The sequence below is a fragment of the Coleofasciculus sp. G2-EDA-02 genome (assembly GCF_040226375.1).
GTDB lineage: Bacteria > Cyanobacteriota > Cyanobacteriia > Cyanobacteriales > Coleofasciculaceae > Coleofasciculus.
Map to the genome: position 1 here is coordinate 1 of NZ_JAVKEW010000108.1, position 53,448 is coordinate 53,448.

A 53,448-nucleotide genomic window follows, 5' to 3' on the forward strand; every position below is an offset into this window, starting at 1 on the left:
TTACCACTCATCTCGTAAAGCCCTTTGCATGGCTACTGCATTTCCTCGCCAATTCAGTCGCCCTGCCAAATCAGAAAAATCATAGTTCCGGTTTTGCACTTTAGATGCAACAGATGAACTGAGTACCAACACAATATTCACAGGTCCTGGAGAGAGTTGTGTGGGAATATCAAGGATCAAATGACCGGAGGCATTGACAGTAGTTGTCAGTTGAAAAACTTCCATTTTGACTTCAACCATTGGATATCAGGGTTATTGTAGCGTGATCCTCATCCTACCGCGCGATCGCGAATCTCTTCCTGATTCCTGATAAACCTTGCTGCTTGTACATTCTGGGGATACAGAAAGAGTGCCTAATTTTGTCGGATGGGGAAATTCTGATAATTTGACGATTTCATCAAAAATTATGTCCAGAAAGCCCACTCTACTCCTACCCCTCTACAAGCCAACATATCAAGACCAACGGCTACACATACCCTCCAGTAAAGTTTGATGTCGATGATTCCTGGATGCACGACGCGAGGAGTTACGGAGGATTTTCAATTCTCTAGAACCCTCTGTAGCCAGATCTCTTGATGAGAGATTACAGGTTCGTCGAGCAGGAGATACACTTTCAGTTCTCTTCTACAGCATACTAGCGACCGAAACTCGTCAGGAGTTGCTGAGTATCCTTCAGGCAAGAGCAGCTATTGAGACACCTCCTACCTCAGGTGATTCTGAATCAATGGCAAGTCTCCCAGGTCGTGGAGAAAGTACAGATTTTGGAGTTTATTGGGTTCTGCCAGATTCCGTCGATCGAGCAGGAATGTCTTATCTAGAAGGGGCTGAAGCTATTTCTGAGACAGACTTTGATGTTCTGCAACAGGCATGGGAATCCCTCAGGGCAGGCTCAGGGCAAATCCAGGTTCTTGAAGAAGATTCAGTCGGTAACCGCCATGATGGATTTAGAGAAAGGATACTGGCTCAACTTGGACGACTTTTGTCAAGACCTGCTGGTCGTCGCCTTGTGCTTGATCTCATGTATGGTGCCATTCGGGTTAGGATTATACCCGCAGCCGATAGTGCTATCGGTGCTCGCACTCTTCCGGACTCTGAGGATGCCTTTGAGCAGCCTACGGGAGCACCTGGGCGGGGTAGTTCAAGCACAATTGAAGTTGCAGCAGATTTACAAGATGACGACGTTCAGGTACTTGATCAGGAAGGCAATCTGATGGATTCACCTGTTTTTATTTCCCTTGGCCACGAATTGATCCATGCATCTCACAACGCCGCAGGCCGAAATCGTCGTAGAACCCCTTTCCCCCCAATAGAACCCTCTCTACACCCTTATGAAGCAGCTCCCAGAGGACCGCGTATGATTGCTTCTCCTGGGGAACGTGAACGACAAGAATACGATGATAACCTAGAAGAACGTCAAACGGTTGAAATTGAAAATCTCTTAAGAGAGGAACATGGGTTACCGCGAAGATTGGGTCATCTTGGTTTTTATTTGGGGTCAGCAGAAGGGCGAGAAGAGGCTGCACGATATACTGAGATGCAGCGACCAGAAGTTGAAAGGCGAGCTAGAGAAGTTGAAAGACGAGCTAGACTAGAGGCTGATTTAGAGCGCTTACGAGAACTAGAATGATCACGAGAAGCAAGTGTGATCGCCTGATCTTGTAGGGTGGGCAAATTATGTTAATTTAACGATTGACTATAAATTATAGCATTTTTATTTGAGATGTAAACGAGCAACCCTTGCCTAGTAAGGCTTTCAGTGCTTTGGCTGTACACGAATCAAATAAAAACACTATATATCCATTTGCCCACCCTACTTGCTTTACGTTTCTGTAGAGACCGCCTAGGAGAATCTTAATGGGGGAACGTCTGAACTAGCTGAAATTACCTGACCAATAATGCAACTCTGTTGATATCCTAATTCTTGCAGAACCTGCTCACACTTTACCGCTTGATCACTAGGAATTGTCGCCAATAACCCGCCAGAGGTTTGCGGATCAAAAAGTACCGGATAATTGGCGCGATCGCAAATCTCTTCTTGATTCTTGATAAACCTTGCAGCTTGGACATTCTGGGGATACAGCGAACTGACAATTCCTTGTTCCACGAGTTCCGTCACCCCCTCCAGCAGGGGAATTTTATCCCACTCTAATTCCACCGCCACCCCCGATGCTTGCACCATTTCCACCAAATGTCCCACCAATCCAAACCCAGTCACATCGGTACAAGCTGTAACACCATGATCTCGAAATACTTGAACCGCTTCCTGATTCGATAACAGCATCGACTCAACCGCCTGATCAATCCAGTACCCTTTTGCCTGTAAACGCATATTAGCAGCAAATAATATCCCGGTTCCTAAACCTTTAGTGAAAATTAACTGATCGCCCGGATTCATCCCACTTTTCTTAAGGATTTGCTGAGGAGATACTAACCCATTACAGGATAAACCAAACGTTAATTCTGCCCCTTCTGTTGTATGTCCTCCCACCAACGGCGCTTGTACTTGAGAGAGTACCTTCATCGCCCCCGATAATAATTGATAGAGGGTTTCCTCCTGTTTTTCTGCTGTTCCATAAGGAACCGTTACCATTGCTAAAACACTCTGAGGCGTCGCACCCATGGCAAATAAATCGCTGAGACAGTGATGGGTGCTAATTTGTCCAAAGATAAAGGGGTCATTGATTAAAGTGCGAAAATAATCAATTGTTTGCACTAATAGTTTATCGGCGGGTACTTGCACCACCGCTGCATCATCGGGTGTTCCTAATCCGAGAATAATATCCTCTGGCGTGGGGAAAGGATACTCATCCTGCAACCGTTTTAACACTCGTTCTAGGGTAGTGCTACCCACCTTAGAACCACATCCGGCGCAATACATGGGTGGGGTGTTTTTCGACTTCTTTAGAAGGGTAGATTTCGTCAAGTTTTGGGTTTTCTCCGGGAGATTATTCCCTGGTGTCATTGCTGGCAAATCCCTAAATTGCCGCATAAACTTGCGATCAATATGATCCTTCCAAAGCCATAGCAGTCGGGAGTGCCAGCCAAAGGAACCCCAGGATGCGATCGCGCCGCCATCACCGGTTCCAATTAAACTCAAAAACCGCCGTTGGGGTTGATAAAGATGTAACGTTTTTTCTTGTACAAAGCGACGCAAATTTCCGACTAAAGGCTTCCCTTGACGCACCGCAAATACCCCGGCTTTTGGACGAGGATGATTCACCATGGTGGCGATATCACCAGCGGCAAAAATATGAGGATGAGAGAGGGATTGTAATGTATCGCCAACTAAAATAAAACCCTTTGAATTAGTATGAAGTCCTGATTCAGCTATCCAACTGGGCGCAGCGGCTTGGGTTACCCAAAAGCTGTAATCGCAATTGACAAATAAACCTGACTCACAGCAAATTTTATCTGGCAATATCTGAGAAACGGTTTCCCCTAAATGTACCTGAATTTCCCGCTTCTTTAGCAGCTTTTTAACATATCGCTGCACCCAGGAATTATGACCGGATAATAGTTTATTTCCCCGATGAAACAAATGGATTTTTACAGAGGTGCCATGGCGCGTCTCTACATCATTAATACGCCGTTGCATCGTCATTGCCAGTTCCACCCCACCCGCACCACCGCCGACAATTCCTAAACTCAGAGATTGTTGAGGATGTTGGGCAATCGTTTCGATAATTTGATTCCACCGCGTTAGAAATTGGGGAACGGGTTTGGCGGGAATCGCGTAGTTAGCTACGCCAGGAATCGATTCTTTCGCCGGGGTACTTCCAATATCAATGGATAAGACATCAAAGGCAACGGGAGGACGATTTGCACAGATAACTTTATTCGAGTTTAAATCCAAACCTACGGCTTTATCAATATATAATTGAGCGCCAGCAAATTGGGCAAGGCGTCGCAAATCAATATGACATTCATCAAAGGTATAGAACCCAGCCACATGACCCGGTAACATCCCGGAATAGGGTGTATAAGAAACATTGGTAATCAGGGTCAAGCGCACTCCAGGCAAGGGATTCATCCCCAACATCCGCAGTGCGATCGCGTGGCTATGACCGCCGCCAATCAGGACTAAGTCTTTGTCCTTTGTCCTTTGTCCTTTGTCCTTTGTCATTGGTCAGGGGTTGACACTTATATACCTAATTTAACATAGTTAAGTTTCTTTAGACTAAAAAATGTTAACAAAGAGGTGAGTATTATCTCTCTCAGGCTAGATTGATTTTCCCGAATCCCAGGGGCATAATGAAGATAAACCAAAGGAGAAACTGTAATGCCCAAGGCGATTATTTTTGATGTAGACGGTACCTTAGTTGATTCTGTTGATCTGCACGCCCAGGCGTGGGTTGAAGCGTTTAAACAGTTTGGTTATGAGGTGCCTTACGATAAAATCCGTCATCAAATCGGTAAGGGAAGTGAGCATATCATTCCCCTATTTATTCCCCAAGAGGAGTTTGAACGCATCGGCGAGGATATTGCTGATTATCGCAAAGAATTTTATCAAGAAAACCTCCTATCCCAAGTGCGTCCATTTGAGGGAGTGCGCCAACTATTTGAACGCCTCAAATTAGATGGCAAAAAACTTGTCGTGGCGTCTTCAGCTAGAACAAAAACCCTCACTCACTACAAAAAACTATTAGAGATTGAAGACTTAGTAGACGGCGCCACCTCTAGAGACGATGCTGAAAAGTCAAAACCCGATCCCGATATCTTTCAAGCCGCATTAGATAAGCTCGATGGAGTGACTGCCCAAGACGCGATTGTGGTGGGTGATAGTCCTTATGATGCTGAAGCCGCCTGTAAAATTAACCTAGATGTTATTGGCGTACTTTGCGGTGGTTTCTCAGCAGCCGAGTTAAAAGAAGCCGGCTGTATGAAAGTATATCAAAATCCTGCGGATTTACTCGCTAACTATCATCAGTCTCCTTTGGCTTAATCTCAGTAAATTCTTAATCATCGATCTCACAACAACTACTGAACCAATTTACGAATTTTCCCATAGGCAATATAAGAACCTCCCTGGGGATTTTCCTTAACCTCATCAACCACATATAATAGTCCTTCCTCTCGAATCGTGCGAGGAAAACGGATGTTGTAGTCGGGATTATAGCCATCAGAAACCACTCTGGCTCGTAGTTTTTTCCCATCCTTGACACATTGAACCAAAACCCCATCCCCCACCGTATCTGTGGTTTCTAAATCAGCCGCTGTTCCTTGGGCTTTAGCGGTTTGTAATTCTTTCCCTGGGCGGGCTGTTTTTTGGGTAAATTTTGTTTCTTCTCCGGGTTTAACCAGGCGGCGAATGTTTCCTGAAGCGCGATAAAACGTACTATTAGCGGATAGGGTAATTTCATCTACGATATAGGTGACACCCTGTTCGCGGATACGGCGAGGAAACTGCACATTTAAATCAGGATTGTACCCCTCAGAAATGACCCGAACTCGGAGTTTACCACCCGCCCGTTCACATTTAACTAAAACACCACCGTCTGGATCAGTCGTCACCTCTAACCCACTGGCTGCGCCTGTTGTAATTCCGCGTAATTTTAAGTCTTCGCGATCGCGGGTTTTGGTTTGATAGGATTGATCGCGCATTTCTTTGCGGATTGCCCGATCAAATCGCCGATTTTCTAGACATTGGGCATAGTAGTCCAGTTGGGCAATTTCTTCAGCAATTTCAAAGAATTCGTCTAATGTCTTGACTTTTAGTTCCTCGATAGTTTCCCGCAGTTTAGCCACCGCTTCTTGAAAGTCTCCCTTATCCGCCAGGGAAACGGCTTCATCTTTTAATTTAGCAATTCTTAACTGAGACGTTTGTTCCAAAACCTTAGCATCAGGTTTGATATCTTTGGCTTGTTCTTCTGAACCGACATTTAAGGTAATAGAAAACTGATTGCTAATGTCTTGGATACTTCCTGCAACAATCGTTTGATAGTCATACGTCACAGTAGCAATCGCCCTCATTCCAGATTTTGATTGCGGGGAAATCATTAAGGGAATCGCTAAGGGCTTTTGTTCAACGCCATACACATCACCCAAGAAAACCTCTACCGTATTACCCACCTGGGAAAAGCGATAGTTATTTAAAATCTCCCCAACTTCAACAAACTCTTCCGGCTGTAGCTTCACCCTCAGATTTTGCGCCACAACCGAAACCAAACTTTCCATCTCAATTTCAAACACTTGAGAGGCGTCGTCGGGAGACTGAATGAAATAGAAATTACCCCTGGCTGCATTTGCTATGTTAATCAGTAAATCTTCATTAAAATTATTACCAAACCCCAAAGTTGTAGTCACAATATTCGCTTCGGCTTTTTCTTGTGCTGTCTTCGTCAGCACCTGTGGATCTTGAATCCCATAATTTGCCAATCCATCGGTTAAGAGTAAGACTCGATTAATTCGTTCCGGACTTTGGTGGGATTGAACTTGACGACATCCCAACAACCACCCGCCACTTAAGTTGGTGCAACCCCCTGCCCGAATTTTACCAATTTTTGTTTTAATGGCGGCTTTATCGCCAACTAATTCCGGGGGAATAATCACCTCGGCGGTATCATCGTAAATCACCACCGAAACAAAGTCATCGGTGGTGAGATGATCGATAAGATTTTGTGCGGCTTTAATCGCATATCGCAGGGGTTCTCCCGCCATTGAACCCGAACGATCTAAGACTAAGCTGAGATTGAGCGGACGACGAGATGATTTCTCCTGATTTGACTCAGATCCTTGAAAGCTAATCAGTAAGTCTACAGTCGAATGACTCTCTGCTGCAATTAAAGATTGACTGAGGGTGTAACTGGCTTTCATATAGACCGATTGAAGGATTTAGACGTCATTGTTTTATTTTAGCTTAATTAATGTCAACAACTGAAAAATCGTTGTCATGGGAGCATCTTGCTGGTTACCCATTCCCAATTTAAAGGCGTGACAGCTTAAAGATATGATATCAGGGTGTAGAGACGTTCCGCCGGAACATCTCTACCGTTGTTCAATCCGTTTCATCCTCGTCATTGTCATCAAAGAAACCGGGCGGCGGTGGAATATCCGGAACAATTTGAATCGTCATTCCTTGTTCAAACATACAAGAATCTATCTCCTCATCGTCTAAGATTACCTGCCTATGTGCCCAAGCCAGACGTTGATCAGGAAGTTCAATTTCTACCCAGCCGCCTTTAGTTTGTTTCCCAGTTATCGGTACTTGTTCTCTCGTGAGATAGGTGATGATATTCTCTCGAAATGATGCCGGATCAGAGCGTACATTTCCCGTGACAATAACTGAACAAGTCGGAGATTCTGGCGATGCTTCCGGTTCTGGAGAGGGAGACGGTGAGGGACTAGGATTAGTCTCTTTTGGGGATTCCGTCGCTGTGGGAGAAGTCGTTGGTGAGGATACAATGGTATCCGTTGAATCGGTTAACGGTTGTACTGAAGCACGATTAAATAAACTAATCAATAGAACTACTGTCGCTAAACCGCCGCCAATTCCTAGCCAAAGTAGGAGTTTTTTAGGGGATTTGGAAACCGTCGGTTCAGGATTTAAGAAATTGTTGAGATTTGATGATAATTGGACGTCAGAAGTGGGAGGGGTTTCCGGTTCCTCTGGCGTTTGCATATACCATTCGGGGATAGAATCGGGTTTTATGGAGTGTCGATCGGGTTGATCGCCATTGGCTGGAGTCGATTCTGTCGTGGTTTGAGGATTAACAGACTCAGGAGGGGATGGGGGCGCGATCGCACTCTGGTGGTGTTGGGGTGAAACCTCTTGCGGTGTGGAGGTTGGCAGAGGTGGTGATGTGGGAGCAACTGATTGAGTGGGTGGGAAGTTATCCTCGGCTTGGGGTGACACCTCCACAGGTACAGAGGCTGAGACAGGTGGTGTGGTGGGAGCAACCGATTGAGTGAGTGGGAAGTTATCCTCGGATGGGGGTAACTCCTCCCTGGGTGTGGATTCCTCTTTTTGATCCAGAATGAGTGGGGAGGAAATCCGACTCAGATACGCTCTAATTTCGGCTCCCCCTGTTCCCTCAGCTTCCCGATTATTGTCGGGATTCCCTGGGGCAGTTTCCCGGGGTTGCTTTTGTGATACGATTAACTCTTCAATGCCTTTAATATCTTGATCTTTTAATCCTAAAGACTGTTGCAGATCTTTTAGGAGTTTACGAGACTTGGAATTGAGTGAATTGTCGGCTCGGAATACTTCCCGAAATGCTTGCTTGTATCGCTGTAATTTTTCCTGGTACTCCCGATAGGGGGTTAAGACTTGTGCTTCTATCGCGGCACAATCTGATCGGGTAAGCTGTAGACTCTGTGCTAATGTATCAAGAGCTGAACGACCGCCGACAGAAATTTCACCCGCTCTGATCCAACGTTGTGCTTCTTTGCGATACTTCAGGGTGAGGCGATTTAGAGGAACTTGACTCAGTGCGATCGCTTGGTAGGGTTCGCTAGCATATAACCTAGGTTTTAAAGCGGGAGCAACGATTTTAAGCTGCTGATAAACATAGTCATGAAGTTCCCTAACACAAATCCAATCATCATGATTGCGATCAGCGATTCCCGTTGCTAGTCCCTCGACTAAATAACGAGTGTAATCTGAGGGTTGAGAGAGTTCTGATTGGTTGAAATAGGGAATGGAACTAAAACAGCTCAGCAGCGCCCACTTTTCACCCGCCAGTTGCTCTTTGAACCCGACTTCATTATAGTCATTTGTGTTTATCTCCCAATCCAGAATATTGCTACAGTAACCATCGATGATCACGATATTCTGCGGACAAGGACTATGGTTAAGTATATCCTGGATTAAACTAGCCGGAACAACGGTTGCCTTAACTAGTTCTTTTTGGGAATGATCATCAGTCATGCGAGTGGCAGTGATGCCAGTGCCTAAATATAGGGTATCATTATAATCTTGAATACATTGACCCGAAAAAAACAACAACACGATATCTTCCTCTGAACGCTGGGAAAATAACGTTTCCATGGTTTCCCGCATCACGGGAGGATTCGGATTGATGAGCGTTTTTATCTCGTCAAAAGAATACTGCAAAACTCGTTGCATCGCTTCAACAGCGTTAACGGCTCCGGGTACGGGATGAAAACCATAACCATACTCACTTACCCCAATCAGCAATGCTATTTTCACAACTGGCGATTCCCTAGACTGCTACAACGTTTTGTGCTGCCTAAATTACTACCATCAAGATTTTATTCGGCAACTTGTGACCCTAAGTTTAGATGCACTGGTTCCACGAGAGCGGTTGTACATTTTATCTGCTATATTTAGGGGTTTTTGCCCTTATTGCGGAATCAATTAACCACGTCCCCACGCGGCAAAAAGCCAGGATGTCAAGGCAGATATTTAAATGTGTGTTAGCTTAGACCCTTGATGGTTGTCGTTGAGTACACCCTGTTTAAACCTTTACTTCTGTTCTATCCGGCTAGACAGGCAGGTATCTACCGAGATTCTATTTTTTTTGGTCTATTTACAAACCTATACATTGATCGTAAACTATATTTTTATTTGTGGCTACCATCGCTTTTTTTCTTCTCTCTAGAGTTTGTGGCAATTTGATAGCCAGCATCAAATCCCCCCGAAAATACTGATGCATTAGTTACATCTTTCCAGACCTGATAGAATCAGGGTTTGCAGATAGAAAGTATCCCAGATTCCCAAAATCCCAAGGACAGGCTGGGGAGATCACTAATTAATTTGGTGCAACGGGCAAAATCATGAAACGCAGAAAATTTGTCGGGAATGCTGTCATTGGTGCAACGGGAACCGCCGCCTTAGGGGGTTGTCGCCAAACTACCACCAGTTCAGTGGCACAAAGTGGTAGCCAACCTAGAATTCGATGGCGCATGGCAACGAGTTGGCCCAAATCTTTGGATACTATTTTTGGCGGCGCCCAAACCATGAGTCAGCGTGTGAGTGAAATGACGAATGGACGTTTCACGATTACGCCCTTTGCAGCGGGTGAAATTGTACCGGGATTGCAGGTGCTAGATGCGGTACAAACCGGAACCGTGCAATGTGGTCATACCGCTAGCTATTATTACATCGGCAAAAATCCCGCCTTGGCCTTTGGCACGACTGTTCCCTTTGGTTTAGACGCCCAACAACAGAATGCCTGGTTATATCACGGTGGTGGTTTAGAGGCGATGCACAAGCTTTATAGTGACTTCGGCGTGATTAGCTTTCCGGCTGGGAATACGGGGACTCAGATGGGCGGCTGGTTTAAGCGAGAAGTCAACTCGGTGGCGGAACTCCAGGGATTGACAATGCGTATCCCTGGGTTAGGAGGTGACGTGATGTCTCGCTTAGGGGTCAACGCACAAGTCTTACCCGGTGGTGAGATTTACCTCGCACTAGAACGGGGTGCGATTGACGCGGCTGAATGGGTAGGTCCCTATGATGATGAGAAGCTAGGCTTACATCAAGCGGCTCAACTCTACTACTATCCCGGCTGGTGGGAGCCCGGAGCGACCTTAGAAGTGCAGGTGAATAAGGCAGAGTGGGATAAATTGCCCAAAGAGTATCAGGAAGTCTTCAAAACGGCAGCGATGGACGCCAACCTGAATATGCTGGCACAGTATGACGCCTTAAATCAACAAGCCTTGGGAAAACTGCTAGACACTGGCACAAAGCTAATGCCCTATTCTCAAGAGATTATGCAGGCGGCTCAGAAGGCATCCTTTGAGATATATGAGGAAAATGCAGCCCAAGATAGTACCTTTAAAGAGGTTTACGAGCAGTGGAAGGGCTTTCGCGAACAGATTTACCGATGGCATCAGGTCAATCAACTCAGTTTTTCTAATTTTGTGATGGCGAATTAGGGATGAGGACGTTTTGAGTGTGTAGGGGCGGGTTTAGGGATTTTATGCGTGGCTATTGGTGGTAACGTTTGTGCAAAACCCGCCCTGACTTAGTTTATATACAGTAAGCTACACCGAATAAAGTTCATGGCTGCTGTTTCTGGATTACTTGGAACAGGCGCGATCGCAAGCTGCTATCTTAACCGGAAAGCCCTATGTAGGCATACTAGAAGCTGGAGGACAATGCAATAAGATGTTGATTCCCGATAAAATATACTTAGTTCCTGTATAGGGTCTTAAAACTGTTTAATATCTCTCTAATCCTTCCCTGGTAATTTTAGTAAAGTTGATTCAACCCCGATGAAACGTCGAACTAACCCCGTAGCTTCTATCCTGAACGCCACCACCCTCGCCATTCTCGGCGGGATTTTTATCCTGGGAATTGGTGTCGGTATTGCTTTTAGTTCCACAGCCAGTCCCAATCTGGAAAATGTGGCATCCCGTGAAGCGATTGACCGCAGTGCGCCCAATCCAGAATTGTGTATCCAGTATGGTGCCAGCGCTATGGTCACAGATATGCGGGTTTTTGTCACCCTCAACCCCTTTAACGTTTACGTAACCCAGCCGAGTATGCGCCCCGGATGTGTCTTGCGCCGGAACAACTGGGCAATTTTAGAGAAACAGAACCTGGTTTCCTCGGAGCAAGTAAGAGAGTGTAAGAACCGGATGAATACTTTTGGCTTCACTGGTCCGTTGGAAGGTAAGCCGAAAATTGACTGTATCTACCAGAATGAGGCAGAGGATAACTTCTTCCTCAACCAACCGGGAGCAGGTAGTTCACCATCTGAAACCAATAAGTTTTAAGCCTATCTTGCTTACCTTATAGGGTGTAGAGACGTTGCATGCAACGTCTCTACATTGGTTTTGTAGGGGCGGGTTTTCCCCCTATCGTTGCTGAAGCAGCAATCATCCGGACATAATATGACCAATGATGACCAATGATGACCTATTCGTAGTAGGCATTTTAGGGCACTAAAGTGCCTACTACAAACAATCACTAATCCCGATGCATTAATGGTCGTAGTGCATTTAACCCAGCCACGATCGCACTCCCATTATGCACCCCTGTGGCAACCAGGGGATGAAGTCCCACCGTTGAAGCCAGTCCCAAGGCGGCTAGGTTAGGAGTGACAGCTAGGGCGGTATTCTGCTGGACAATTCCCCGGGTTTGCTTGGCAATCGCGATCGCATCCAGTACACTGGCTAAACCATTCTCCATTAGCACCACATCCGCCGTTTCCCTCGCTACGGCTGAACCATCGCCAAAGGAAATCGATACATCTGCATACGCCAGCGCCACGGAATCATTTAACCCATCCCCGGTAAACGCTACGGTTTTCCCCTCTGCTTTTAACCGACGCACCACCTCAGCTTTGGTTTGGGGGAAGGCTTCGGCGTGAACCTGAGACAAGGGAATCTCTAATTCCTGCGCCACAGCGATGGCTTTGGTTTGGCTATCCCCTGTTAAAAGATGAATCTCCATGCCATACTCATGTTGCAACTGATGAATCACCCGGCGGCTTTCTGTTCGTAAGGGATCTTTATACTGAATCACCCCTTGGAATTCATCCTCACAAGCCACATAAATCAGCGAAGAATCGGCAGAAATTGGACAATCTTGCTGACACCCCCAGAGTTGACGACAACAGGGATGTTGATCATAAAAACAATCCACACTAATCCCAGCTTGCCGCAAAAAGCGATCGCTGCCGACTAATACTCTCTCACCGTCAATTTCCGCCTGCACACCTAATCCCACCTCATAATGCCACTCACCACGAGGTAAAATATCTATACCCTTCTCCTCTACATGACGCATTACCGCTTCAGCCACTGGATGAGTCAACCGTTGTTCTGCTGCTGCTGCAAGTTCTAAGATACGTTGTGCCGACAAGCGATTGGTTACGGTTTCCACCGCAACAACTTGAATATTCCCCTGAGTTAAGGTTCCTGTCTTATCGAAAACAATTGTATCCACTTGGGCAAGTTGTTCCAATGCCCGTCCCGAACGGATTAAAATACCATGGCGAGTGGCATGGGTGAGGGCGGCGAGAAAGGTGGTGGGAATGGAGACGCGCATCCCGGTGACAAAATCCAGAGTTAGGATAGAGGCTGCCCTGGCGGGGTTACGAGTAATTGCCCAAACCCCAGTGGCGAGGAGAAACGCGGGCATAATTGACCGTTCTGCCAGTTGTGCGGCATAATTTTCCATACGGGTATCATGGACGGGGGCTTGCTGCACCAACTGAATACTCGCACCGGCACAGGTATCTGCCCCAACCCGTTCAACTTTGATATATAATTCCCCCGATCGCACTAATGTGGATGCATAGACGGTTTGTCCTGCTTCTCGTACCACAGGCATGGATTCCCCAGTGAGTTTCTGTTGATCAATGGTGGCATTTCCCCGCAACACCACGCCATCGACGGGAATTTGTTCCCCCGGATATACTATTACGGTGTCTCCAGGTTGTACCTGAGTCAAGGGAACCTGCTGTTTTTCCCCGTTACAGTCCATCCAAGCAAATTGTCCGATAGAATCGAGTAAATCTGTGGCTTGGGCATGAGTTGAACGAGCCGTGCGATCGCGGATAATATCTCCTAGTTCATGGAGTGTCATCATCAGGGCGGGCGTCAGCCAGTTTCCCTGCATTGAGGACAGAGTAATCGCTACTAAATCCAAGCAATCGATAGTGAGTCGGTGTTCCCCCAGCAAACTAGCGATGGCACGTTTCGCCACTGGTAACCCCGCAATGGCGACAGAACCCGCCACCAGAGATTGAGGAATGGGGAGGCGCAACGGACCCGCTAGCAGGGCGAGGAGGGTAGCTAGGGCGGGACGTTTGAGTTGGGACCAGTCATTTTCGTCTAGTGATTGGGGATTAGGATTTGGGGATTGGGACTCCCCAAGTAGGGCGGGTTTAGTGTACAGACGCGCCGTGGCGCGTCTGTACAAGGGGGTAACGTTATCGGTCAAACCCGCCCCTACAAATTGGCTCCTGTACTCCCTATCTTGTTTTCCTGATGTTTGAATTAACGAAAGCAACACCCGACGCATCTGAACATCGGATAGCTGCTGATTGTTATAGGCAATTACAATAGAGGCGGCGGGGCGACGCACACGCACCTGAATCACCCCATCTTGGGACGCCATCAACGCTTCTAAACGATGGGCATAATCGGCATCATCTGCCAACCGGGGCACGCGAAATCGCACCCTTCCGGGAATCGAATGCACTACGCGACAAGGGATTCTCCCAGAGGGTACAGCTTTGTTCCCTGACAGGTTTGCCCGATTGAAATCCTGGGAGTTATCATAACTGGCGTAGCGTGCGATCGCGTTCCACCTGCTATCCAGATTTACCATGCTCATGCCTCAGAAATCTTGATTGGTAGTTAGGCATTTCTACTGTAAAACCTTAAGGACGGTTAATTCCCTCTCTGCAATTTTTATTCACAAATCATTAATATATTAGCTAATAATTTAAAAATTAGAATTGATATTTGTTACTATTTCATCAGATGTATGGTCATATAGTTGACATCACAGCCTTAAGGACACGATAGTATCGTGTCCCTACCCCATCAACCATCTCTTGAATTACGGTAGGGGCATGGCACTGCCACACCCTCTCATCATCAATATAGATCCTAATCCAATCTCACAGAAAGCCCTTTAATTGCCCGTTCTCAACTAGGTAATTCACAAATTGACAATGGATAATGAACAATGGATAATGACCTCTCCTTAAAAGAAGAGGATTGAATTTAAGGAAAATATTTTTTAATTTCTTCGTAAACGAAGAGGTCTTAAACCCAATTAATCAATTATCAATTATCAATTATTAATTATCCATTGATAATGCGCGATCGCATCCCCTACCCCCTCTAAATCAATTAGAGTTCCCTCCCCTTGCAGGGGAGGGTTAGGGAGGGGTTTGTCTAGGGTAGAGACACGGCAATGCTACACCCTCTCCTCGTTAATCTAACTATCCCCAAAATCACCCTAAACCAGGTATCCTTTGCCCCCTTACCGATGCAAATAAATCACCTTTGCCATTTCCCGATCCAACGCCGCACGAGTTCTGCCCACCTTAATAATATAAGAAGGAAACCGCTGCTCCAACAGAATCGGCATTCCAGGACTAATCCCCATCGCCATCAACTTCTGCAACGTCATCTCATCCTTCGTCTTTAACGCAGCAACGGTGCCGCTATTTCCCCGTTTAACCGATGCTAGTGCAATCATTTAAATCGTTACTCCTAATCCATTTAACAAACCATTAACCAAATATCCCACAAAAAAGGCAAAGGGAAAAATAAACGCCACAATCGCCCAAGTTACTTTCGCCCCTCGCTCTTTCAACATCACTTGCAGTTGGGCAATACAAGGTAAAAACAGGGTTAACACAATCGCTGTCACCACCAACTGATTCCCTGTAAAAATTCCCTGCTGTTGCATATCAAATAACCCAGCCGCGCCGTAATCCCGCCGGAAGAAACCATATAAAAAGATCGGCGCAGCTTCTCTGGGCAATCCTAACCCTAAAGCAATCGGCTCAATCCCCTGAATAATCAATCCAAACAACCCCGTCAAACGCCCAAACCAAATAATCACCGATGCCCAAATAAATAGGGGCAGAATTTCCATAAAATACCACTTCATTCTGAGATAGGTTTTAACCAGAATGTTTTGTAGTTTGGGAAAGCGCAAGGGGGGAATTTCCATGTAAAAACTGGCGGGTTTTCCGGGAAGCAATCGGGCGGTTAAATACCCCGCAACCATAAAAATTGCCCCAATAACCCCACCCCAAATCAACAACGCGGCGGGTTTTTGGGCTAATAATCCCACAATCACCCCCCACTGTGCCGCACAGGGAATGGCTAAGGATAACAAAAATGTGGCAATTAATCGTTCCCTTGTCGTTTCCAGGGTGCGGGTGACCAATGTTGCCATGGTGTCACATCCCAATCCCAACACAATCGGAATTACCGCCCGCCCCGATAACCCGATCGCCTTAAACAGGTTATCCAGCATTAGGGATAATCTCGGCAGATAGCCACTGTCTTCCAGGAAGGAAAACATGAAAAAGAATGTGGCAACAACAGGTAAGACAATCGCCACCGCATAGCGAATCCCCAGGGTAATAATTCCGTAGTCGTTGGCAATTAAATCTTGTAAGGGTTGCCAGGGCAAAATTACCGCTACCGTTTGGTTGACAACGGGATTAATATATGTTTCAAAGAAGGTTTCAATGGTATCCACCATCGTCCCCGCCCCGAATTCCCCGACAAATTTGTAAACCCCGTAATAGAGAATCGCCAGCAAAATCGGAAATCCTGTCCAAGGATTCACCGTGAGTTGGTGCAGTCGTTCCGTTAAGGGGGTTTTCCCTTGGTTCGATTCGCTGAGGACATGTTGTTCGATCGCCCACGCCCGTTGCTGACGCGCCTTGGCAATAACTGCGATTAGCGGTTCATCCAACTGACTCTCAGCATCCGCGATCGCGGCTTTAATTTCCGCTTCTGTATCCTGAATCTGAAGTTGTTGCCAAAGTGCGGGATCTTTTTGCAACAGGAGTAAGGCAATACTGCGCCGAGACAAAGGATAATCCTGGGATAGCGACAGCCGGGATAGCAGCGATTCCAGTTTCGCGATCGCAACCTCAATAGGTTCCGGATAAGCAACCTGACTTAACATAATCACCCACCTTATATTTCAAATCTCGTAAACCAACATTTAGTGCAGCTGCCATAGTCACAACCGGAATCCCTAATTCCATCTCCAAATGATCCCGGTGAATCTGAATCCCCAGCTGTTCGGCTTCATCGATCATGTTGACAGCTAATAGCACCGGCAAACCCGCTTCAATGAGCTGAAACGTCAGGGGAAGCATTCGCCCTAAGTTTTTGGCATCGACGACATGAATCACCAAGTCTACGGGTTCGCTGAGTAATAAATCCCGCGATACTTTTTCCTCTTCGGTAATCGGGAGTAGGGAATACATTCCCGGCGTATCCACCACCGCAAACGGGCGATCCCCAACCGTCATCTGACCCCTAGAGACTTCCACCGTTGTACCGGGATAATTGGACACAGTGACATAAGTACCCGTAAGGGCATTAAACAGAACACTTTTACCCACATTGGGCGTTCCCACCAAAGCCACTTGGGGAATGGGTTCAGTTTTCAGAGGTGATGGTTGCGGCGGTTTGCCCCACCATTTCCAGCCACTCCCTCTACTGGGCTTGTGGTGGCAAGTGTTTTGACATTTGTGACACTCCATATCTTCTTGACTCCGATGATGGGAAGCGAATTCTGCAACTTGTTAAAAGTAATTCTCATTAAGTGTAGTCAATAATAACCTCGGTTTCTGTATCAGGTCTACCTTTTAAGAAAGCTTAATATTTGAGGGGAATGGGGAACCTATTTAAGCTGAGATCCATAATATTTTTTAATAAAAGTTGAGAATAAGCCAATTCAATTTTAAGCAGAGTGGGCAAGAGCTAGAAACCTGGAAATGCTCAGGTTATCCAGAGAATGCTGTTGCCCACCTCAATCTTCTTTGTGTCCGTCACCCTGTCACCCTGTCATGGCGTCTTTTGTTGACTGATGGGTATTTACAGCCAAATTGCACTAGGATGACGAGTGATTCGTCGCATACCGTTGCTCTGCCAGATCCCGGATCAGAGACAAGCGATTATAGAGATAGTCATTCAAAATATGCATTTCCTCAGAATTAAGACCTCGCTCTTGTTTGAGTTGCTTGAGTATCCACTGAACTAGACTGGCATCATCGAGTTTCAGTAGCAGGTTAGTTTGAGTCGTTTCAATTAAAGACCACAACTGACGCAGCATTGTGGGGTTCATACAATCTCCTTCCTTAGGTAAAGTGGCAGCAGCCGAGAAATAAAGCTGGTTTTCCAGCGCTGTGTCGCGATCCGGCAAAGGGTACGACTCCTTTAAGAATTACTTAAGGATTGCTTGGTTTTTCTTACCATAGCTCATCTCGCCCAACCAACTCACGATTGTAGTGAGGATGATACAAGAGTTACCAAAGCCTTAACAAATTGAAAAATTACTTTGTCAAACTGACCAGCGATGTCGATTGACTGGGCGATCGGTTGTCGGTGAAGACTCGGACTGGTAATGATTTCGTCATGGGATGCTACCGAAGCGATATCCGCCTGAGTTTAGTTTGCCGTGCGAGAGGGGAACTTATGGGAAGCCCGAATACTTCTACACCGATGACGGGAAAGACTTTCGCTCGAATCATCTTCGACAGATTGGTACACAGTTGGGATTTACCTGTGAGTTGCGCGATGCCTTCGGCGGGCTACGCCTACGCCCTTCTGAGGGAGGGGCAGAAATCGCTCTGACGATTAATTTATCTCGCTCGGCAAGCACATGCTACTCACTCCCTAATCACCGTCTTCGTGAAGCTGTTCTCTTTGGATGGTATTACGATCTGGTGAGACTTGCTGTTTCTGGATTATAGCGAAATTGATCGATTGTTCCTGCCTTGATTTTTTCAATCACTTCTTCAATCGCTTCTAATGGCACGAGAAACCATTCTCTCGGCTGTACAGGAATGCCAAAGCGATCGCCCAATTCTACCTGTAAACGAGCGTTATCGAAAAACTTGTGAAGGAGTGCCTCAAGTTTCTTTGGGTTAATATTTGCCAGTTTGAAGGTAGCAACGATTTCCACATCTGCGAGTAGGTAGGTCGGGTCTTTTTTGGCGTTGGCAATTCGTTTTTTGACATCACCGACCGTGACACCAATTTTGTGAATCACCGATCGATGCTCCACAATAAAGGGGTCGTCGGATTGGCTTCTCAGCACATAGATATGCCCCGTTGTGATATCTTCTTCGGCTTCTGTTTGGGCAAACAGGGGCAGGGAACTAAAATCAGGGTTGGTGATGCGGCGACTGGTTTTGTCTTTATTTAATGCCCGTTGGAGCGATCGCAGCAATAGATTACTCTCTGTCCCATTGTCGTAAATGACTCGTAACCTGCGGTCGGGGCGACCATAATCGCTGATAAACGGTTCACCTAGATCGGCGACGATCAACTTTTGCCCATCCAGAATAAAGAAATCCCCCTGGTTGACAGTGGCATCATCCCGATATTTCAGGGTTTGTCGGACTCCAGTTTCTAAGTCCTGTTGCACTTTTTTAAAGAGGGGTTTGAACTGTTTAAAGTCCTGACAGGGGGTACGTTGGGCAATTTCTTCGGCAGCTTTGATTTCCTGACGCGATTTGCCTCCGGCAACGCTACGCGATCGCACATGGGTAAGCTGAGTAATGTCGTTCTCTGGTGTTGCCTCGACCCCCAGGGAGGCTAACAGGGCTTCATCCTCCAAGTCTACCTCTGGGGACAGGCAAGGATCGGCATCAGCAGCGAGGATACCCCTTGAGTCTAATGGGTTCAGGATTTCGCGGCATTCCTCCGAGTTCCGTAGGCGTTCTAAGCGCACGGCGTAGAGGCGCTCGAAAATATCGCGGTCTTCTCCATGCTGAGGAAGTCGCCCTTGTTCGGTGACAAAGCGCTCGATTTCCTCAAATCCAGCGATGATCCGTTCTTCCCTGGGGGTACGTTTAACTTTGGGTGGAGGGGCGGTATCTACCCCCAATTCAGCGAGTAGGTCTAAATCGGCATCGGTGGTATGCTTAACCATTGTTTTCCTCCTTCACTTTACGTTGCAGGAATGCCACCCCTTCTGCCATGCGTTTTTCCCAGGGGTCAGTTGCCGTGAGGGAGGGTAAGCGTCCCCGTTCCTGCTTGAATCGCTTTGCTCGTTTGGCGAGTTCTCTGGCTTCATCAACCGACAGGCTGACCCGCTTGGCAGCAATCACTGCTGCGACTTGCTTGAGCCGTTCTTCGCTCATGGACTTAGCTAGAATGGCGTAGGCTTCCCCAAAAGGATTAATGCGGTCGATCAAATCCATATCCAGTTCCGTGACCGAGAGGGCGAACTGCCTGATTCCATCGATGAGGGCGGTGTTTTTCGTCCCTTCGCCGTCACTGGAATTTACCTTATACGTCCCACCCTTTTCATTTAGGGTTTGCTTGGCTTGTTGGACGAGGTTGAGAGCCGCGATCGCGTGTTGACGAATTGTCTCTTGATCTTCCTGCTCAAATTCTGGAAACTTCTCTTTGATAATTTTGCCCATCCGCACCTGGGTCAGTTCTTCTGGCACCAGTTCTTCGTCAAACAGACCCCGCTCGATGGTAGGCTTGTTTTGGACAAAAGCTGTCACCAGTTCGGTTAAGTCCTCCCGACAAACCCGTTGGGCTTCCTGGCTTTTGGGTTCAGCGAGTCCTTTAATTTCCAGTTGAATTTGTCCCGTTTCTGCATTGACTCCCACATTACACCCCTGAGGGTCATACCCTCCTTCCCCGTAGTCAAAGCCAGGGGTGGGTTGATTGTTGGGGTTTTTCGGTTTGAACTCGAAGCGGGGAGCAAGCACCTGTTCCATCAAGAGGCTGGCAGCAATGGCTTTGAGGGTGTCGTTCACTGCCTCAGTCACAGCAGTTTCGCTGGCATCCGGTTCAGCGATGAGGTTGGTAAACCGCGCCCGAATCTTACCAGGGGCATCGCGGGTGGCGCGACCGATGATTTGGACAATCTCGGTGAGGCTGGAACGATAACCGATGGTGAGGGCGTGTTCGCACCATATCCAGTCAAAGCCTTCTTTTGCCATACCCAGGGCGATAATGATATCCACGCGATCGCGCTTATTTTTCTGGCTGGGGTCTTTCAGACTAGCCGTGACCTTATCTCGCTTGCTGGAGTCGTCGTCTACGAGGTCGGCAATCTTCAAGAGTTTACCAGCGGCGGTTTGTACCAGTTGAAACCCGGTTGCGGGGTCAGTTCCTTGCCATTCCCCCAATTCCTCAATGATGTGTTCGACTTCGCGGATTTTATCTTTGGTACTTTCGCGGGAGTTGACATTGGGGATGTGGATAATGGTTTTCTCCTGGGGATTGAGTACCGCCATGATTGCGTCGGTGTAGCTCCCGGCATAGAAGTAGTAGCCAATATCAAGCTGTTTCAGGTATTGATAGCCGTTGAGTTGTTCGTAATAGGTGTAGGTGACGGTATCAAATCTCGCCTCGTCCTCAGGATGTAGCACTGCCTCTGCATCCCCGCGAAAATAAGAACCCGTCATCGCCACAATGTGGGTTTTGTCGCGGGTCATCAGTTGACGTATAATATCGCCTAGTTTGTTGTCAGGATTGGCGGAAATGTGGTGAAACTCATCGACTGCAATTAAGCGGTTATCCAGGGCTTCCACGCCGAATTTATCCACGGCAAAGCGAAAGGTGGCATGGGTACAGACCAGCACTTTGGCATCACTATCAAGGAATTTCTGAACTGCATCGACCTTCCCGCCATCGGTTCCAGGTGCGTCGCAGAGGTTCCACTTGGGTTCAACTTGCCAATCTGCCCAGAAGCCAAACTGACTCAGGGGTTCATTGTGAAAACTTGCCCCGATGGACTTTTCAGGGACAACGATCATCGCCTGTTGTAATCCCTGGTTTTCCAGCTTATCCAGGGCGATGAACATCAAGGCGCGACTTTTACCAGAAGCAGGGGGGGATTTAATCAACAGGTATTGTTCTCCCCGCTTTTGGTAAGCTCGTTCCTGCATCGGGCGCATCCCTAGCTCATTGACGCGAGTGGAAGTGCCAGCTTGGGTGTAGGTGACGGAAACGGCGGGAATTGCGATCGCGTTGTTCATCGGTTTTCTACTGGAGTTGGTTTAACAGTTCTGTGGGGGAATAAACAGGGAGGGGACTGTTGAGAAAATCCTGGCGATCGCGGGTTACAATGCCGTCAAGTTGAGATAAAGTCGCGCAGGCGAGTTGAATGCCATCTTCAAAGTCAATGAGGTCAAAGTTAAGGGCTGTTTCGATAGTCTGACGGTCAACAGAACAGAGTCTTAGACCGCTTAAAAGTTGCTTGATTGCTTCGAGGGCAACTGCACGACCTTCTATTTTGCGGATGATGTAGAAAATATTGGTGATGGTAGTAGCTGCAATGTAGCCCTCTAAATTACCTTGTTCAATCTTTTGGAAAAGCCTCACTGCCTGTTCCACAAAGGGTTCTCGTTCCAAAATTAGATCGATGACAACATTGGTATCAATGAGAATTTTCACAAGAAAGGTTACTGATATTTTTGAACTAAATAATCGGTGTACTCTGCTTGCAGTTCTTTATCGCTGGGGGTTTTTCTAGAACGTTTAGCGATACCTCGAAGTTTGGTGAGAGTACCGGGGGGAATAGTTGCGGTTTTTGAAGCCGTGCGTTGTTCGTCCATGCTTGCTGTCAGTTTATCAATCAGGATTGCTTTGTCAGCATCAGGGAGGGCAGTGGCTTCGGCAATGAGTTGGTCTAGGGTCAGCATTGGCTAGTTTAACGCGAAGAAACTGGTTTAATTTTATCATTTGCCCTGATTGAGATTGGGCTTGACTTGCTGTTGGAGGCGCGTAGGTCTAGCCTGCTGAATGCATTGCGCTTTTTGGACTAAATTAAAAACAGGACTACCCAATTCGCCCCTTCCTCCTCCATGATTGCTACCCCAGACAATTATCGCCTCTCTCCTGACGAATACCTCCAACTCGAAGCCACCAGCGACACCAAACACGAATATCGCAATGGTGAAGCCTACGCTATGGCGGGGACAACCGACAGCCATAATACGATTGCTGGAAACCTCTACACCCTGCTGCGTAGCCACCTGCGGGGGTCAGACTGTCGCGTATATTTTGCCGATGTCAAAGCCAGACTTGAAGACTGCAACTGTTACTACTATCCTGATTTGATGGTGACTTGTGACCCCCGCGACGCAGAAACCACTACCTATAAGCGTTATCCCAAACTAATCATTGAAGTCCTCTCTGACTCTACCGAAGCCTTTGACCGAGGGGATAAATTCATCGACTATCAAACCCTCGACAGTCTGCAAGAATATGTCTTGATTAGTACCAGACAGCAACGGGTAGACTGTTACCGTCGCACTGAGGAAGGGCTGTGGTTATTTCAATTCTATGCCCCCAGTCAAAACACCTTTCACCTTACTAGCCTTGAGTTTGAAGCGGACTTTACATCCTTGTATGAGGATATTGCGTTCTGATTTCCCTCACCCTAAATCCCTCTCCCAAAACAGGAGAGGGACTTTGAAACAGATTCTCTTTCTTGTGGGGGACGAGGGCGAATACTACGTTTAGGAAGATTTCGGTGCTGTCATCTTCGTATAAAGTTCAAACAGCTTCTCTAAGCGTTCGGTATCGTTTTTGAAGCGACGACCGATGTAGATGCGCTCTAACACCTCATCATTGCGATCGTGGGCTTCTCGCACTAGGGGAAACTCTTTGTCCATGCGTTCTGGGTCGTACATATCGGCAATGGTGGCAGGGAAATACTGTTCTCGCGCTAGGAGGATGTCTTCGGCGCAACGGGTGAGGTCGGTTTTGTTTTTTTCGGTGAGGGTGGGGACGGGGAAGGTATTCCAACCGAGGGTGTTGGAGTAGGAGAAATCGGTTCTCATGCGGACGCAAACTGTGCCAATCCAGACCCAGTGGAGGCGCGAGGAAATCAAAGATAAACTCCATAAGGGTTGATCATAAATAGCATAATTTCTATCTGTAATAATTGAGTCATTTCCTATAATTCCTGTAGGCAAAAAACACCTTCTTTCTGAACTAACTCTGGGAATGATAACCGCAATCTTATTAGGAATGTTCATTTCTCTAAATTGATGAGGTCTTTGGGTCATCAATACCATTCCTGGATCGATACTAGAATTTCTAAAGTTTTTTACTTTCTGAATTCTTTCCTGTATCTGAATATTCTCATTCGCTTCGTCTATATCTTCATCAAATAGCCATAAACAAAATCTAGTTTTACCTTGTATGTATTCGCTTGAGCCTATTGCTTTTTTTATCCATTTTTGTTTCTGTGATGGTGTTAGATCGAGCAAATTTACATCATCTGGACTTAAAAGCAATCCTCCCTTATCTTTTGGAACATTACCTAGAGTCATTTTTGGTAAATCCGAGATTGACTTATTAGATGGTTTTATGACAATACTTTTTCCAGCTATAAGGTAAGGAGATATGTTGCTTACTTGACGTACATTCGACCCCTCATAAATCTTTTTTGCTTTTTGTTTTCCTATACTGCAAAATCCTATAATTACACAAGTTACACCAGCTTTATTAGCTGCCAAATTTGACCAGGCAAAAGAGTGAACAGCAAAAAAAATATCAATTTGATCAATAATCATATCCCAAAAACGCGGAACATGTTGACCTTGAACTATTGAGTTTGTTGATACAAAAGCAACAGCAGTTTTATCACTCGATAGATATTGAAATGCTTTGAAAAAGAATCCACATATGTAATCAAGAGACTTCCAGCTCTTAGTTAGTTTGGAAAATATGAATTTAATGTCTGATTTCTGAGATTTAGATTGTTTTTTGTCACCGACATACGGCGGATTCCCACAAATATAGGTTTCTCCCCCCTCATTCTCAAAATCAATCTCCGCTTCCTCCTCTGTTTCCCCCCACAAATCCAAATCTTCCCGTTGCACCCTCACCCCTTTATCCGTCGGTGGACACAAACTCAACCAATCCAACCGCAACGCATTCCCACAGGTAATCCAGTTCTCCGCCTTCAACGGCAAAAACTCCGCCAACGCCAACCGTTGACCCCGATACAACACATCACACTGATACTCGGCAATAATCAACGCCAACCGCGCAATCTCACAGGAAAAATGTCGAATCTCAATCCCCCTAAAATTCGTCAAGGGAATCTCCGAAGCACGATTCGCCTCCCCCCGGCGCTGGTTAATCTCCGCCTCAATTGCCCGCATTTCCTTATAGGCAATCACCAAAAAATTACCCGACCCACAAGCCGGGTCAAACACCCGAATTCGTGCCAGCCGTTTCCGCAAATTCAGCAGCTTTCGGGCATTATCCCCCGCTTCTTCTAATTGCTTTCGTAAATCATCCAAAAACAACGGATTCAGCACCTTGAGGATATTCGGCACACTGGTATAGTGCATCCCCAACGCCCCCCGTTCATCCTCATCCGCTACCGCCTGAATCATCGACCCGAAAATATCCGGGTTGATCTTCGTCCAGTCGAGATTGCCTACATGGAGCAGATAAGAGCGAGCAATCCGGCTAAAGCGTGGCACTTCCACACCACCAGAAAACAGCCCCCCATTGGCATAGGGAAAGTCATCCGCCCAGTTGCGGATTCCTGCCTTTTCCCGTTGCTTCAGGGGGGTAGCCATTGCCCGAAATAGCTCCTCTAGAACCTCATGGGTATTCGAGGAATCCCCCGCACTCATCTGCGCGATGGTATCGGTGAATAGGTTATTACGGTAAAAAATATTCGTATCTTCGGCAAAAAAGCAGAAGATCAGCCGAGCCATAAAATGGTTGAGTGCCTCCCGACGCTCTGCGGTATCCCAGTCGGGGTTCTCATTGAGCAGTTCCACATAGAGTTTATTGAGTCGCCCTGTCGCCTTAATATCAAAGGCATTTTCCCGAATTTGCTTAACCGTCGTAATCCCAGCCAACGGTAAAAAGAAACCAAAATGGTTATGAAACTCAGGATAGTCACAGACAACGGTTTCTCCATTAACCAGGTTTTCTGCCTCTAGGCTTTTGCCATCTGTCGCCAGGATAAACTTTGCCTTTTGTTTAGCAGTCGCTGGACTCTCCCGCAAAGCCGTGAGGGTTGCTGTTACTTCCCCTTCTGGGCAAACTTTAATGTGGATATTGTTGCGCTGGAGAACCCCACCAAGGTCAGACTGATTGGTACTGTTGCGCTTACTCTTGAGCCGTTTAATCGTCGTTGACTTATTCCCAAACGCTTCAAGAAAGGCAAAGGGAAACTCCTCTGGGTCAAAGGGAGCTTCAGCTAGTTGGGAAACGGCTTCTTCGATTTCGACTGCATTCATGCTCTAACGCTCAATCACTCAGGAGTTCAATTCTCGCGGATTGGGATGCAAACGACCATCATCGCCACCGATCTACAACTCTTCCATTGAGTATTTTACTCCGACGGTATCGGCTTTTGATCGGGCAACCAACGCCCCCACAACTTTCACTGAAGTTTTGCGTCAATGATTTAAATGACAAATAATGTGGCAATCGACACCAGCTAAATGGAGAATACCGGATTTGAACCGGTGACCTCTGCGGTGCGATCGCAGCGCTCTACCAACTGAGCTAATTCCCCAATCTGTCTTGATTGATTGTACCACTTATGGGGATTGGTCATTTGTCATTTGTCCTCATCGCTAACCCACAACTTGAGCGTAGACTTCCTGCACGCGCTCAAGTTCAAGCTGATGCAGATAATCAACCGTCCAGTCAGCTTGACGCTGAAGCATGTGGAAAGGATAGGTATTAGCAACGCCAACGACTTCCATCCCAGCTCGTTTTGCCGCTTCAATACCAGCCGGTGTATCCTCTATGGCAAGACAATCCGAGGATTTGGCATTAAGTTCTGGAAACTGCTGATTGAGGTGTTCCACAGCTAACAGATAGCCATCCGGTTCAGGTTTACTCACTGTAATGTCATCACCTGCCACAATAACCGGAAAATATGGCAACAGTTTAGCCCGATCCAAGACTAACTCAACTTCCGATCGCAACGCCCCACTCACCACCCCCATGGGTAACTGAGCCACGCGGATTTTGTAAATTAAATCTTCGACTCCCGGATATATGGGTAATTTAGATAGAGTTTCCAGTTGACGGCGGTAGGCGTCGGCTTTTCGGGAGATCAAACGGGTTAAGTAGTCATCATCAACCATCCGACCTCGCTTTTCCAATAATACTTTTAGACAGGCGCGATCGCTACGTCCCAAACAATCCTCCCAGTAATCCTCAGCTGAGGGACGCAGATTCTCGCCCAGCAGAATTTCTTCGATGAGTTGCTGGTGAATCGACTCATCGTTAATAATCACGCCGTTGAAATCAAACAGAACTGCCTTTAAACTCATAAGCTGTTCAGTATTTAGATTGGGATACTTAAATTCCGCAAAGGGAACGGGAAACAGGGAATATCCCATTTAAATGCACATTAGCTGACCCTATGCGTCACTATGCTGGAGATGGAATAGTTCCTAATTTTGCGGAAAAACGCGGAAATTAGTTTGTCAGAGTAATCTTGACTGGGTGAACTACTACACCCTCTATCCCATTGCCAAAAGCATCTGGGACTACGCAAGCGAATGATGTTGTAACTGCCGTTGATGTCGGCGTTGAATTTGATGCCGATTTTTGATTTGTACAACCCACGCTTAACACGACGACCGCTAAATTTTACGGCTAATGCCTCTGGGCTTCCGTGAACAGGAATAAAATCTCCATCCAGGAAACTAGCAACCGACGTATAAGATTCTTCGGTGATGATGACTTTTATACCAACCCGTTCAGCTTTATAGGTCAACATCTCGATAAATCTTGCATGGGGAACACTAGTAAAATTCTGATTATTAGCCTTACCGATACGGATTCCCTGCTTCCAGTTCTCGTTTTTGCCAATCACAAGAGTTGATATATTTTTCTCAACCAACTGGTTGATAATAAACCGACTGGATTTATGGAGATAGTCGTCAATCTTGAATCCTCGCTTGGTTGATAAACGCTGAATTCTATTTGACGTTTTTCTGTTTCCTTTGAGTTGAGATTGCCCTTCGGCTTTTTTCTTGTTGTAGTAATTGTTAACCGCCTTAACCGGTCTGCCGTTAATCAGGAAAGGGTTGAATCCTTTTTGATTTGAAGTTACAGCCGCTAAGTTGTTCAGTCCAATATCTACACCGGCTACCGCTTCACCGCTAACCAATTGCTGAATGGGTTGCTCATAAATCACCTCAACCACGTAGTAATTCAGGCGGGGAACAATTCTTACTTCATTGATATCCTGCTTGTTGCTAGATATCATAAGGTTTGTTCCCGATGGCTTAATCCATCCTTTTTTCAACTCTTTCGAGCTAATAGCCTGGATGGTGTAAACCAGCAGATTACGCCCCTTCTCTTTATCTTTATACTTGGGAAGCTTGGGCTTGCCCAAGAATAAGACAGGGTTTTTCTTGTATGCCTTATTAGCTTCTTTCCATGCTTTCCAGTTCCTGTCCAAGCACCGCAGGACTTGTTGAGAGACTTTGCGAGGTAAGGCACAATAAGACTCCTCTAGTCGCATCCGAGATGCCATCTCGTTGTAGGAGAGGATTTGGTTGGTTTTAAAGAAGTGTTGACGAATTTCGTAATTGGCTCGGTTGTAAAGATTTTTAGACTTGAATGCCAAATCATCAATATCTTTCCATTCTCGACTTCCTTTACGAACTACGTGCTTCTCAACAAGTCTCATTCTCTTCCTATGATTGCAGCTCGTTAATGACTTTTTCCGTCTTACGCTAACTGACGCCTTGTGATGAGAGCGTAATCCGATAATTTCATGCGGTAATCTTATCGACTTATGTATATATTACCGCAGATTACCGCAATTTTCCGTATTCTTAATAAATGAAAACAATACCTTGGGAACTGAAGTCGTCTATTGTACGGCGTTGAGTCCGTTGGTACACTTGTCCTTTTACCGGGAGAGGTTTCATTCCCTGGGTAACCTGATTCAGCCACCACACGTCTTGAGTTTGCACCGCTTCAAAGCCGGCTGAACCCATCCAGGCGTCTACGCTATCGGTGGCGTAAGCTTTAATATAGGGTTCTTCAAACACCTCCGTTAACCAGTTTACTTGACGCAAGGTCTGCTGATTGCCATCGAGAATCAGAACTTGTCCGCCTCCCTTGAGGAGTCGGAAGCTTTCCCGCAAAATCGACTTTGCCACGGCTGGGGGGGTTTCGTGGAATAATAGGGAGGCGGTTACCAGGTCAAAAGACGCCTCTGGCAAACCTGTCTCTTCCGCTTTGCCATGACGCCATTGAATCTCTACCCCGGCGGCTTTGGCTTTGCGTTCTGCCATGACTAACATATAAGGCGATAAATCTAAACCGATTACCTTAGCTTGGGGAAACGCCTGTTTTAACAGTAGGGTGGTTGAACCCGTACCGCAGCCTAAATCCAGAATCCGTCGAGGTGTTCCCTGGATGCGATCGATTAACCCCTGGCGTACCCAGGTTTCATTGGGAAGTAAAGCGTATTGAGTTATCGGATCGTAAGTCGTTGCTGCACCACCATTCAGGTAACCCCCTTCAATACCGTGGAAGTTCTGACTCTTGTAGTAATCAGGGTAAACTAAATCAGGGGTTGAGACGCGATCGCTCTGTTGTTCCCAGTCAATGCTCTCATAAAGCTGGCGCAGTTGCTCCTCGTCGATCAATACGCCAACGATGGGTTGTAAGAATCGCTCCCAAAGCGTGTCTTGGCGGCTTACCATAAGTTTAATCTCTAATGCTACTTGTTTAACTTATTGTAATAATTTTGGCGCTTCTGAGCAGAACCTCCCGATTTGGGTATGTCTTAGACCACCAATTCAGTCCTTGGTCTTGACAAAAACAACGTTTTGTGAATATTAATATCCCCACTAGAGGAAGAGCGAGTAAGTACCTGGACATAAACTTTGTTCACCGAGTTAAGAATTGTAAAACCCCTCAATCTCTTACTGTTCCCTGTGAAGAGTTCCCCCATCTCAACCGTCAAGTTTAATTTTGTCCGACTACTTATGAATAATGATACTAACTAATAATTGCAGATTGGCAGTTTTTCTCCGGAAAAAGAATGGTTTTCTGTCACCATGTTGGTGATTTAAATCACTTGATTAAGTTGATCGATTTCATCAAATTCCTATTACATGGCTCACCCTCAGAGCGGATTAGAATCAAAACTCTAGATGATTTAACTCTCTATAAAGAGTGGAATATATCGGTAAAGTTATAAGTGGGAATCAAGAAAAGGTTTATCTCTCAACCTTCAGGTTCTCCATCTATTTAATTCCTCGAAATCAGGACACCAGCCGATAATGATTACCTTTTCCCTCGAACCCAATTCTGTGTCTGCATCTAAGCCCTGGAAGCTGCAAATCTGGCTCTCGCCTAAATCCCAGGCGATTTACTACCTGAATGACCCCCAACAAGCACAGTCAATACTCGAATTTATTCTTGCCAAAAACAATTCTCAAATCAAAGAACAAGGGGAGTTATCCTTTGCTGGCTTAATTCCCCGTTCATTAGCATCTCATCAGCCTTTACAAGCTAACGCTTGTGTTTGTTAAAGTCTTTTGAGAAATCCCAATGACCCGTCAACAGTCAACCATCAATCGTCAAGCCTAACCCAAATCATCATCTCCAACAGATAGGCATTCGCATCAGTTGCAATAATTCGCAGTGAAAGGTGAGAAACTTGAGAGAATTTGGCTAAATGCCAGAGTAGAGAAAGAGTATAGGCTTCTTCGCCAGAGGTACAGCCAGCACTCCAGCAGACAAATTACTTGTCACCTCGTTCTTGGGCAAGCTGGATGAGTTGGGGCAATAGTTCTTGATGCAAATGCTTGAAAATTTGCCTGTCGCGATAAAATCGGGAAATCGTAATTCGACAGTAGCGCTCCAATATTATCGATTCTTCGGGATAAGTATTCAGATAAGATTTATAGGCATCAATATCGGATAATTGAAGTTCAATGAGACGCCGTTGGATACGTTTACAGGTTTGCTTTCGCAACTTACGAAACCCTGCCCAACGTAGGTTTAATTGAGGTAAAGCCCACTGCAAGAAGCGAACGCATTCAGTATCTTTCATCGCTATAACTATCCAGAATGTCACATTTGATCCCATTTGTAGGTTGGGTTGAACAGAGTGAAACCCAACAGAGTAACCATAGGGGAGCAATGTTCCAGAGGTGCCATGGCACGTCTTGGAACAGGGGAAACGATAGAAACCAGCATCTTCGCTCCCCTTACTGCCATTTTCTGCTTCCAAATTACTTCTACTTTATCGGTGAAGTATCATCTGTGAGCAAAAAGTAGATAGCACCGACAGCCGCGACAAGCCCCAAGATGGGGTATTGTGTCGAAAGTGTTAGAACCAGTACCAACATTTCCAGAAGGGTTTTGAATCTGTCAAGGTTGTTCATTCTTATCCTCTGAGACTTTAATATTAGCGTCTAAGACAAACTCAAAGCTTAAACACAGTAGCTAATTATGTAAACGCAAAGGCTAAGATACTGTATAATATCCTCAGTAGAGTTGTGGTTCCTTAGAGGAATACCATGACGAGACTAGCTCACGAAAAGCCAGATTAGTAGCTATAGCCCTATCTCATTGAGGAAGAACTATGTCTGTAAAATGGCGTTTGAATGTGCTGATGGCTGAGCGATACCTAAAAAATAAAGACTTGACGGAAGCAACGGGAATGCATCCCGTCACTATCTCTAAATTGAAGAATTCTCAGGAGATGCCAGAACGATTAGAACGGGCAACCCTGGAAAAGCTCTGTGCTGCTCTTAACTGTCAACCCGGAGACTTAATGTTATGGGAACCTGACTTGGAAACAGTAGAAACGTCTGACTCGACTCATCAGCAGAGTCAGAACAAACATCAAGGAGTGTCACCCAACCACTCTGCTATAGACTTGCTAGATGAATTGCCTGGTCAAAGACTATTTAAAACACCGGGAGAAGCTGATCAGTATCTCCAGGATGAACGTGGTTCGTAGGAAAACTGATACTGCCAGCATCTAGCTTTGTCTATGTAGATACTCAAATTTAACTCACGTTGCAGAAGATAGACATGAGAATTCATCGCCTTGAACTGAAAAATTTCCGAAACTTTGAACATACTATATTTGATTTTCCAGAACGATTTACAGTGCTGGTAGGAGATAATGGTACAGGTAAAACTGCTATTTTAGATGGATTAGCAGTTGGCGTGGGCGCCCTGTTTCTCAACTTTAATAATGTAGACTCCCGTCACATTCGTGATGATGAGGTGCGTCGTGTGGAATATGAAAAGAGACAGATTCCAACAGTTGAACCCCAATATCCCGTGTCAGTGTCTTGTGATGGTATTATTGATGGACAGGAGATTACTTGGACGAGAAAACTTAACAAAGCAGGAGGACGCACCACTCGTAAGCAAGCTACTAAAATCACAAACATTTCCGAACAACTTCAAGTCAAAGTCAGCCAAGGATCGGATCTGCTGCTACCGTTAGTCACTTACTATGGAACAGGGCGTCTGTGGTTGCAGAAAAACAAAAGATCTATTCAAACAGTCAAACCTAATTCACGGATGATCGGGTATCTGGATTGTTTAGATCCAGCATCAAACCAAAAACTAATGCTGCGGTGGTTCAAAACCATGGAAATCGTAGCTCTCCAGAGAAAGCAGTCTATTGAAGTTCTTGATGCCGTAAAAGAGGCGATTGCTAAATGTATAGAAAACTGGCAAAGTGTCACATACGATATTCTTGAGGACGAACTGTTGGCTAAATCTATGGATGGACGCACACTACCATTTCGGATGCTGAGCGATGGTGTACGTAATATGTTAGCCATGGTTGCCGATATTGCCTATCGCGCCGCAGTATTAAATCCTCAACTAGGACGTGACGCTGCTCAACAAACTCCTGGTGTTGTATTAATAGACGAAATCGATCTGCATTTGCATCCCAAGTGGCAGCGGGGGGTTGTTGATGATTTAAAGAAAACGTTTCCTAATATTCAATTTGTGGCGACAACCCATTCACCTTTTATTATCCAATCTCTACGTGAAGGAGAACTGATTAATCTAGATAAACCAGCAGAAATTGAAGAATATGAAAATAAAAGCATTGAAGACATCACCGAGTATGTAATGGGGGTAGATATTCCCCAAAGAAGTGAGCGTTACCAGAAGATGATGGAAGCGGCTGAAGAATATTATCGAGTTTTACAAGAAGCTCAAGAAGCAAACCCCGAAAAAATTGAGCAACTCAAAACCAAGCTCGACAAACTAATAGAGCCATTTAGCGATGATGTGGCTTATCATGCGTTTCTGAGAATGGAGCGTAAAGCTGCGGGATTGGGAGGAGAAAAGAAATGAGACCTGTTGAACGGGGAGATCTACCTATCGACCCAAATACAGGTATTCCCATAGTTTTCACACAGTATAGTCAAGCCAAATCTCACCTGATTGATAGAGTAGGAGAATACTGTTCTTACTGCGAAAGATCGATTAATCATCTACTGCATGTTGAGCATATCCAACCGAAAGCTGCACGACCTGATCTTGAACGGCGATGGGATAACTTTTTACTGTCCTGTGTTAATTGCAATGCCGCTAAAGGTCATGAAGAACTAATTTTGAGGGGAGCATCCCGTTTTGGAAACACCATTCCCAAAAGCAACGATATTTCAAGTGTTTCAGCCCCCTAAAAAGAGCTAACGCGCCAAATTGGGATGCTCCCATTTTGAGTGATTATTACTGGTCTGACAGGGATAATACAGCCCGTGCATTTGAATATCTTGAAAATGGCAATGTCTGTGTGAATCCTAGCCTAAATGAGTCTGAGCAGAAACAAGCCCAAAGAACACTTGAATTAATAGGTTTAGGTAGATTTCCCGGTCATCCTAAATTTTCCCCAAGAGATAATCGCTGGTCTCAGCGTCTGGATACTTGGGGCATAGCAAAAAGAAAACTTAAGCAACTTCAAGAGAATGATACGCCAGATAAGCGTGATGATATTGTGGAGTTGGCTCAAGCTAAAGGATTTTGGTCGCTATGGATGACTGTTTTTCGGGAAGACACTGACATGCTAAAACGCTTTATCAATGCTTTTCTGGGAACTTGTCAAACCTGTTTTAATGACCAGTTTCAGCCAATCCCTCGCCCAGGTGGGGCGCTGTGAATCCATCCGTGTCAACTATCTCCTTGCCAAGCCACGTTTGTAGGGGCGGGTTTAGTCACATCGGGGTCAACAAATTAACTGATAGCAGTAAAACCCGCCCCTACAGTCTCTGACTTAAAGCTATATTGTACTAGCTAGACCCCAATTACCCGATACAATTATCCCTGTGCCATTTGTACAAGGGTTCCATGTCTACTCTATCCTCTGCCCCCTTTTCCCCCGAAGAAATCGCCGCTGAAGGTATCAAGCCGGACGAATATGCGGAAATCTTTAAACGCCTAGGGCGTCATCCCAATAAAGCTGAACTGGGGATGTTCGGCGTCATGTGGTCCGAACATTGCTGCTATAAGAACTCCCGCCCTCTCCTAAAACAATTCCCCACCACCGGGAAACGTATCCTCGTGGGTCCTGGGGAAAATGCTGGTGTAGTAGACTTGGGCGATGGACTCCAACTCGCATTTAAAATTGAATCCCATAACCACCCCTCCGCTGTGGAACCTTACCAAGGTGCAGCTACAGGCGTTGGCGGCATTCTGCGAGATATCTTTACCATGGGGGCGCGTCCCATTGCGGTTTTGAATTCCCTGCGCTTCGGTTCCCTAGATAATCCCCGCACCCGACGATTATTTACGGGTGTCGTGGCGGGTATTTCTGGGTATGGCAACTCCGTCGGTGTCCCCACTGTTGGCGGTGAAGTTTACTTTGACCCCGCTTATACCGGGAATCCCTTAGTAAATGTGATGGCGCTGGGATTGATGGAAACCCCAGAAATTGTTAAGTCTGGAGCGTCAGGAATTGGTAATCCCGTGCTATATGTGGGTTCCACCACAGGGCGAGATGGCATGGGGGGTGCCAGTTTTGCGAGTGCAGAACTCACTGATAAATCCATGGATGACCGCCCAGCGGTGCAGGTGGGTGACCCCTTCTTAGAAAAATGCCTGATTGAAGCCTGTCTAGAAGCCTTTAAAACAGGGGCGGTAGTCGCCGCACAGGATATGGGGGCGGCGGGGATTACCTGTTCCACCTCCGAAATGGCGGCTAAAGGGGGTGTGGGGATTGAATTGGATTTAGATTTAATCCCAGTCCGCGAAACGGGGATGGTTCCCTATGAATATTTACTCTCGGAATCCCAGGAACGGATGCTATTTGTGGCACATAAGGGACGAGAACAGGAGTTAATTGATATTTTCCACCGTTGGGAACTTCAGGCGGTTGTCGCGGGTACGGTGATTGCAGAACCGATTGTGCGGATTCTGTTTCAGGGTGAAGTTGCGGCGGAAATCCCAGCCACGGCGTTATCAGATAATACGCCGATTTATTATCGAGATGTTTTGACCGAAGCGCCAGACTATGCAAAAGAGGCTTGGCAATGGACTGTTGATACATTACCCAGTTGTACCAGTACGGGAATAGAAATTTCCGGTGAGGCTAAATCCTGGAGTGATATTCTCCTGCAACTCCTGGATACACCAACCATCGCCTCAAAACGCTGGGTCTATCGTCAGTATGACCATCAGGTGCAAAATAACACAGTGATGCTTCCCGGTGGTGCAGATGCGGCAATCATCCGATTACGTCCCCCTGAATCGGGGCGACATTCCCAATCCGGTGTCGCGGCTACGGTAGATTGCAATTCTCGCTATGTTTATCTTGACCCTTATGAAGGGGCAAAGGCGGTGGTTGCAGAAGCGGCACGAAATTTAAGCTGTGTGGGAGCAGAACCTATCGCCGTCACCGATAATCTGAATTTTGGTTCACCAGAAAAGCCGATAGGATACTGGCAACTGGCATCGGCTTGTCAGGGTATCGCCGAGGCTTGTACAGAATTAGCGACGCCCGTAACGGGGGGAAATGTCTCTCTGTATAACGAAACCTTGGATAGCCAGGGAACTCCCCAACCGATTTATCCTACGCCGGTGATTGGTATGGTGGGGATGATTCCGGATTTGAGTCAGATTTGTTCTCAAGGATGGCAGCGTGAAGGCGATTTAATTTATTTATTGGGATTACCGTTAACTGTAACTACGCCTAATCTCAGCTTAGGGGGTTCAGAATACTTGAGTGCGATTCATGGAGTTGTGGCGGGGAAACCCCCCATCGTGGATTTTGAGTTAGAACGTCGGGTGCAAGCCGCTTGTCGTCAGGGGATTCGGGGGACTTTCCTGCGTTCGGCACATGATTGTGCTGAGGGAGGATTGGCGGTGGCGCTGGCGGAATGTTGTATTTCTGGAGGATTGGGGGCAGAGATTGAATTAGGACTAGCTGAGGCGTCTCTAGAACGGCGTTGGGATGAGATTCTATTTGGAGAAAGTGCCAGTCGGATTCTGGTGTCGGTGAAGCCAGAAGCCCAAGCTGATTGGGAGGCTTACCTAAAGGACTATTTAGGGGAATCTGCCCAGGGTTGGCAACGGTTGGGGACGGTTAAATCTCTCTCTCAAGGATTAAAAATTTCTATCCCCAACCATCCTCCCTTAATCAACGCTACGATCGCAGATATGAGCGATCGCTTCTTTGATGCCCTAGAACGTCGATTGTAGCCGTGTTAAGCCCTTCGCCGTTGACCAATGACCAATGACAAACTAATAAGGGATGCCTTCGGGAAACATTACGGCAATCCGTTTTTCTCGCATCTTGGCTTCGGAGATGCAAATTTCCTCAATCTGGTTAACGACATCTTCTTCAATCCCAAGATATTTGGCCATTTTGCGAACTTTTGCCTGTTCCTCTGCATGGTATTCTTTATCAGCTGAACAAGCCTGAATTGCCACATAAATAATCGTAAGAATTCAGGTCTGTGTTTAGCTCATCAATTAGCCTGGGTGTACGAGCCTTTCCAAAGTAACGTGGGAAAGGAAATTCAGTCACATCGGCGAGTGCGCCCAGGCTCTTTTCCCCAAATAGGTCTTGCCTGAGACAGTTTGATGGATGATGGGTCGGAATGGAGCCTGAGCTTGCCAGTGTTCAACCTAGTCGAGTTTAATTTGGAACACAGACAATTAACTGGGTTTCAAGGGACAGGTTCAGGCAATAATGATAGAGATTGATCCGACTCGGTTTGAGCTACCAAGGCGGCTTGAAAAAACTCGATCACCGACCGTCCTTGTCGCCGACAAGTCTGTACCACACTCAATAGGTCTGCCGTCTGTTGAAATCGCTCCCGCCAAGCGAGACCCACCACTGACCTTACGCTTAGTCACCGCCAAACGCAGAGAACGTTCCGCCAGGTTATTGTCCGGTGGCACTTCTGGGTGGTCGAGGAAGTACCACCATTGCTGGGCTTTATCCCGTAAAGAACGTAGTAACTTGCCCGACTCGTATCCGGCTGTACTTATCCACTGTTGTATGGTCAGTGCTACTCGTAGCTTAAAAGAGGCCGCCCAGGTAAAGAAAGAGCTAGAGTCTTGAGTTTGACGCCATTGTCGATGCTGGGCAAAGGCTTCCTCAATTAGTTCGATGAACGCTTGCCCTAAAGCTGGATTATTGCCATGGCTCAATTTCACAACTTTTTTGAAGTGACGTAAAAGATGGGCTAAACATTTCTGTTGTGCTTTGACCTCGTAGCCATTATAGGCACTGTAATCATCACTATTGATCACACCATCAAACCTAGACCCCAACTGTTGGATTAATTCGGCTCGTGAGCGGGTATCACCTGGATGAAACAAACAACACTCTTGTGTCGCACTCACCCACAACCATTCTTTGAGACCCAACACTGGCCAAGGAGATTCATCCACATGGACTAACGGTTGCTGTTTAATCCACTCCCGCAAACCGTCAACGCTTTCCTTCACCGCATCTGCCATCCGAGCATTTGTGGCATTAAGAGTTCCCACCCCTATCTCAATCTTGCCCAGTTCCCACAACAGTTCTTGCTGCTTTTCATAAGATAGATGCCCATAGTTGCCCAACCACACCAGTAATGCTTGCAATCTCACACTCAAGTCTTGTCCTGGCACAATTTCTTTTGACCAAGGCGCTGCTGTCAGCTGACCACAACAGGCACAACGGCAGGTTTGCCTTTGGTATTCGACTACTTCTATCGGATGTGCTACCAGTTGCGCGACCTGCTGCCGCTGCACTGATGCTGGGTTTTCCTCAAATTCTACACAGCCACAGCTAGTACATTTTTGAGGTTTGAGAATGGAGTATCTATCTACTCGCCCAAAACCTTTCCGGGTTTTACCCGGGTGACCTGGTTGTCCTCCTGGCTTTCGTTTCGGTTTGTCGCTCTTTGCGTCAGCACTGTTGTCCCCACTGCTGTTACTCTTGTCGCCAGCGCTCTTGTCCCTCGGCTTTCTGGGTTTTTCCGGTTTGAACAACAAGTCCGTTGAAGGGGGTTTTGAACTTGCTTGACTATCAAGTTTCTGGATAGCTTTGAGCCTTTCTATCTCTTGTTGCAATTTCTCAATTACAAGCTGTTGCTGCACCAGCAAACCAACGAGTTCTTCGGTGGGCAACTGTTTGAGTTGGTTTGGGTCAAGCTTTAAGTTCATGGCAACAGCACTCACATACCTTATATTAAAGCAGATTTTGTGTTACTAGAGCGCCATCGTTGCGATTTTCCTACTCAGGTAGTTCTCCCCGTGCCGGAGCAAAAGGGGCAAGCCGGGAGCCTCTGCCAAACTGCTGTACTCGACATCATAGCCAAAACCAGGCGAAGCCTTCCCCCTTCATCGGATTTCCACGACCCCTGAATCCTTACAAATAATCGCACGACGACCGCTTTTGTTTAAAGTAGGCGCCTGAGCGAGAACCTCAACTAATTCCTCATCTGCCGGGTAATTTTTTGCCAATTCATACTCGGTATCGGTATGATAACAGGCGGTACGACCAACAACCCAGTCTCTTTCTTCTAGTGCTAGGACGCCATCTCCTTTGGCACAGAGGAGAACCGCTTTGACAAAAGCATAATGGTTTTCAGCCGGTGGGATTGTTTTCATCCCATACAAGTTTTTATACTGCCACAGTAGACCGTCTCGCTCCCTGTCTGACATATTCAATTCTCCGTTTTTAGTCTTTGCACTCGATCCGTATAGTAATACGATTTTTCGATTAATGGACGGGTTTTATCGGGGACTACCACCGCTTAACGCCTCTATCTCAAGGATGAAAAATTTCTATCCCCAACCATCCTCCCCTGATCAACGCTGCGATCGCGGATATGAGCGATCGCTTTTTTAACGCCCTAGAACGTCGTTTGTAGTCCTCTTATACCATTCGCCGCTAACCAATGACCAATGATAATTGGGAGAAGACCCCTGTCAGTGTCAGAAAGTTAGTGGTGAACTTAGGCTTGAAGATAGAGCAACTAGAGCAACACCTATTCATAGGAACCGTAAAGCCAATTACCAGAAGCATTGACATCTTCACTGACATGAAAATCTTGGGATGCTTGGACATATTCATCGCGTGAAATATATCCATCAGCGTTGTTATCTAAATGGATAAAAGCTGTTTCAGCATCTTTTTCATTCAGACCAACGGCTAGACAAAATTGTTCATATTCGCTCTGGCTAATTTGACCATTATTATTAGCATCCAAAATGTCGAATATCATATTAGCTTTATTAGTATGAGCGTTTTGAAGTCGTGGTATTTTCCAGAAATTATTAATCGAATTCTCGGCTACCTTCAAGTATTCTTCTAAGCTAACTTTTCCATCACCATTAATATCAGCAGGTTGCCAAAAATTAGTCCAAATTGCTAAATATTTTGCTTGTAAATCTAAAACTTCTGATGAGTCTGATTGTTGATTACGTAGTTGAGCGAGATTGCTGGCACAAAGTTCTAGATCGGCTAGTTCTACAAATCCACTTCCATCTAAATCGTATACCTTAAAATTTTTAGTGTGTTTTTTTTGCAATAGTTGACTTAACATTTATGATCGTCCTCTAATTTATCGGTATTGAATTATACTGAACTCTTGCACCAATGTCAATAAGCCGGAAAAAGCTAGGTTTTTGGTGATGTGATCAACGAAATATCAAGGGTTGTAGAACTTTATTGAGAATGGTGCAAGATCTGAGATTATACCTAGCTGGAAGGTTAGGATTATCTAATTCAGTTTATGAGAGGTGGGTTTGATCTCGAACAAACTCGACATACTCACGCAGAGAAGCCTCGTTATCAATCTCAAGAACAACAAACTCCGGCAATTCATAGGGATGAAGCTCACAGAGGCGATGTTTCAAACGCTCTACTCCTTCTGTTGAGACTTTCATCATCAATGTGACTTCTGCGTCCAAACGAACTTCTCCTTTCCAAAAATACAGGCTCTGGATCGGATACAGGTTGACACAGGCTACAACGTGTTCTTCTACAAGTAAACGAGCAATCCGCTCTCCCTGTTCTGGCGGCAAGTTTGTTAGGGCAATTTTCATCATATTGTTCCTCCTTGGATTGAGATAAAATAGCTTCAGTCAAGTTTAGTCTTTAGACTCCCCACTGAAGGGGGATAAAATACTTTATTTCCTGTTCAAAGTGTCCTTTTTAGATGCCTTAATTCATCTCGCTTTACGCCAATACTCAAACATTCTTACTCAACCCGCTTACGACAAGACAAAATTAGTAGAATCCCATCGGAATGGAATTCTATATGGGAATAGCGAAATTTTGACCGAGCGAACAAGTCTTTTAATACCTCCTGCTTTCGATGATAAAACGACCATTCAAGAATATATTCAAGGTAAACACGATCAGGGTTTGTTTCAGATATTTGTCCCAAAATCACAACGCCATCTGGCAATAATTTTTCGTATATCCAGTTGAGTAATTCGACGACGTCGTTATCATCAAGGTAATGTAGAATATTCGCCCCTAAAATGGCTTTTTGTGGTTCAATCAATACTCGGCTATTCCCTTGATAGACTTGGAGTACGCTGTCTTGCACAAAAGAGACAGATAGCTGATTTCCTAATACCTCAAGCTGTTTCTTAACAATCGAAAAGCCCCGTGCATCCATATCGATACAGGTAACATTCATGGGCAATGTGTAATTGTCAGTGACAAACGCCAAAACATCTGGCGAAGTCCCTATTCCAAGGACAGTAATCGGTAGGGCGATATCTTTTTCCCATTCCTGAGCGAATTTGAATAGACAAGATGCCATCTCCTTGCCTCGTTTTCGGAGTAAATTCATAAAAGGAAGTCGAAGCACCCATTCATCAATCATCTGTCCAAGTGGACTATCACCATGAGGAATGCCCTCACAAATATAGTTAAGGAGTTCGTAATCTACCTGATAACCAAGTGGCTTTGTATAGGCTTTATCATTTGCATAACTCAGCATCAAATATGGAAAACTTTGCCGAAATATATAAGCTCCAATCCCGGCTGCTTGTCCGGGATTGGAGCTTATATGTTGTGTCAGCAAATGATGAAGGGCATTGCAGGCATTAGTAACTTGGTCTTGAAGTGTCTGATTAGGAAGCCCATTTTGGATAATCTGGGCAATGGACTCCATTTCTGCCTTAAATGCTGCAACCCCCGATATAATTTCTGGTGAAAGAGTGAAAGAAAGGTGCCCTGTACGTTGAACTCGTCTTGCTGATAGGGCGTTATTGGTTTTTAAGAATGACCCATCTATCCTTTCTCGGATGCGTTGTGCCATGAGGCTTGCTAATGAATGGTAAAAACGAGTGGCGAACCCGGGAACAGAAGCGCAGAAATTATCAATCATATCGCCTTCCGTTATGTCAATTTCTAATTCTGTGTTGGCGATGATAGATGAACTTGCTCCTGACTCTTCTAGGAAACTTAATTCCCCTAAAATCGAGCCAGGACCACAGCGAGCAATCGTTACTCCATTGATCTCAACCCGAGCAATTCCGGAACTGATTATAAACAGCCCTCGTTTAGCCTTCTCTCCTTGTGAAACCACCACATCATTTTTGGCATACCTCACACGACGAGATGCTTCTATAATGTACGCTTGATCATCAAGTGTGAAATATTTAAAGGGAATCATACCTTAACCTCCAAATTACTACTTTCCTGATCGGGAGCAAAATCATTTAATAACTGTGCATAGATGGATGGTTTTCGTTGTAAACGTTCTTGATCAACAATCGCAATGCTGGTAAACTTCCCCTTAATCCGTTCAGCCCAAGCAATACGTTGAATATCTTTGCCAGAAAGCATAAATATTTGTTGTTCATCCGTAAACATATTCATCATCATAATAATGGTTTTTGGACGTTTTGCAACAAACACCTGCTTAAAAATTAAGGGGAGATCGCCACTGTATAACTCAATAATCAAACAAGTGATATCTAAACGCAGATAAGCTTCCAGTTCTAATGCTAAATGTTGAGTAGTAATTCCGTGACGGGCGTGATAACCGGAAATGATGACATAGCTCGGCTTAGTGATATCAATTCCATAATGCTGGGTAATCCATGCACAACACAACACGACCGCAGGAGAAATGACCTCGAAGCGATAACTACGATAGGCTAATCCCAAGTAGGATAAGAGATCGTAAACTTCAGGATTCCCCTCAACAATTAGGGTAATATCATAATACCCCTGAATATGAAGCTGGCTTAACTTTTGGTTGATGCGATCAATATTGACTTGATACCTTTCCCAATCATACTCTAGTATATGAAGTTCTCCTTGCAGTTCGATATCTTTAATGAGTTCATACACAAAATCAAAGGTGAGAATTAGGGGAGCTTGAGCCATCAGTGCGATCGCCTCTTGAGTGAGCATAGCTCTGATCGGAGCAATCCCAATAATATGTATAGATTGTTGAGCTAGGGTATTCTGTCCGACAAAAAGCCCATACTCTTGATCGTGTTGATGAAGCACGCGGCGACGAATGTATTTATGCGGTAGTATGGCGAAAACATGACGATCTGACGATGAATTTTCAAGGGACATGTAGGGATCGAATACCGAAGCGTTTAGATCCTTGACCTCGATAATTTCCATCCGTCTATATCGTCGATAAAATTCCCGGATAATCTCGGTTGTAGCGGCGTTCGCTTCGTCTATAATAATCGGTTTTTTATTCCAAATTAAGATATGGAGAAACCGTTCTACAGTATCTTGAGAATAATCATGCGAACCGGAAAGTAAGGCATAGCCATCAGCTAATAAAAGCAACTGCCATTGCCTAGTGCCAAAAGGGATATTTATGGTGTCATAAATCGCTTTACTTGCTAGGAGATATTCGGGAACAAGTACTTCTTTTGCCAAATTACCATCTATCATGTCGGGATATGTATATGGACTTCACTTATTTGCAAACTGTCTCCACTCATTTAGGATTGATACAGCTAGAGGTTGATGTATCTTCCATAGAATCGTTTGTATTTCTGGGTTTGAGCAGGTAGCAGTTCCTCAATCGCGGTCTAGGTGAGCGAACTTTTGTGTCTCTAGTTGGGCAATGTCCTTCATCGAATTATGCAGCCACTCTTGAACAGACAATTCCCAACCCTGTGTAAACTCAGTGGTTAGCCAAGTATCCACAATTTCCTGAGCTACCTGGGGTGTGGTTACTAACCCTCCTAAAGTCAGAATGTTAGAGTTGTTGATAGAGCGGGACAGACGGGCAGCTTCAGCATTCTCACAAACCGCCGCATATATACCCGGGTGCTTGTTGGCGATAATCGCCATTCCCATACCACTAGCACAGAACAAAATACCCCGATTTACTTGGTGATTCGCTACCTGCTTGGCTACCAAAGAAGCCGTCTGATAATAAGGTGTTTCTGCATTGCGATCGCTGACACCTACATCCTCGATTTCCCACCCTTTGTCAAGTAGGTGGTTTTTCACCTCTTGTTTGAGGTCAAATCCATGATTATCAGAACCCAGGGCAATTTTCATAACACTATCTATATTTAATATTTTTAGTTTATTGTAATGCATTTAATTTGATCAGGCAATCTTGGTTACAGCTATTTGCTCACATTCCGCACTTCAAGTTTAAGCACAAAACACTACATCGCTAAAACCAGGAGTTATACAAAGTTTTACGAAAATTCAAGGGGTTTAGCTGTGTCGATCTTATTTGTACCGACAAAATACCCACCATAAATAGTATACCTGAACATCGCACAATCTCCTCACAATCGCCGTAAGCCTTGAAAATTCGTAGTTTTTTCTCAAAAAAAGGTAAAAAACGAGCAATCATGAAGTTTTGTTGAGAGCTGTGCCTGATTGAAAAATTTAAACCATTCTGGGAGAAAGAATCATTTAACTTATCAGAACTTGACAGGTTTAGGAGAAACGACATTATGTAGAGACGCGCCAGGGAAAGTCTCTACACAGATTGTACGGGCAGATCAACATGGACATCTAGATCCAGTAGTCTTTCTGATTCCCCGATATCTGCTCTTTCTGGGAACAAGCTAAAGTCCAATCTTCAGCCCGATAACGTCGCTTATAGTCGTGTTGAGGCAGTCGCGGCTGATGAATGATCCATGAGGCATGATCCATGATTCCCAAATTAATGATATTGTTAAGGAATCGTTAAGTTTAATTAACGATTCCCGCTTGATTTGCGTTAATACAAGTCGAACTGACTGCCACTATCAGGAGTAAGCTAATACCCATGATTCTCCAGCCACCCCACTCCTCTACCCCCAATCCTGCTGAATCTGATCAGATTATCAGCCAACGCCCCGACAAACCTGAAGAAGCTTGCGGGGTTTTTGGTATCTATGCACCGGAAGAAGATGTCGCGAAGCTAACTTATTTTGGTTTGTTTGCCCTGCAACATCGGGGTCAAGAATCAGCGGGGATTGCCACCTTTGAGGGAGAACAGGTGCATCTCTATAAGAATATGGGACTTGTCTCCCAAGTCTTTAACGAAGAGATTTTGAACCAAATGCCCGGAACAATAGCGGTGGGTCATACCCGTTACTCGACAACCGGGTCGAGTCGGGTTGTCAATGCCCAACCGGCTGTGGTGAATACCCGCTTAGGTTCTTTAGCTTTAGCACATAATGGTAACTTAGTCAATACCAGCGAGTTGCGAACAAATTTACAAAACCGCAACTATGATGAGTTTGTCACCACGACGGATTCTGAAATGATTGCCATTGCCATCGGTGCTGAAGTGGATCAAGGGAAGGAGTGGCTAGACGCGGCGATTAGTGCGTTTAACCTCTGTCAAGGTGCCTATAGTTTGGTGATTGGTACACCAGAGGGGATGATGGGAGTGCGTGACCCCCATGGCGTGCGTCCCTTAGTGATTGGTACCTTAGGTACGAATCCGGTGCGCTATGTTTTAGCCTCAGAAACCTGTGGGTTAGATATTATTGGTGCAGAATACTTGCGGGATGTCGAACCCGGAGAATTGGTTTGGATTACAGAAGCCGGGATGGCGTCGTTCCACTGGAGTCGTAAGCCAGAACGCAAGCTGTGTATTTTTGAAATGATTTATTTTGCCCGACCGGATAGCGTGATGCAGGATGAAAGCATCTATAGCTATCGGCTGCGTTTGGGGCGTCAATTGGCAAAAGAAGCACCAACTGAGGCAGATATTGTGATTGCGGTGCCGGATTCGGGTGTACCTGCGGCGATTGGCTTTTCTCAGGAGTCGGGAATTCCCTACGCCGAGGGGTTGATTAAAAATCGCTATGTGGGGCGCACTTTTATCCAACCGACGCAAACTATGCGAGAGTCGGGGATTCGGATGAAACTGAATCCTTTGAAAGATGTTCTTATGGGTAAGCGAGTGATTATTGTGGACGATTCGATTGTCCGGGGAACCACGAGTCGGAAGATTGTCAAAGCGTTACGGGATGCAGGGGCGACTGAGGTTCACATGCGCGTTTCTGCACCGCCAGTGACTCATCCGTGTTTTTATGGGATTGATACCGATTCTCAAGACCAGCTTATTGCGGCAACCAAGTCGGTTGATGAAATCGCTGAACAAATTGGTGTGGATTCCTTGGCGTATTTGAGTTGGGAAGGTATGATGCTGGCGACTCAAGACAATGCTAATACCTTCTGTTCGGCTTGTTTCACCGGAGATTATCCGATTCCGGTTCCCGAACAGCTTAAGCGGTCTAAGTTGATGCTGGAAGAAGCGAAGGTTTAAGCAAATCACGAAGAAAATTTCTTGCTTTCTGCTATAAATCGGGCGCACGGAGCGTGCGCCCCTACTGTTTTTGGGCGTGAGGGTCATTTGTAAACCCAAGTTCAAAGCATTAATGGCTAAGGGTGTTTGCAGTGTGCAGCAAGCCCTATAGCAACTGCCATAGCGGTTAGGACGCATCATTTGGTAGAGACGTTGCATGCAACGTCTCTAAAACAGTTCGGAAAGTCCTAATCGATGTGTCTACTGCTATAGAAATAATTTTTTTTTGTAATCAACACTATAGTTTTTGTCAATTCTTTGAATGTTTAGGGTGGGAATTGACTTTCAATAACGAATATGATACAGCAGTTTGCTCTGCTATGCGGTACATTGTCTATCCCCCTAAATCCCCCTTAAAAAGGGGGACTTTGATCTACTGTACTTTATGGAGAGCGCAAAGCGCTGTAAACATAGACGATATTGATTGCGTCTTTACAGCAGACAATCAACTTGCCAAATTCTATAGGGTTTACAAATAATTTGTAAACCCAAAAAGGTCTATAAGCCTTATTGTTGAAAACGCTATCTATAGTCAACTACTAGGGTCACTCGTTGATGAGTGGACTAGATAAAAAAATATGTTAAGGAGTCAAATATAGATGTCAAACTCATCATCCGTTAAGCCTCAAACATTAACAACCAACGATTGGAGACTTAGACCTGGTTACTTGTGTGAAGGGGGATCTGATTTTGAATCAGTTCACATTTTGTTGGGTCGGTTTTTAGCGGATCGGCATTCCGAAGATCCCTTGCCTGACGTATCCATGACGATGGAAAACGGAGGCTTTGAGTGGGGAAAAGGACTGCCGTTGGAAAAGGTGATTAATGCTCAGGATGATTTGGAATTCCTGATGAAGCACCCTAATTTATTCCGCAATGCGATCGCGATTATCGAACCCTGGGAACACGTAGGGTTTAATCATATTGGCGAAGATGTGCGGGCGTCGCTGAATGTGGCGTATTTGGCACAGAAAATTGCTGATTGTGATTCGATTCTGTTCCCGTTTTGGTCATCGGGTGTGCTTGATCCAGAGTTAGTCGTGCCGTTGATTACGTCAGGGTTAGCGGTGGTTGTAGAAGGTGGTGATCCTTCAGTGCGCGATGCTAGCACCTTTAACGATGCCAAATGTTCCCTAGAGGAACTCCATAGATTCACCGATAAACTGCTGCTTTCGCGATCGCCTACCAGTGCGCCTGCTTTATTTATTTGCTTAGGACATCAATTGGCGGCGCAATCTCACATTCGTTTAATTAAACGAGCAGTGGATGAGGTATCCAGCCTAAAGTATCTGGCACGCGATCGCAAGGGCAAAGCTCTAAAGTCTTTGAAAAAAGTCTGCCAGCATATTCAACAGGTGGGGAGTACTCTACAGGTGAAGAAGAAAAACGGACACCTGATTGCCAAAAACTGGGATGATCCAGAATTTGCCGTCGGTCCCAATGAAAAGAAAGAAGTGGGCTATCGTCAGTTATGGCATTATGAATCTATTGATACCGACACGTTTAATATTCCAGAAGATTTGATTATCGCCCATGAGGTAAGTGCTGATGAATTTGAAGGGGTGATCGATACCTCCATTGAATATGAACATGAATTGAATATTTCCATGTTCCACTCCGATGAAGTGAATGAGGAAGCGATTTTATTTGCGAATTGGGCATATCGACTACTTCATGATACGATTATTTCCCATCGGCATATTTTAGCCGGGAGTCCCTTATCCTGGTTAATGCAGCTTCCTTTTGCGGTAGAAATTCTTTGTTCAACGGCTGACGAAACGGAAGTGGTGACAGAATGTTCAGCAACCTGTATTAACTACAAAGATTTCGAGAGCAAAGTGATCCGTCGTTCGTTTACCTGTCAATTCCATCCAGAACTCCTCCAAGATCTACGGGATATTAGTCACCGTCATCCTCCGACTTATGATGAGTTAAAGCATGATGATGGCGCTCGTTTATTTGCCAGACTATTGTATTCTGGGATGCAGGAATAAGGGCATGATCAAGGGAAGCTGAGGGAGCTTCCCTAAAATTATGACCCGAGGAGCGCGATCGCACCACAGCAAATCTGTCCGCCTGCATTACCTGTGGGTTGACCAAAGTCAAGCTTTTTTCATGAGCAACCCTTCCTCTTCTGCAAATTCCTATTACTCGACTCCCAATTCAGGAGCAGTTTCTGATTCAAAATCGGACTCTGTGCCTCGAAGTTCGTTATCAGTCTCTTCAAAACCGGATTCTCCGCCTTGAAGTTCGTTGCCCATTTCCGCTTCAAAATCAGTCATAGCATCCCAGGTTTGATTTCCGATGATGCCATCTCCAAATAAACCCTGATCCTCTTGGAATGTTCTAACGGCTTCACGAGTTCTTGAACCATAAACGCCGTCAATTTGACCATTATAATACCCTTGCTCTCTTAAGAAGCTTTGTACATCGGCAACGGTTTCTCCTGAATTACCATAACCTAGGATGGGTGTTTGAGTTTCATATTCCTCTAGATCAGTAGCAGCCTCAGGGACTTGTGCGTTTACGGGTGCGCCAGCTAAGCCTATAGAGGCTAGAGAAATTACAGACACCACACCGACAGATGCAAAACTGGATGGGAAAAATCTGGTACTCATGATTATAATCTCCTTTTTTTGAATTTTTGATTCTTGATGACTAGTCAGTCTAAATGAATCTTGAACGAAAATGGGATTAAATACTTGCCCACTAAAATTTGTTCTTGTCCATTTTTTTTTAACTGGCTATACTTCTAAGCTATATAAAATTTTGAGAAGTAACATTGATCTTAAGTCAGACTTATAAGTTACGTCTTGTAAATCCTGAGTAAGGAGCAAGATGGTGTTAAAACTAGCCTAAAGGAAGAGAGTAGCCCGAATGGGTGAAGCCATCTCTGCTAAGATAAAAAACAAAGTTATAGCAACCGCCATAGCGGTTAGGACACATCATTTGGTAGAGACGCGCCATGGCTGGTAGAGACGCGCTTTTGAAGCGTCTCTACCACAGTAATCCTCAGGTTCTCTACCCATAATATCGAGTTCTACCCAAGAGATTGAAGGTAAGGAATCAGGAAACTAATGAGGAGGCAGAGCCTCCCAAGGGCATTCCCAGGCAGAGCCTGGGAACGAGGAGAACGAGGAGAACGAGGAGAAGACTAGCTTAAGAAAGCAGCAAGACGTTCTGCCAAAACTGCCACATGAGGTTCCAGAATAAACGAATAGTGATGTCCTGGAACTGGAATCACGTCAATCTCTTTCGCATCTAAAATAGCAAACAATTCCACCCAAACTAATTGAGGATCAGGGGCATGTAAATGCTTCTCCTGCGCCCGGAAAACGGTAACTTTTCCGGGATAGGGCTGGCGTTTATAGGCATAGGTGGCTTTTAGTGTTCCCACCAATACGTCCAAAATTCGCCGATTTTGTTCCTGATTGCCTTCAGTGGGAAAAACTCCAACCTGTTGCGCTTTAGCGAGAATGTAGTCGATTTGTTCGGGAACTGTTAATCCGTTTAATTCATCGGGGGAAACTAAATTATCTTGACCAAACATACCCCCAAATACGCGGGAACAAACCCCCACTAAGTAATGATCATCAATCTTTTTCCCTTGATCCAGTATAATCGGTACCCAAGAGTCTAAAATAGCCAGCCGACTAACCTCTTGACCCTGTTTCTGTAACTGCTGGGCAACCTCATAAGCCACCACTCCACCAAAAGACCAACCACCAATTTGATAGGGTCCTTCGGGTTGTACCTCTCGGATGGCTTTGACATAGAGATGTGCCATATCTTCAACCCGATTTAATGCCTCTTCCCCCTGATTAAACCCTTGGGCTTGTAAACCATAAAAGGGTTGGTCTGTACCTAGATAATCCGATAACTTCAGATAACATAGTACATTTCCGCCGGCGGGATGGACACAGAAAAATGGGGGTTTGGTTCCCTGAGTCTGAATGGGTACGATTGGAGAATAGGACTGAACCTCGGAACGGCTGATAACATTAGCTAATTCGGCAATCGTGGGACTCATAAACAGAGTGGTTAATGGCAATATTTTACCAAACTGTTGCTGAATTTTTCCCATTAATTTCAGGGCTAATAGGGAATGACCACCACGTTCAAAGAAGTTGTCATTGATGCCGATTTGGTCGATGTCCAGTAAGTCTGACCAGATTTTGGCTAATTGTTGTTCCTGATAATTCCGAGGGGCGATAAATGTTGTTTCTCCACCAAAACTGGCGGGGTCAGGTGCAGGAAGGGCGCGACGATTGACCTTACCATTGGGGGTTAGCGGTAATGAGTCTAAGCTGACAAAAGCCGCCGGAATCATGTAGTCGGGAAGGCTTTCTTTGAGGAAACTACGTAAGGTTCGGGGACTGGGTTTTTCCTGAGTTGATACGAAATAGGCGACTAACTGTTTTCCTCCCGATTTTTCGGTTCTGGCAATGACGACAGCTTCCCGGATTTGGGGATGTTCGGTCAAGGCATTTTCAATTTCGCCAAGTTCGATGCGGAAGCCGCGAATTTTGACTTGATGGTCAATGCGGCGTAGGTATTCTATGGTGCCATCGGAACGATAACGGGCTAAATCTCCGGTTTTATACAATTTTGACCCATGATATGTCTGTCGGGATTGGTTTTGAAAGGGGTTAGCAATGAATTTTTCTTGGGTTAATTCGGGACGATTCAGATATCCTCTGGCGACTTGTACGCCGCCAATATGAATTTCACCGGGAACGCCAATGGGAACCGGGTGTAAATAGGGATCAAGGATATAAATTTGGGTATTTGCCACCGGATTTCCTATGGGAACGATGCTTGAATTACTGTCTCGTTGACATTGCCAATAGGTGACATCAATAGCGGCTTCGGTGGGACCATATAAATTGTGGAGTTCACAGTCTAACCGAGAAAAGAAACGCTCTTGGAGGTCAAAGGGTAAGGCTTCGCCACTGCAAATCACTCGCTTCAGGGATTGACAACCGTTGACTTTGGGTTCTTCTAAGAAAAGTTGCAGCATTGAGGGGACAAAGTGCAGTGTGGTAATCTGCTGCTGGGTGATTAGATTAACCAAATATACACTATCTTGATGTCCCCCCGGTTTAGCCACAACTAAACAAGCCCCTGTCATCAATGTCCAGAAGAATTCCCAGACGGAAACATCGAAACTAAAGGGAGTTTTTTGGAGGACAGAATCTTCGGGTGTCAGTTGATAGGTTTGTTGCATCCATAGCAAACGGTTACAAATTCCCCGATGGGTGTTCATCGCCCCTTTGGGTTTACCTGTTGAACCGGAGGTGTAAATAACGTAAGCTAGGTTTTCCGGTTGAATCGTGCTATCAGGATTGTGGTTATTTTCTGCGGCAATATCTTCCCATTGGGTATCTAAGCAGATTATTTGGGCGGTGGATTTAGGTAAGTGCGGAACTAAGGGTTCTTGAGTGAGTAATACCGGAACTTGGGAATCTGCCAGCATGTAGGCAATGCGGTCAACTGGATAACTCGGATCAATGGGAACATAAGCCCCTCCAGCTTTAAGAATTGCTAAGAGTCCCACAACCATTTCTAGGGAACGTTCGACACAAATCCCGACTAAAGATTCGGGTTTTACGCCTAATTTTTGCAGGTAATGGGCGAGTTGATTGGCACGAGTATTTAACTCTCGATAGGTTAATTGTTCCGATTCAAAGATGACAGCAATAGCATCAGGGGTTTTCTCGACTTGGGCTTCAATGAAGTGGTGCAGACAGCGAGATAAATCATAATCGGTTTGGGTGGCATTCCAATCCTGTAAAATGTGCTGTTGTTCAGCGTCACTCAGCACAGGTAATTGACCCACAGGTTGGTTGGGATTGGTGATAATTGCGGTCAGTAAATTCTGGTAATGCTGGATAATCTGGGATATTGTATCAGCGTCGAATAAATCGCTGCTGTATTGAAGAGAAATCAGCAAGGAATCAGTTAATTCAATAATCTCTAGGCTGATGTCAAATTCGACGCTGTGCTGAGGGAGTTGAAAGTAGCTAACTTTTAGTGTACCGCATTGAGTTAGCTGATTATTGCCCGTTGCCTCAAGTAATTGAGAAATTGTTGACAATGACTGCCAATTCTGAAACGTAAATGAGGCTTGGCAAATCGGGGAATGACTCAAGTTCGAGGCGGACGCTAATTCTTTGACTAATCGGGGAAAGGGGTAGTCTTGATAATCTTTGGTTTCAGTAACTGTCTGATGCACTTGTTGGAGAACTTCAGCGAAGGTTTGATTGCCAGAAATTTCATCTCTGGTAACCGTTACGTTAATTAAATCAGCAATTATTCTGGCAAATTCCGGTTGAGTTCGGGGACTATTCGGCATACCGACTAAAATATCAGATTCTCCGGTATAGCGGTAAAGTAATACTTTAAATGCCGTGAGAAGAAGCGTATCCAGAGAAACTTTTGATTGCTGTGCTAGTTGGTTGAGATTTTGGGTTATGTTTCGATCAAGTTTCAATTGACAAGCAGAACCTTTATAGGTGCGTAATGGGGGACGAGTCGCACTTCCTGGTAAGTCTAATACAGGCAACTCTCCGGCTAATTTGTTGTGCCAATAGGTTTTAAGTTGTTCGGATTGGGCAGGATTTAAATGATGGGTTGTTAGCTGTACCCAGTTTTGATTAGACTGATTCAGCTTACTTTTCACGGAATCGGGAAAACCTCTATCCATCCCCCCTTGCCCCCATCCCCCCTTGCCCCCCTTTGAAAGGGGGGTATAAGGGGGGTTAGAGAGAGGAGGCTTTGAATTCTCTCCATTAAGAGTCAGAGAATCGCTATAAAGAATTAAAAATTCATCGATTAAGATAAATAAAGATTCTTGATCACTGGCTATTTTATGAACTGTTATTAACAGAATATGGTCGGTTTGGGAACGACTCAATAGCCTAACCCGTAACCCTGAACTCTGTTCTAAGTTAAAGGGAACAGTTGCCATCTGTACCAGGGTTGTATTCAAATCCTGCCAACTTTGGTTAGAGACATCGATCGCGTCAAAATCCACCGTCATTGTATCGCTGATTTCCTGAGTCAATTGACCGTCGCGATCGCGGAAGTTACTCCGTAAGCTGGGATGACGATCAATTAATCGTTGAAATGCCCTGGCTATGGCGTTTAGATCGACCGGAGATTGAATCCGCAAGGCGATGGATCGTTTATCATGAAGTCCCTGGGAAGCTAACTGATACAGAAACCAATGCGTCTGTTGAATGGGGGACAGGGGAAAGGATTTAGTTTTGCTGAGTAATTGAGTCATTTTTCTCGATTAACTAAAAGGAACAAGGAATAAATAAGGGATTATTTCACTGTATTTTGTTTATCATTTATTTTAATTTTACTGAGATTGGGATAACCTCTATCCATCCCCCCTTGCCCCCATCCCCCCTTGCCCCCCTTTGAAAGGGGGGTATAAAGGGGGGTATAAAGGGGGGTATAAAGGGCGGTATAAAGGGCGGTATAAAGGGCGGTATAAAGGGCGGTATAAAGGGCGGTATAAAGGGCGGTATAAAGGGCGGTATAAAGGGCGGTATAAAGGGCGGTATAAAGGGCGGTATAAAGG

41 protein-coding genes, 1 tRNA gene and 4 pseudogenes are annotated in these 53,448 nt (G+C 45.5%); 14 read left to right on the forward strand and 32 right to left on the reverse strand.

Features of this window, described 5'->3' with window-relative positions; translation table 11 throughout:
* Entirely contained in the window at window positions 1-240 is a 240-nt protein-coding gene (locus tag RLO19_RS12140; protein WP_446356688.1) for a hypothetical protein, read from the reverse strand.
* Window positions 241-724: 484 nt separating this feature from the next.
* Here RLO19_RS12140 and RLO19_RS12145 point away from each other — a divergent pair, with 484 nt between their 5' ends.
* Complete coding sequence (locus RLO19_RS12145) at window positions 725-1,627, forward strand: M91 family zinc metallopeptidase (protein WP_446356690.1); 903 nt, start codon at window positions 725-727, stop codon at window positions 1,625-1,627.
* A 213-nt stretch (window positions 1,628-1,840) separates the two neighbouring features.
* Here RLO19_RS12145 and selD read toward each other — a convergent pair whose 3' ends face one another.
* On the reverse strand, window positions 1,841-4,123 hold the full coding sequence (gene selD / locus RLO19_RS12150; RefSeq protein ID WP_446356692.1) for a selenide, water dikinase SelD: 2,283 nt from the start codon (window positions 4,121-4,123) through the stop codon (window positions 1,841-1,843).
* A gap of 156 nt (window positions 4,124-4,279) precedes the next feature.
* On the opposite strand from selD, the gene RLO19_RS12155 reads away from it, so the two are divergent.
* Window positions 4,280-4,942, forward strand: coding sequence for an HAD family hydrolase (locus RLO19_RS12155; protein WP_446356694.1), 663 nt, complete (start codon window positions 4,280-4,282; stop codon window positions 4,940-4,942).
* A 35-nt stretch (window positions 4,943-4,977) separates the two neighbouring features.
* Here the strand turns inward: RLO19_RS12155 and RLO19_RS12160 are convergent, their stop codons facing one another.
* Both RLO19_RS12160 and RLO19_RS12165 read right to left on the reverse strand, forming a co-directional pair.
* The gene (locus RLO19_RS12160; protein ID WP_446356696.1) at window positions 4,978-6,813 is read right to left on the reverse strand and encodes a vWA domain-containing protein; all 1,836 of its coding nucleotides are present in this window, start codon (window positions 6,811-6,813) and stop codon (window positions 4,978-4,980) included.
* A 181-nt stretch (window positions 6,814-6,994) separates the two neighbouring features.
* Complete coding sequence (locus RLO19_RS12165; protein WP_446356697.1) at window positions 6,995-9,148, reverse strand: caspase family protein; 2,154 nt, start codon at window positions 9,146-9,148, stop codon at window positions 6,995-6,997.
* Window positions 9,149-9,735: 587 nt separating this feature from the next.
* On the opposite strand from RLO19_RS12165, the gene RLO19_RS12170 reads away from it, so the two are divergent.
* Together RLO19_RS12170 and RLO19_RS12175 are read left to right on the forward strand one after the other, a co-directional pair.
* The gene (locus RLO19_RS12170) at window positions 9,736-10,839 is read left to right on the forward strand and encodes a TRAP transporter substrate-binding protein (protein WP_446356699.1); all 1,104 of its coding nucleotides are present in this window, start codon (window positions 9,736-9,738) and stop codon (window positions 10,837-10,839) included.
* 339 nt (window positions 10,840-11,178) lie between these two features.
* Window positions 11,179-11,682, forward strand: a complete 504-nt coding sequence (locus RLO19_RS12175) for a DUF3172 domain-containing protein (protein ID WP_446356701.1) — start codon at window positions 11,179-11,181, stop codon at window positions 11,680-11,682.
* A 193-nt stretch (window positions 11,683-11,875) separates the two neighbouring features.
* Here the strand turns inward: RLO19_RS12175 and RLO19_RS12180 are convergent, their stop codons facing one another.
* From RLO19_RS12180 to RLO19_RS12200, 5 genes are all read right to left on the reverse strand, one after another.
* Window positions 11,876-14,245, reverse strand: coding sequence for a heavy metal translocating P-type ATPase (locus RLO19_RS12180; RefSeq protein WP_446356703.1), 2,370 nt, complete (start codon window positions 14,243-14,245; stop codon window positions 11,876-11,878).
* Between the two features lie 663 nt (window positions 14,246-14,908).
* Complete coding sequence (locus tag RLO19_RS12185) at window positions 14,909-15,127, reverse strand: FeoA family protein (protein WP_446334207.1); 219 nt, start codon at window positions 15,125-15,127, stop codon at window positions 14,909-14,911.
* A complete protein-coding gene (locus RLO19_RS12190; protein ID WP_446356705.1) occupies window positions 15,128-16,579 on the reverse strand; it encodes a nucleoside recognition domain-containing protein in 1,452 nt (483 codons plus the stop codon).
* The gene (locus tag RLO19_RS12195; RefSeq protein WP_446356706.1) at window positions 16,545-17,165 is read right to left on the reverse strand and encodes a FeoB small GTPase domain-containing protein; all 621 of its coding nucleotides are present in this window, start codon (window positions 17,163-17,165) and stop codon (window positions 16,545-16,547) included. The genes RLO19_RS12190 and RLO19_RS12195 overlap by 35 nt, the downstream gene beginning before the upstream one ends.
* A 350-nt stretch (window positions 17,166-17,515) precedes the next feature.
* Complete coding sequence (locus RLO19_RS12200) at window positions 17,516-17,749, reverse strand: hypothetical protein (RefSeq protein WP_446356756.1); 234 nt, start codon at window positions 17,747-17,749, stop codon at window positions 17,516-17,518.
* Window positions 17,750-18,035: 286 nt separating this feature from the next.
* Here RLO19_RS12200 and RLO19_RS12205 point away from each other — a divergent pair.
* Window positions 18,036-18,242 (forward strand): annotated as a pseudogene (locus RLO19_RS12205) (hypothetical protein); the annotation flags it as partial.
* Between the two features lie 98 nt (window positions 18,243-18,340).
* Here the strand turns inward: RLO19_RS12205 and RLO19_RS12210 are convergent.
* Genes RLO19_RS12210 through RLO19_RS12225 form a run of 4 tightly spaced genes read right to left on the reverse strand, consistent with a single transcriptional unit; the run spans window position 18,341 to window position 22,295 of the window.
* Complete coding sequence (locus RLO19_RS12210) at window positions 18,341-19,561, reverse strand: GIY-YIG nuclease family protein (protein WP_446356707.1); 1,221 nt, start codon at window positions 19,559-19,561, stop codon at window positions 18,341-18,343.
* Entirely contained in the window at window positions 19,554-21,629 is a 2,076-nt protein-coding gene (locus tag RLO19_RS12215; RefSeq protein WP_446356709.1) for a DEAD/DEAH box helicase, read from the reverse strand. The genes RLO19_RS12210 and RLO19_RS12215 overlap by 8 nt, the downstream gene beginning before the upstream one ends.
* Before the next feature lie 7 nt (window positions 21,630-21,636).
* Window positions 21,637-22,047 (reverse strand): type II toxin-antitoxin system VapC family toxin, encoded by a 411-nt coding sequence (locus tag RLO19_RS12220; RefSeq protein WP_446356711.1) that lies wholly within the window; start codon window positions 22,045-22,047, stop codon window positions 21,637-21,639.
* Between the two features lie 8 nt (window positions 22,048-22,055).
* A complete protein-coding gene (locus tag RLO19_RS12225) occupies window positions 22,056-22,295 on the reverse strand; it encodes a DUF2281 domain-containing protein (RefSeq protein WP_446356712.1) in 240 nt (79 codons plus the stop codon).
* A gap of 162 nt (window positions 22,296-22,457) precedes the next feature.
* On the opposite strand from RLO19_RS12225, the gene RLO19_RS12230 reads away from it, so the two are divergent.
* Window positions 22,458-23,024, forward strand: a complete 567-nt coding sequence (locus RLO19_RS12230; RefSeq protein ID WP_446356714.1) for a Uma2 family endonuclease — start codon at window positions 22,458-22,460, stop codon at window positions 23,022-23,024.
* A 90-nt stretch (window positions 23,025-23,114) separates the two neighbouring features.
* Here RLO19_RS12230 and RLO19_RS12235 read toward each other — a convergent pair whose 3' ends face one another.
* The 5 genes and pseudogenes from RLO19_RS12235 to RLO19_RS12255 all read right to left on the reverse strand — a co-directional run bounded on the left by RLO19_RS12235 (window position 23,115) and on the right by RLO19_RS12255 (window position 29,315).
* Window positions 23,115-25,868 carry a class I SAM-dependent DNA methyltransferase gene (locus tag RLO19_RS12235; RefSeq protein ID WP_446356716.1) on the reverse strand — a complete coding sequence of 918 codons (2,754 nt, stop codon included), beginning with the start codon at window positions 25,866-25,868 and terminating at the stop codon, window positions 23,115-23,117.
* A gap of 208 nt (window positions 25,869-26,076) precedes the next feature.
* Window positions 26,077-26,149 (reverse strand) — tRNA-Ala (locus tag RLO19_RS12240).
* 61 nt (window positions 26,150-26,210) lie between these two features.
* Window positions 26,211-26,918, reverse strand: a complete 708-nt coding sequence (locus tag RLO19_RS12245; protein WP_446356758.1) for an HAD family hydrolase — start codon at window positions 26,916-26,918, stop codon at window positions 26,211-26,213.
* Window positions 26,919-27,066: 148 nt separating this feature from the next.
* A pseudogene (locus tag RLO19_RS12250) lies at window positions 27,067-28,288 on the reverse strand (RNA-guided endonuclease InsQ/TnpB family protein).
* Window positions 28,289-28,436: 148 nt separating this feature from the next.
* Complete coding sequence (locus RLO19_RS12255; protein ID WP_446356718.1) at window positions 28,437-29,315, reverse strand: class I SAM-dependent methyltransferase; 879 nt, start codon at window positions 29,313-29,315, stop codon at window positions 28,437-28,439.
* Between the two features lie 582 nt (window positions 29,316-29,897).
* On the opposite strand from RLO19_RS12255, the gene RLO19_RS12260 reads away from it, so the two are divergent.
* Complete coding sequence (locus tag RLO19_RS12260) at window positions 29,898-30,149, forward strand: hypothetical protein (RefSeq protein ID WP_446356719.1); 252 nt, start codon at window positions 29,898-29,900, stop codon at window positions 30,147-30,149.
* 41 nt (window positions 30,150-30,190) lie between these two features.
* Here RLO19_RS12260 and RLO19_RS12265 read toward each other — a convergent pair.
* Both RLO19_RS12265 and RLO19_RS12270 read right to left on the reverse strand, forming a co-directional pair.
* Window positions 30,191-30,343: pseudogene (locus RLO19_RS12265) on the reverse strand (hypothetical protein); the annotation flags it as partial.
* 18 nt (window positions 30,344-30,361) lie between these two features.
* The gene (locus tag RLO19_RS12270; RefSeq protein WP_446356721.1) at window positions 30,362-30,673 is read right to left on the reverse strand and encodes a hypothetical protein; all 312 of its coding nucleotides are present in this window, start codon (window positions 30,671-30,673) and stop codon (window positions 30,362-30,364) included.
* Window positions 30,674-31,207: 534 nt separating this feature from the next.
* Here RLO19_RS12270 and RLO19_RS12275 point away from each other — a divergent pair.
* The 5 genes from RLO19_RS12275 to purL all read left to right on the forward strand — a co-directional run bounded on the left by RLO19_RS12275 (window position 31,208) and on the right by purL (window position 36,297).
* The gene (locus RLO19_RS12275) at window positions 31,208-31,588 is read left to right on the forward strand and encodes a helix-turn-helix domain-containing protein (RefSeq protein ID WP_446356723.1); all 381 of its coding nucleotides are present in this window, start codon (window positions 31,208-31,210) and stop codon (window positions 31,586-31,588) included.
* Window positions 31,589-31,662: 74 nt separating this feature from the next.
* Window positions 31,663-32,955 (forward strand): AAA family ATPase, encoded by a 1,293-nt coding sequence (locus RLO19_RS12280; protein ID WP_446356725.1) that lies wholly within the window; start codon window positions 31,663-31,665, stop codon window positions 32,953-32,955.
* The gene (locus RLO19_RS12285; RefSeq protein WP_446356727.1) at window positions 32,952-33,287 is read left to right on the forward strand and encodes an HNH endonuclease; all 336 of its coding nucleotides are present in this window, start codon (window positions 32,952-32,954) and stop codon (window positions 33,285-33,287) included. Before RLO19_RS12280 ends, RLO19_RS12285 begins: the two co-directional genes overlap by 4 nt.
* Before the next feature lie 35 nt (window positions 33,288-33,322).
* The gene (locus RLO19_RS12290; RefSeq protein ID WP_446356729.1) at window positions 33,323-33,760 is read left to right on the forward strand and encodes a hypothetical protein; all 438 of its coding nucleotides are present in this window, start codon (window positions 33,323-33,325) and stop codon (window positions 33,758-33,760) included.
* Window positions 33,761-33,948: 188 nt separating this feature from the next.
* A complete protein-coding gene (gene purL / locus RLO19_RS12295) occupies window positions 33,949-36,297 on the forward strand; it encodes a phosphoribosylformylglycinamidine synthase subunit PurL (protein ID WP_446356731.1) in 2,349 nt (782 codons plus the stop codon).
* 42 nt (window positions 36,298-36,339) lie between these two features.
* Here the strand turns inward: purL and RLO19_RS12300 are convergent, their stop codons facing one another.
* From RLO19_RS12300 to RLO19_RS12340, 9 genes and pseudogenes are all read right to left on the reverse strand, one after another.
* Window positions 36,340-36,528: a hypothetical protein gene (locus RLO19_RS12300; RefSeq protein WP_446356733.1), complete on the reverse strand. Its 189-nt coding sequence runs from the start codon at window positions 36,526-36,528 to the stop codon at window positions 36,340-36,342.
* Between the two features lie 239 nt (window positions 36,529-36,767).
* Window positions 36,768-38,271, reverse strand: a pseudogene (gene tnpC / locus RLO19_RS12305) (IS66 family transposase).
* A gap of 162 nt (window positions 38,272-38,433) precedes the next feature.
* Entirely contained in the window at window positions 38,434-38,757 is a 324-nt protein-coding gene (locus RLO19_RS12310; RefSeq protein ID WP_446356735.1) for a hypothetical protein, read from the reverse strand.
* A 326-nt stretch (window positions 38,758-39,083) separates the two neighbouring features.
* Window positions 39,084-39,641: an EF-hand domain-containing protein gene (locus RLO19_RS12315; RefSeq protein ID WP_446356737.1), complete on the reverse strand. Its 558-nt coding sequence runs from the start codon at window positions 39,639-39,641 to the stop codon at window positions 39,084-39,086.
* 187 nt (window positions 39,642-39,828) lie between these two features.
* Window positions 39,829-40,146, reverse strand: coding sequence for a divalent-cation tolerance protein CutA (gene cutA / locus RLO19_RS12320; protein ID WP_446351336.1), 318 nt, complete (start codon window positions 40,144-40,146; stop codon window positions 39,829-39,831).
* Window positions 40,147-40,298: 152 nt separating this feature from the next.
* Window positions 40,299-41,729, reverse strand: coding sequence for a Crp/Fnr family transcriptional regulator (locus RLO19_RS12325; RefSeq protein WP_446356739.1), 1,431 nt, complete (start codon window positions 41,727-41,729; stop codon window positions 40,299-40,301).
* Window positions 41,726-42,979, reverse strand: coding sequence for a hypothetical protein (locus tag RLO19_RS12330; RefSeq protein WP_446356741.1), 1,254 nt, complete (start codon window positions 42,977-42,979; stop codon window positions 41,726-41,728). The genes RLO19_RS12325 and RLO19_RS12330 overlap by 4 nt, the downstream gene beginning before the upstream one ends.
* Window positions 42,980-43,108: 129 nt before the next feature.
* A complete protein-coding gene (locus RLO19_RS12335) occupies window positions 43,109-43,597 on the reverse strand; it encodes an RpiB/LacA/LacB family sugar-phosphate isomerase (protein WP_446356743.1) in 489 nt (162 codons plus the stop codon).
* Between the two features lie 471 nt (window positions 43,598-44,068).
* The gene (locus RLO19_RS12340) at window positions 44,069-44,209 is read right to left on the reverse strand and encodes a hypothetical protein (RefSeq protein WP_446356745.1); all 141 of its coding nucleotides are present in this window, start codon (window positions 44,207-44,209) and stop codon (window positions 44,069-44,071) included.
* A gap of 115 nt (window positions 44,210-44,324) precedes the next feature.
* Between RLO19_RS12340 and purF the strand changes: the two genes are divergently transcribed.
* Window positions 44,325-45,818: an amidophosphoribosyltransferase gene (gene purF, locus RLO19_RS12345; protein WP_446356747.1), complete on the forward strand. Its 1,494-nt coding sequence runs from the start codon at window positions 44,325-44,327 to the stop codon at window positions 45,816-45,818.
* 638 nt (window positions 45,819-46,456) lie between these two features.
* Window positions 46,457-47,851: a hypothetical protein gene (locus RLO19_RS12350; protein WP_446356749.1), complete on the forward strand. Its 1,395-nt coding sequence runs from the start codon at window positions 46,457-46,459 to the stop codon at window positions 47,849-47,851.
* 153 nt (window positions 47,852-48,004) lie between these two features.
* Here RLO19_RS12350 and RLO19_RS12355 read toward each other — a convergent pair whose 3' ends face one another.
* The 3 genes from RLO19_RS12355 to RLO19_RS12365 form a co-directional block, all read right to left on the reverse strand.
* Entirely contained in the window at window positions 48,005-48,475 is a 471-nt protein-coding gene (locus tag RLO19_RS12355; RefSeq protein ID WP_446356751.1) for a peptidoglycan-binding domain-containing protein, read from the reverse strand.
* A 536-nt stretch (window positions 48,476-49,011) separates the two neighbouring features.
* Window positions 49,012-53,145 (reverse strand): amino acid adenylation domain-containing protein, encoded by a 4,134-nt coding sequence (locus tag RLO19_RS12360; protein ID WP_446356752.1) that lies wholly within the window; start codon window positions 53,143-53,145, stop codon window positions 49,012-49,014.
* 41 nt (window positions 53,146-53,186) lie between these two features.
* On the reverse strand, window positions 53,187-53,448 hold a 262-nt coding region (locus RLO19_RS12365), incomplete at its 5' end, for a hypothetical protein (RefSeq protein WP_446356754.1).

Coding starts and splice junctions, on each gene's coding strand:
- RLO19_RS12140 (WP_446356688.1), bottom strand. CDS start 240: ATGGTTGAAGTCAAAATGGAAGTTTTTCAACTGACAACTACTGTCAAT.
- RLO19_RS12145 (WP_446356690.1), top strand. CDS start 725: ATGGCAAGTCTCCCAGGTCGTGGAGAAAGTACAGATTTTGGAGTTTAT.
- selD (WP_446356692.1), bottom strand. CDS start 4,123: ATGACAAAGGACAAAGGACAAAGGACAAAGGACAAAGACTTAGTCCTG.
- RLO19_RS12155 (WP_446356694.1), top strand. CDS start 4,280: ATGCCCAAGGCGATTATTTTTGATGTAGACGGTACCTTAGTTGATTCT.
- RLO19_RS12160 (WP_446356696.1), bottom strand. CDS start 6,813: ATGAAAGCCAGTTACACCCTCAGTCAATCTTTAATTGCAGCAGAGAGT.
- RLO19_RS12170 (WP_446356699.1), top strand. CDS start 9,736: ATGAAACGCAGAAAATTTGTCGGGAATGCTGTCATTGGTGCAACGGGA.
- RLO19_RS12175 (WP_446356701.1), top strand. CDS start 11,179: ATGAAACGTCGAACTAACCCCGTAGCTTCTATCCTGAACGCCACCACC.
- RLO19_RS12180 (WP_446356703.1), bottom strand. CDS start 14,245: ATGGTAAATCTGGATAGCAGGTGGAACGCGATCGCACGCTACGCCAGT.
- RLO19_RS12185 (WP_446334207.1), bottom strand. CDS start 15,127: ATGATTGCACTAGCATCGGTTAAACGGGGAAATAGCGGCACCGTTGCT.
- RLO19_RS12190 (WP_446356705.1), bottom strand. CDS start 16,579: ATGTTAAGTCAGGTTGCTTATCCGGAACCTATTGAGGTTGCGATCGCG.
- RLO19_RS12195 (WP_446356706.1), bottom strand. CDS start 17,165: ATGGAGTGTCACAAATGTCAAAACACTTGCCACCACAAGCCCAGTAGA.
- RLO19_RS12200 (WP_446356756.1), bottom strand. CDS start 17,749: ATGAACCCCACAATGCTGCGTCAGTTGTGGTCTTTAATTGAAACGACT.
- RLO19_RS12210 (WP_446356707.1), bottom strand. CDS start 19,561: ATGGTTAAGCATACCACCGATGCCGATTTAGACCTACTCGCTGAATTG.
- RLO19_RS12215 (WP_446356709.1), bottom strand. CDS start 21,629: ATGAACAACGCGATCGCAATTCCCGCCGTTTCCGTCACCTACACCCAA.
- RLO19_RS12225 (WP_446356712.1), bottom strand. CDS start 22,295: ATGCTGACCCTAGACCAACTCATTGCCGAAGCCACTGCCCTCCCTGAT.
- RLO19_RS12230 (WP_446356714.1), top strand. CDS start 22,458: ATGATTGCTACCCCAGACAATTATCGCCTCTCTCCTGACGAATACCTC.
- RLO19_RS12235 (WP_446356716.1), bottom strand. CDS start 25,868: ATGAATGCAGTCGAAATCGAAGAAGCCGTTTCCCAACTAGCTGAAGCT.
- RLO19_RS12245 (WP_446356758.1), bottom strand. CDS start 26,918: ATGAGTTTAAAGGCAGTTCTGTTTGATTTCAACGGCGTGATTATTAAC.
- RLO19_RS12255 (WP_446356718.1), bottom strand. CDS start 29,315: ATGGTAAGCCGCCAAGACACGCTTTGGGAGCGATTCTTACAACCCATC.
- RLO19_RS12260 (WP_446356719.1), top strand. CDS start 29,898: ATGATTACCTTTTCCCTCGAACCCAATTCTGTGTCTGCATCTAAGCCC.
- RLO19_RS12270 (WP_446356721.1), bottom strand. CDS start 30,673: ATGAAAGATACTGAATGCGTTCGCTTCTTGCAGTGGGCTTTACCTCAA.
- RLO19_RS12275 (WP_446356723.1), top strand. CDS start 31,208: ATGTCTGTAAAATGGCGTTTGAATGTGCTGATGGCTGAGCGATACCTA.
- RLO19_RS12280 (WP_446356725.1), top strand. CDS start 31,663: ATGAGAATTCATCGCCTTGAACTGAAAAATTTCCGAAACTTTGAACAT.
- RLO19_RS12285 (WP_446356727.1), top strand. CDS start 32,952: ATGAGACCTGTTGAACGGGGAGATCTACCTATCGACCCAAATACAGGT.
- purL (WP_446356731.1), top strand. CDS start 33,949: ATGTCTACTCTATCCTCTGCCCCCTTTTCCCCCGAAGAAATCGCCGCT.
- RLO19_RS12310 (WP_446356735.1), bottom strand. CDS start 38,757: ATGTCAGACAGGGAGCGAGACGGTCTACTGTGGCAGTATAAAAACTTG.
- RLO19_RS12315 (WP_446356737.1), bottom strand. CDS start 39,641: ATGTTAAGTCAACTATTGCAAAAAAAACACACTAAAAATTTTAAGGTA.
- cutA (WP_446351336.1), bottom strand. CDS start 40,146: ATGATGAAAATTGCCCTAACAAACTTGCCGCCAGAACAGGGAGAGCGG.
- RLO19_RS12325 (WP_446356739.1), bottom strand. CDS start 41,729: ATGATTCCCTTTAAATATTTCACACTTGATGATCAAGCGTACATTATA.
- RLO19_RS12330 (WP_446356741.1), bottom strand. CDS start 42,979: ATGATAGATGGTAATTTGGCAAAAGAAGTACTTGTTCCCGAATATCTC.
- RLO19_RS12335 (WP_446356743.1), bottom strand. CDS start 43,597: ATGAAAATTGCCCTGGGTTCTGATAATCATGGATTTGACCTCAAACAA.
- RLO19_RS12340 (WP_446356745.1), bottom strand. CDS start 44,209: ATGGATCATGCCTCATGGATCATTCATCAGCCGCGACTGCCTCAACAC.
- purF (WP_446356747.1), top strand. CDS start 44,325: ATGATTCTCCAGCCACCCCACTCCTCTACCCCCAATCCTGCTGAATCT.
- RLO19_RS12350 (WP_446356749.1), top strand. CDS start 46,457: ATGTCAAACTCATCATCCGTTAAGCCTCAAACATTAACAACCAACGAT.
- RLO19_RS12355 (WP_446356751.1), bottom strand. CDS start 48,475: ATGAGTACCAGATTTTTCCCATCCAGTTTTGCATCTGTCGGTGTGGTG.
- RLO19_RS12360 (WP_446356752.1), bottom strand. CDS start 53,145: ATGACTCAATTACTCAGCAAAACTAAATCCTTTCCCCTGTCCCCCATT.